Origin of the sequence: Micromonospora sp. WMMA2032, from assembly GCF_002688545.1 — a bacterium.
Lineage (GTDB): Bacteria > Actinomycetota > Actinomycetes > Mycobacteriales > Micromonosporaceae > Micromonospora > Micromonospora sediminicola.
Genome location: NZ_CP024052.1, coordinates 4,051,397 through 4,106,739 on the forward strand (window position 1 = coordinate 4,051,397; position 55,343 = coordinate 4,106,739).

Here is a 55,343-nt window from a genome sequence, read left to right on the forward strand (position 1 = left end):
GCGATCGCGAAGGTCGGCACGGCCAGCACGGTGCCGGTGACCGCGTACCCCACCTCACGCCAGGTCCGGGCGGCCACCGGCGCGCGCAGGATCGCGACGGCGACCGATCTCACGGGTCCACGACCAGCGACTCCACGGGCGGGCGGCGCATCACCACCAGCGCCGGGGCCACCGTGCCCAGCAGGACCAGCCCGACCACCACAGCCAGGCCGAGGGTCAGCTGCCCGGGCGGCAGGTGCGGCGTCCACGTACCCAGCATGCCGTGCAGCATCGGCACCACGCTGACCATCGCGACCACCGTACCCACGATCACGGCGGTCAGCGTGACGACCAGCGCTTCGCAGACGATCACGGCCAGCGCCTGCACCCGGCTCGCCCCGACCAGTCGGGTCACCGCGAGTTCACGGCGTCGGGACAGCAGCACGGTCACCAACGTGTTGACCGCAGCCACCGCGGCGAACGCGACGCAGACGGCGGTCCCGGAGTAGTCGGTCCACACCTCCGCTGCGCGGTCGGGCCTACCGTGCACGTGCCCGGAGGTGGTGTGCACCACGACCTTCACCATGGCGAACGCGATCGCGAGGACCAGCGGCACCAGGGCGCCGGACAGAGCCTTGGCGCGCACCGCGAGGTTCTCCGCGGCCAGTACGCCGGTGCCGCCGAGCAGGCGTGCCAGCGGCGCGGTCAGCCGCAGCAGGACCGGGCCGAGGAAGCCGGCCCCTACACACATCGCCAGCATGGTGAAAAAGCTCGCCCCGTCCGCCTTCGCCGGGTCGCCGTTTGAGATCCGGACCGACAGAGCCACCCCGCCGGCCACCAGCAACACCCCGATCGCGGTACGCACCAGACCGGCCCGGCTCCGCGCGACGGACGTCTCGGTCAACGCCGTCGCGGGGCGTACCAGGGCCGGCCGTAGCGCGGCGAGCAGCGCACCCACCAGCGACGTGCCGACGGTGATAGTCAGCGCGACGGGCAGCGCTGCGGCCGAGGGATGAAACGTGACGCCGGGCGGGATCACCGCGTGGTCGGTCAGACCCGCGAGCCAGGCGCGGGCGAGCAGCGCCCCGAGCGGCACCCCGAGCAGCGTCGCAGGCACCGCCACCACGGCGGCCTGAGCCGCGACCGCCCGGCGCACACGCCCCGGGGTGGCGCCAACGGCGCGCACCAGCGCGATGTCCCGGGTCTGCCGGGCGATCGAGGACGTCATGGTCAGTCCGACGATCAGCGCGGTCAGGTACACCGCCAGCACCACGAACAGCGCGGCCATCTCAGGGATGCCGCTGTCAGTCAACGCCTGCCGGGCGACCGGGTCCAAGCGGGCTCCCGACATTGACGAGTTGGCACCCAGCGCGCCGGACACCAGCGCGGCGGCCAGGCACTGCGTGACGAACGGACCGGCGAACGCCCACGGCTGCTTACGCAGCGCCTGCCTGGCCAGCCCCGCGTTCACCGGGCCACCACCGGCTCGCTCGCCTCGGCGCGCAGCCGCTGCGCGATGGTGGCCGCGTCGGGTGTCGGGCCGTCCGACACCACCTCACCGTCCCGCAACAGGATCAGGCGGTCGCTCCAGGCCGCCGCGGTCGGGTCGTGGGTCACCATCACCACCGTTACGCCGGCCCGGTCCACCCCGGTACGCAACAGCCGTAGCACCTGCCCACCGGTGGCCGGATCCAGTGCCCCGGTCGGCTCGTCCGCGAACACCACCGCCGGACGGCCGGCCAGCGCACGGGCGATGGCGACCCGCTGGCGCTGTCCACCGGAGAGTTCCCCGACCGGCCGATTCGCCAGCCCGGCCAGCCCGACCTCGGCCAGCACCTCGTCCAACGGGCGCGGGCGCGGCCCACCCAGCCGCCGGGGCAGCAGGACGTTCTGCCGCACCGTCAGCTCCGACAGCAGGTTGTACGACTGGAAGACGAAGCCCACTCGGTCGCGGCGCAGCCGGGTCAGCCCGCTCTCGCGCATCCGGGTGACGTCCCGGCCCACCAGCCGGACCCGGCCCGATGTGGGCCGGTCCAGCCCGGCCGCACAGTGCAGCAGGGTGCTCTTACCCGACCCGGTCGCACCCATGACCGCCACGAACACGCCGGCCGGCACCACAAGCGAGACACCGCGAAGTGCGTTGATCGCCCGGCGGCGCGAGCCATAGCTGCGGGTCACTCCATCGAGCTCCATCACGTTTTCCATGCGCACCAGCCTCGGCGCTGGCGGCGACACGGACATCCGGGCGGCCCGAACGGTGCAGGTGCGGCTATCCGTACCGTCCACGTCCTGCCGACCCGGTGGCCGGGCCATGCACCGAGGGAGAGAACGGATATCCTCCGCGCGCTCATGGCAGATCCGGATGCCGTCCGCGGTCGCGCTCAAACGCGGGTGGCTGAGGATCGGGAAGGCCGGCGGTTCGGTCCCGCCCCTGGCCACATGGCCTTTCATCGGGCGACCGGAGCGCCGACGAGCGGAGACGCAGGTCGGCGCTCTACGTGACGTTCGGTGAGCCTGACCGTCCGCCCGGGCCTGGGCGGCTCCTCGGGACGTTAGGGTGCGTCATGACCGAGGTTCCGCTGACCGGTGGGCACATCGCCCGTGAGGTCGTCCGGATCGGCGGAACCGTGCACCGCCGAGGCGGTGAAGAGAACGCGCTGAGCATGCGGCTGCTCTCCCACCTGGAAGCCGTCGGCTACCCGTACGCGCCACGGCACCTGGGAGTCGACCCGCACGGTCGGGAGATGCTCACCTTCATCCCCGGGGAAACCACGGACCACCCCAGCCAGCGGGCGGCCGGAGCGTACGCCCTGGGCGGGAGGATGCTCCGTGCCCTGCACGACGCCACCTCCGGTCATGCCCTGGCCGCTGGCGCCGAGTGCGTCGTCCACGGTGATCCGGGTCCCTTCAACACGATCTTCCGGGACGGCCTTCCGGTTGCCTTCATCGACTGGGACTCGTGTCGCCCGGGCGACCGGCTCGACGACCTCGGTTACATGGCGTGGACCTGGTGCATCCAGTCGCAGGGCCACGTACCGGTGGCGGACCAGGCCCGTCACCTTCGTGAGCTACGCGACGGCTACGGCGATGTCGAGCCCCAGTCGCTGATCCGGGCCGTTCTGCGCAGGCAGACCGAGCTCGCCGAGGTGGAGGAGGCCAACCTGCGCGATCCGCGACACTCTCCCGCGCGGCGTCGCCACGCCGAGTGGGCGGTCGCGTGGGCGCGGGCGGACCGAGCCCTGGTCGTACGGCACGAAGAGGAGCTGTTCGCCGCCCTGGCCGCGCCGCGGCGACCGTCGGACCCGAGCGCGTAACCGTCGCCGGGCCGCGCGGAGATCCCCGGCCGGCGCGAACGCCGCCGGGGATCGTCGTGCCACATCGCCGGCGACCCGCCACTCAGGCGCAGCAGGTGCTCTCGGCGGCCTTGGCCAGCTGCGGGGAGTCGGCCTTGACGGTGTACACCTCCCACGGCTCGTCGCCCGGGCCGCGCACCCAGACCTTGTCCTGGAGCGCGTAGCAGCACTCGGTGTCGTTCTCCTCCAGCGTGACCGGGCCGGCGTCGGTGAGGCGGCCATGGCGGCGGCGACCTCGTCAGTGCTGGCCACCTCGACGCCGAGGTGGTCCAAAACGGTGGGCCGGCCGACCTCCCCTTCGAGCAGGACGAGCTTCAGCGGGGGGGGGTTCCCGGGGAAACGGTACGAGGACTGGAGCCCACCGACCCCGCCGGGCAGCCCTTCGAGGTGGTGCGGCAGGTGCGCGACGAGATCAGGGCGAGGGTCGCGGCGCCGGTCGCCGGCCTCCGACGCGACCGACGCGACTCACTGCGGCGTCTGGCCGCGACGCCACACCTCGCTCTGCACGCCGTGCCGCTCGGCGGTGTGCCGCTCCTGCTCCAATCGCGCGGCCCGCGCGGCGGCGGTGTCCTCCGGCCCGGACAGCCGCGCCCGGTCCCGGCGGGCCACCAGGACGAACGCCCCGATCATCAGCACCGCGATGACCACCAGCAAGCCGACCAGCGCTCTCATGACGTCGAGCGTAGGAAGAAGTGTCAATCCTCTTGCGCTTCAAGGTTTGTAATGCAAACCTATTTGGGTCACAGTAGCTCGATGCCCCGGGAGGAACCATGTCGTCCGCACCGTCGCCCCGCGAGGAGAGCCCGGAGGAACTGCTCGAATCGGTGACCACCCTGCGCCGCAGAGCGCGGGCGGCCCGACAGGCGTACTGGTTCCCGCTCCTGCTGTTCGGCGTGCTGACCGCCGCGGCCGCGCCGCTGTACGTCGAGTCGACGGAACCGGCCGCCCTGCGCGCCACCCCGGACAACCCGCCGCTCACCGGCCTCGGCGGCGACTTCCTGGAACGGTCGGCCGCGCTCGGCTGGTACTGGCTGGCCGCGCTCGTCGGCGGCTACCTGCTCAGCCTCGCCTGGTACCGGCGGCACGGCCGGCGCGCCGGCGTGCAGACCCCGACCCGGGCGTACGTCGTCGCCGGCATCGCCGGCACGCTCGTCGGCCTCGTCCTCCCCGTCGTGCTGGAATTCCTGCTGTTCAACACCGCGGCACCGGTGTCGGACGGCACCCGGTGGCTGACCGGCCCGCTGCTCGGCGCCGCCAACCGCGGCATGCTGCCGCACCTCGTGATCGCCCTCGGCCTGGCGGTCCTCGCCCACCTGGAACGCAGCCGACGCCTGTGGCTCGTGGTCGGTCTCCACACCGCCGTGCTCGTCGCGGTGAACGCCTGGTTCCAGGTCGCCGACCTGCAACCGGGCGACCTCCACCGGTTCAGCTTCATGCTGGCGGCCCTGCTTCCCGTACCGGTCCTGCTGATCGGCGGGGGTGTCGCGCTCGCCGCCACCAGGCAGCAGCACAATGGGTACGCGTGAGCACCGAGGACGGCCCCCGCAGCGCGCCGGCGTACCCGACGAACGGCCTCGACGACACCGTCCACCAGCGGCACCGGCTCGGCATCCTGACCATCGCCGCGGAGAGTGAGCGGGTGGAGGTCGTCTATCTCCGGGAGGCCCTCGAACTCACCGCGGGCAACCTGTCGAGGCACCTCACCGTGCTGGAGGACGCGGGCCTGATCCAGGTGGAGAAGGGTTACCACGGTCGTCGTCCGAGAACCTGGATCCGGATCACCCGGGAGGGCCGGCGGGCCCTGCTCGCCGAGATCACCGCCCTGCGGGCGCTGCTCACCCGCCACACGGCCCTCGGCCCCGGAGCGGACCCCGCCTGAGATCGCGGATCCGTCAGCGGCCCCGGCGTGGGGGGCGGTTCTGGGCCATGCCGCCCTGGATCGCCTCCCACACGCTCCGGCCCGCCTGCCGCAACGTCTGCCCGGCCTGACCCGCCAGTTGCGCCGCGCCGGCGGCCGAACCCGAGCCGGCGTCGTCGCTCGTACCGCCCGCACCACCCGACCCGGCGTCGCCGCTTCGACCACCCTCGCCGCCCGGCCCCGCGTCGCGGCCGGAGTCCCCGTCTCCCGAGTCGGCGTCAGGAGCGGAGCCCGAACCGGCTTCGGGCCCGGCCTTCGGGCCTTCGCTCTCGCGGGCAGGGCCGCTGCCGACCCCCGAACCGGCGGCGAACTCGGCCGCGGTCTCCTCGGCCGGCCGGACCGCCGATGCGGTGACCTCGGCCGCCGCCCGGTCCACGACCGGTTCGCCGAGCCGACCGGCCGCGCGGTGCACGTCCTCGACCGTCGCCCCGACCGACCGGGCCAGCGCGTCGATCACCTGCGGGTTCCGGTCGATGGTGGTCAGCGCCCGGTCCAGGATCTGCACCAGCTTCTCCAACCGGACCTTGAGCAGCGCCTCGGCCCGGACGCCGGTGATGTCCAGCTCGACGCCCTCGAGGTGCACCCGGACGCCCGCGTCGAGCTGGAGCAGGTTGGCCAGCCGGGCCCGCAACGACAGGTCCGCGTCCAGCCCGTCGACCGTCAGCCGGATCTCGTCGACCGACAACTCCGGCACATCGAGCAGGACGTCCGGCTCCGGCCCGGCGCCGCCCCCCTGCTCCGGCCGCTCGTCGGCAGGCTCCGGCCCGCGTTCGCTGGCTCGACTCTCGCTCATGCTCCCCGCTCCCCCGTCGGCCGGTCCGTCCGGTCCGGGCCAGCGGCGGTTACCCGCTTTGCGGTACGGCATCCGTCGGCCGCGACCGGGGCCCGTCGATCGACGATTCCGCCCGTCCCCGGCTGTCGGAAACACGGGCTTCCCGCTGTCCGGAAGCGGGCGCGACGAAAGCTGCACAGCGAGACATGAGCCGGTATGGTCCGGGCCTATGGGACAGGAGATGGCCGATCCGGACGAGGTCCGGCAGGAATCCGACCGCTTCTCCCTCCGCAGCAGCCTCCTGGTCCCCGTGCCCGTGGAGCGGGCGTACGCCGTCTTCACCGGCGCGCTGTCCGACTGGTGGGTCCGCGAATACACCTGGTCCGGGCCGCAGGCGCTGGCCGGGCTCGGCATCGAGCCGCGGGCCGGCGGCATGCTCTACGAGATCGGCCCCTACGGCTTCCGGAACGACTGGGGTCGCGTGCTGACCTGGGACCCGCCCCGGCGGCTGGTCTTCACCTGGCAGATCGGGCCGGACCGGGTGCCGGTGCCGGACCCGGCGCGGGCCAGCGAGGTGGAGGTCCTCTTCCATCCCGAGGACGCCGGGTCGACCCGGGTGGACGTGGAGCACCGCTACTTCGACCGGCACGGCGCGGCGGCCGAGGGCTACCGCCAGGCGCTCACGGCGGGCTGGCACGAGCTGCTCTGCCGCTACCTGGCGACGGCGGCCCGCGCGGAGGACTGACCGGAGCCGAGAGGCGGTCAGCCGGTGATGCCCCGGCCCACGCCCGGGCCGCCCAACCCCGTCCCGCCCAGGTCGGCCCGCCGGCCGGCGTCCGCGCCCGAGCGGTAGCCACCTCCGGCGAGGCGGCGGCGCGGGGCGGTACGCAGCCGCGGGTACACCTCGGCGAGCCGCCGCTGCACACGGTCGGAGCGGTCGGCGAGCACCAGCGCCATCGACGGCGCCCCGGCCTCGGCGACCGCGCCGGCCTCCGCCGCGCGCAGCCGCTCGGCGACGACCTGGGCGAAACCGGCCAGCCAGGTGCGCCGGTACGCGGCCGGATGCTCGCCGTCCGGCACGACCGCCCCGGCCAACCCGTGGGCGGCCTGCACCAGCAACGAGGTGAAGAGCAGCTCGGCCCGTTCCAGGTCGCTGGCGAAGCCGAACAGGTGCATGGCGAACCCGGAGCCCTGCCGGCGGCGTACGCAGCGGCAGCGCAGCGGGTCGGCGACCGCCGCGAGCAGGCCGGCCTTGTCCCGGGCGTACGGGGCGACGACCTCGACCACCCGGTCGCCCACCGGGTCACGGGTCGGGTCGGCGGCGGCCAGCAGCGCGCGGTCGACGCCGTAGCGGGCGATCAGCTCGGTCGCCTTGGCCGTGAAGGCGGCCGACTCGGCGGGGGTGCAGGCCGGGTCCTCGGCCTGGGCGAGCAGCTTGCGCACCTTGCTGAGCATCGCCTCGGACATGCCCCAGAGCTATCACAGCGCCGTCGGGTGCGGGCGTTCAGTCCTCGCGACTGCGCAACGTGGCGATGGTCGAGCCGGCCAGGGTGAGCAGGCAGTCGGGCAGCAGCCCGTCGGCCGCCGCCGCGCCGAACAGCGCCTCGCCGGTGTCGGCGTCGTCGTTGGCGCACGCGCTGACGAAGCGCGCCACCCAGCGGGTGTCGTAGTCGGCCTGGTCGATGCCGGGGAAGTCGAGCGCGGCGGCGCCGGCCGGCGCGTCGTCGCCGAGCATGGTGGCGGCCAGGCACCAGGCCACCCCGTACGCCCCGGACAGCCCCGAGCGGTCGACGACCGCGTCGAAGGCGCCGACCACGCCGGCGCCGTCCCCGACCAGCGCCGAACGGAGCACGGCGGTCGCGTCGTCCAGCGTCTGCTGTGCTTCGTCGGTCACCTGCGGAACAGTAGCGCCGGGGGTCAAGCGGTGACCCCGGATCGGCCCGACGATCACGCACAGTGATTCCCGCAGTCGGGGTGCCGACGGAGCCCACTCCACAGTCCCGCCCGCCGCGTCGGCACGCTAATGTGCGCAGCGGACCTTCGCCCGAGGAAGGACGACCATGCTGAGAACACGCACGTCGCGCGCGGCCCTGTCCACGGCCTGCGCGGCGCTCCTGCTCGCCACCAGCGCCTGCGGGAGCGACGAGCCGAAGGACGCGACCACCACCCAGGTACGCCTCTACGGCACCGACGGCAACATGCTCAACTCCTACGCCGCGTCCCTCAAGGACCGGGCGGATCTCCTGAACGGCATGAAGGGCACCACCCCTCTCACGCCGCTGCCGGAGAGCTTCAAGGAGCGGCTACGCAACGTAGACCCGAAGCTGACCGACTATCTGTACTCGGCGGAGTCGTACGACGCCGTGGTGATCAGCGCGCTGGCCGCCCAGCTCGCCGGCACCACCGCGCCGGCCGAGATCGCCAAGCAGATCGTCGGGGTGACCACCGGCGGTCAGCGCTGCGACGAGGTGGCGGCCTGCCTCCAGCTCGCGCGCGCCGGGCAGGACATCGAGTACCGGGGCGTGTCGCTGACCCGGGCCGGGTTCACCGACACCGGCGAGCCGGCCACCGCGAGCTACGGCACGTTGCACTTCGACAACGAGAAGATCGACGACGCGAAGACCGAGTTCGTCGGCGCGGGTGAGGACTCGGGCGCGAGCAGCAAGGCTCCGCCGCGTGGTCGCAAGGTGCGCGACGGCAAGGCAAAGGACGCCCCGCTGGTGCTCGGCGGCCTGCTGCCGAAGACCGGTGACCTGGCGCTGGCGTACCCGCCGATGGCGGCCGCCGCGGCGCTCGCCCTCGCCGAGGTCAACGCGGCCGGCGGCGTGCTCGGCGAGCCGGTGAAGTGGGTCGACGGCGACGACGGCACCAACCCGGCGGTGGCGAAGGCGACGGTGGCCTCGCACGTCGCGCAGGGCGTCCAGGTCATCATCGGGGCCGGCGCCTCCGGCATCTCCCGCGCGGTGCTGCCGGACGTGGTGGCCGCCGGCCGGATCCTGTTCTCGCCGTCGAACACCGACGCGGGCCTGAGCACCGTGGACGACAAGGGGCTCTACTTCCGCACCGCGCCGCCGGACAGCCTCCAGGGCCGCGCCCTGGCCGACGTGATGCTGCGGGACGGGCCTCGCAAGATCGTGATCCTGGCCCGCAAGGACTCCTACGGCGAGGGTCTCCAGGAGAACGTCCGGGCCGAACTGGAGAAGGCCGGGGTCGGCGCGGACCGGCTCAAGCTGCTCACCTACCTGCCGCCGGAGGACCCGAACACGCCCGTCGACTTCGGTGGCCTCGCCCAGGAGATCAAGGGCTTCGGTCCGGAGGCGGTGCTGCTGATCGGCTTCGGTGAGTCCATGCCGGCGATCATCGCGCTGGCCGACGCCGGGATCCAGATCACCAGCTGAGACGCGCGTACGGCGAGGGCCGCACCGGGACGACCGGTGCGGCCCTCGCCGTCTCAGCGGGCCTTCCGGCGTTCCAGGAACTCGGTCATCCGCCGCCGCTTCTCCTCGTCCTCGAAGAGCACGGCCTGGCTGAGCAGGTCGAGCTGCGGGTGCGCGGCCGGCGGCGCGTCCACGGCCAGCTTGGTCAACCGCAACGCCAGCGCCGAGCCCTTGGCCATCTCGTCGAGCAGCCCGTGCGCGGTGGGCAGCAGCTCCGCCGGGTCGGCCACCACCCGGTTGACCAGACCGATCCGCAGCGCCTCGTCGGCGTCCACCCGCCGGCCGGTGAAGAGCAGCTCCTTCGCCCGGGCCTCGCCGATCAGGGCGGGCAGCCGGTAGGTCGCGCCCGCGCCGGCGAGGATGCCCAACCGCACCTCCGGCTGACCGAACATCGCACGGCCCGTGCACACCCGCAGATCGCACGCGTACGCCAGCTCGGCCCCACCGCCCAGCGCCGGGCCGTCGACCGCCGCCACGGTGGGCATCGGGAGCGCCCGGATCCGGGCGAAGACGCCCTGGTTGATCGCGGCCAGCGCGTCCAGCCGGCCGCGTTCGCGGAGCTGGGCGATGTCCGCGCCACCGGCGAAGATGCCCGCGGCGCCGCCGGTGAGCAGCATCAGCCGGGGCCGCGCCTCCAACTCGGCGCAGACCGCGTGCAGTTCGCCCACCAGGTCGGCGTCGATCGCGTTGCGCTTCTCCGGCCGGTCCAGCGTGACCACGAGGCGGTCCGGCAGTTCCTCGATCCGCAGCCCGCTCATCGTTTCACCCCGTCTTCCCAGGTGTAGAAGCCCTGGCCGGACTTCTTGCCCAGCTTCCCGGCGGCCACCATCTCGACGAGCAGCGGCGGCGGCGCGAACCGGTCCCCGTACGCGGCCTGGAGGGTGCGCGCGATGTCGAGCCGGACGTCCAGTCCGACCAGGTCGGTCAGCTCCAACGGGCCGACCGGGTGCCGGTAGCCGAGCACCATGGCTTTGTCGATGTCGGCCGGGCTGGCCACCCCGTCGGCCACCATCCGGATCGCCTCCAGACCGAGCGTGACGCCGAGCCGGGAGGTGGCGAAGCCGGGCATGTCGCGTACCACGACGGGGTCCTTGCCCAGCCGGCCGGCGAGCGCGACGGCCGCCTCGGTGGTCTCCGGCGCGGTGGCCGGGCCGATCACCACCTCCAGCAGTGCCATCGCCCAGACCGGGTTGAAGAAGTGCAGCCCGAGGAAGTCCGCCGGGCGGTCCAGCCCGTCGGCCAGCTCGGCGATCGGGATGCTGGAGGTGTTGCTGCCCAGCAGCACCGGTCGACGGCCCTCGGCCTCGCGGAGCACGGCCCGCTTGAGGTCGAGCCGCTCGGGCACCGCCTCCACGATCACGTCCGGCCCCTCGGCCACCTCGGCCAGGCCGGCGCGCAGGGTGACCCGCGCCCGGTTGGCGGTCGCCGCCTCCTCGGTCAGCTTGCCCCGCCGCACCCCGCGCTCCCACAGCTCACCGAGCCGCCGGACGGCGTCGGCGCCCCGGGCCGGGTCGACCTCGACCAGTTCGACCGCGTACCCGGCGCCGGCCGCCACGTACGCGATGCCGAGGCCCATGGTGCCGGCCCCGACGACCACAAAACGACCACTCATCGACGTCCCCTCGCCGCGGCGGGGGCGGGCGGGGTCTCCGCCGCGCCGGGCCCGGCCGCTCGCTCCTGGATGCGACCCTATGCAGGGCCGGGCCGCCGGGCATGCGTGGGGGCGGAGCGGACGGGGTACAGACGGCCGTCAACGCCGAAGGAAGGATCGAGATGAGCCAGGCACCGGAGAGCGCGCAGAACACCGAGACGGTCGAGACGCGCGGCGACGAGCGGGTGGACCTGCTCCGCGCGGACACCAACAACGACGGCAAGACCGACGTCTGGGTGGTGGACACCGACGGCGACGGCAAGGCCGACCTGTTCCAGTTCGACACCGACGGCGACGGCAAGGTGGACATCACCATGGTCGACATCGACGAGGACGGCACCCCGGACGAGGTGGTCGACGGCGACGGTGGCCTGCCGCCGGAGCAGACGACCCCCACCGTCCAGGTCTGAGATGCAAGGAAGGGCCCCTTGTTAACGCGTAGGCGCTTGAAAGGGGCCCTTCCTAAGGCCGCAGCGCGAGCGTGGCGAGGTAGTAGGGGTGGTCGGTGTCGTCCACGTCGGTCAGTCGCCACGGTGAGCCGTGGACCAGCTCCGCGAACTCCTCGGGCGAGCAGACCAGGTAGTCGAACCACTCGGTGCCGAGCATCCGGTAGCGCAGCCGCAGCCGCAGCTGCCCGCCCAGCCGGCCCCGCCGCCGGTTCCGCTCGTGGTAGCCGGTGTGCACCGGGTCGGTGGTCCCGTACGGGTCGGTGCCGTGCGCGATCACCGTCGCCCCCGGCCGGGCCAGCGCGGCGAGCGCGGCCAGCAGCGCGGGGGCCCGCTCCCGCCCCTCGAAGAGGCCGAGGTTGTTGCCGAGCAGCAGGAACGTGTCGTAGCGCCGTCCGTCGGCGACGTGCTCGTCGACGGTGCCGTGCACCAGCTCGCGTACGCCCCGGTGCCGACTGACCCGCAGCGCGCCGAGCGAGGTGTCCAGGCCGGTGACCTGCACGCCGCGCTCCTGCAGGTGCAGCGCGATCCGGCCGGCGCCGACGCCGACGTCGAGCACGTGCCCGTGGACCCGGTCGACCGCCCGGTGGTCGTGCGGCTGCCAGCGGTCCGGCGGGTCGAGGTAGTGCCCGGCGGGCGCGCCGTTGACCAGCCCGTCGTCGCGCTCGATGATCTCGATGACCGGGCGGGGCAGGCGCCCGCCGGCCATCGGTCGGGGACCGACGCCGGTCGCCACCGCGTACGCGTCGCGGATCATCTCGCCGAACACGTCGCCGATCTCGGGTTCCCCGGTCATGAGAGAGCACGCTATCCGGGCTCGGCGCCGCTGTCGCAGCCGTATCCTGGGCGGCGTGACCGACCTGGACCGCCTGGCGGCGGAGAAGTACGTCCTGCTCACCACGTTCCGCAAGGACGGTCGGGCGGTGGCGACCCCGGTGTGGGCGGTGCGCGACGGCGACGCGCTGGCGGTGTGGACCGTGTCCGACTCCGGCAAGGTCAAGCGGATCCGGCGCGACGGCCGGGTCACTGTCGCACCGTGCGACGTGCGCGGACGCCCCCACGGGGAGGCGGTGCCGGCGCACGCGACGATCAGCGACCAGGAGAGCACGCGGCGGATCCGGGGCCTGCTCAAGCACAAGTACCGGCTGATCGGCCGGCTGAGCCTGCTGGGCAGCCGGCTGCGCCGGGGGGAGGGCGGCACGGTGGGGCTGCGGATCGTCCTGGACGGACCGGCCCCCGGACACGATTAAGGGCGGTGGCCCGTCGGCCGACCGCCCCTGATCGGGATTTCCTGAGGAACTTCGGGTCGTCAGTCTCCCTGACGCTGCTGGGGAATCTGCCCCTGCAGCAGGGCCCGAACCTCCGACTCGCGGTAACGGCGGTGGCCGCCCAGGGTCCGGATGGCGCTGAGCTTGCCAGCCTTGGCCCACCGGGTCACCGTCTTCGGGTCGACACGGAACATCGACGCCACCTCGGCCGGTGTGAGTAGCGGCTCTGGTTCGTGCGTTCGCGATGCCATCGGGGTCACTCCTCCACATGTATAGACATCGGCCGGGGTCCCGCCGGCCGACGCGTCTCCCATGGTCCGGCTAGTCCCCGATGTCCGACATGGGCCGAACGGCTGAAGGTCCCTAGACGGACGGATGAAGCATGCCCGATTTTTACGACTTTTATGCCGCAGAAACTACCTTATTCGGACTCATGATCACGGTTCGTGATGCGTCAACTACGAGACACTCTCGTATCCCGTCCCACGAAAGAGGGCAAACCGGGCGTCAGTTGCAGCGCTCCAGCAGCTGCACCGCACGCCAGCGCGCGACCAGCTTGTCGTAGGCCGCCGAGGCCTCCTCGGCCTCGCCCCGGGCCAGCCCGGCCAGCCCCTCCGCGACCAGCTCGGTCGAGTCGTCGGCCGCCAACGTCTCGTCCGGCAGCAGCTGCACCAGGCCGCCGTAGTCCAGCTCGACCACCGACCGCGGGTGGAACTCCTCCAACCAGCGGGCGGCCTCCTCGACCGCCTCGGTGATCGGCGCCTCCCCGACCGACTTGCGCAGCACGGACAGCGCCCGCGAGGAGCGGCGCCGCGCCTTGGAGATCTCCGTGCGGAAGCGCAGCGCACGCCGCTCCGGCTCGGTGACCAGATGCCGCTCCCCGGCCTCGAACAGCACGAACCAACGCAGCGGCACACCCCAGGTGGCGATCTGCTCGTGCACCCGGGGCACCCCGTGCTCCAGCACCCGGGCCCCGCTGCGCCAGTCCTCCACCACGGCCTTGGCCTGCCCGGCCAGCACCGGCGGCACGAACGCGTCGGCGAGCACCGACGGCACCCCGTCCCGCGCGCTGAGAGCCGCCTCGGCGACCCGGATGCGCAGGTTCCACGGGCAGACCAGCAGCGCCTCGTCGGTCTCCAGGACGTACGCCTCGTCCGGCAGGTCGGGCAGCCGGGTCCAGCCCGCGCCGAGCGCCTCGATCACCGCCGTCCGCTGCCGCACCGGCCCCTCCAGCGGGGCGATCGCCCGGCCCTCGCTCACGTACCGGCGCCAGTACGACTGCCGGTCCCGGTCGAAGGCGGTCAACGGCTCGTACACGCGCAGGTATGAAGCGAAGAGCGACGGCACGGCGCGATCCTCCCACGAGACGGGACCCCCCGTCGCCGCCGTCACGCCGGCGGCGTGACGTGCGCGACAGTACGGTTCCGGCCGATATTAGGCTCAACGACACCGGCAGCATCCCGCCGGCGTGCCACCGAAGGTTCCGCGCCCCACAAGGGCGCACACCGACACAGGAGTCAGCCATGGGCGTATTCGCCAGCACCGACGACCCGGTATCAACGGGTCACGAGCAGGTCGTGTTCTGCCAGGACAAGCAGTCCGGCCTGAAGGCGATCATCGGGATCTACTCCACCGCGCTGGGCCCCGCGCTCGGCGGCACCCGGTTCTACCCGTACGCCAGCGAGGCCGAGGCCCTCGCCGACGTGCTCGACCTCTCGCGGGGCATGGCGTACAAGAACGCCCTGGCCAACCTCGACCTCGGTGGCGGCAAGGCGGTCATCTGGGGTGACCCGGAGCAGATCAAGAGCGAGGCGCTGCTGCGCGCCTACGGCCGCTTCGTGGAGTCGCTGAACGGCCGCTACTACACCGCCTGCGACGTCGGCACCTACGTCGCCGACATGGACGTCATCGCCCGGGAGACCCGCTACGTCACCGGTCGCAGCGTGGAGCACGGCGGCGCGGGCGACTCGTCGATCCTCACCGCCTGGGGCGTCTTCCAGGGCATGCGGGCCGCCGCCGAGCACGTCTGGGGCAGCCCGACGCTCGCCGGCCGGCGGGTCGGTGTGGCCGGCCTGGGCAAGGTCGGCAAGTACCTGACCGCGCACCTGCTGGAGGACGGCGCCGAGGTCGTGGCGACCGACGTCAACCCGCGCGCCCGGGAGTGGGTGCGCACCACCCACCCGCAGGTCACCCTGGTCGACGACACCGCCGCCCTGGTCGCGTCCGACATCGACGTGTACGCCCCGTGCGCGCTGGGCGGCGCGCTCGACGACGAGACCGTGCCGGTGCTGCGGGCCAAGGTGGTCACCGGCGCGGCGAACAACCAGCTCGCCCACCCGGGCATCGAGAAGGTACTCGCCGACCGGGGCATCCTCTACACCCCCGACTACGTGGTGAACGCCGGTGGCGTGATCCAGGTCGCGGACGAGATCGAGGGCTTCAACTTCGATCGGGCCAAGCTGCGCGCCACCCGGATCTTCGACACCACGCGGGAGATCCTGCGGCTCGCCGACGACGAGGGGGTCCCGCCGGCGGTCGCCGCGGACCGGCTCGCCGAGCGGCGGATGGCCGAGGTCGGCCGGCTGCGCACCATCCACCTGCGCTGAACGTCACCCGGGGGCGGGCCGCCGGCTCCGCCCCCGGGCACACGCCGGACCGGGTACGGCGTTAAGCTGATCCTCGGGATATTTCGTCCGGTTTGCGCGCTGTCACGGCCGGCACCGGCCGTCGCCCCTTACCCGGTACACTTTGTGACGGCTGGAACACTGCGACGCGCAGGGCCGGTCGACGGTGACCCGAGGTGCCGAACGGTGGCATCCCCATGTACCGTAAGAGCCACGAGAGATGCCTGACGTCATCGGGGCCCGCCTTCGGGCTGCCCCGCATTCTGTGCGAGGGGGTCGAGCCATGGGGCGCGGCCGTGCTAAGGCCAAGCAGACGAAGGTGGCCCGGGAGTTGAAGTACCACTCCCCGAACACCGACCTAACCGCCTTGCAGCGCGAACTGGCGGGTAGTGGTAAGTCTGAGCACAACTTCGACGACGACTACAAAGAGTATGTCGACGACGATGACGAGGACCACGCGGACGACGACCCGGACACCTGGGCCCGCCCGACCCGCTGACCTCCCATCACATCTGAGCACGCGGCAACCCCCGCGTGCTCACGCATGTGCTCTGCCGAGCCGGCGTACGACCGACGATCAGGGACCTGCCGCACCGGGGCGACCCCCGGCCGCACCGGCAGGTCCTTGATCGCGGAACCGTTCCCTCAGCGCGGTCGGTTGTTCCAGTTGTAGAACGTCGGGATGTTCTCGAAGTGGTTCCACGCGCACACCGCGCTGGCGCCGTCGCCCCCCGACACCTCCGACCGCAGCAGCCGAGCCGCCTCGGCCTCGTGGAGCAGCGCGGTCAGCCCCGCGGCCGCGTCCCGCACCCGGTCGGCGACCACGTCCCGGTCGTTGTCACTGGTGATCTCGGGCATGCTCCAACACTCCCTCCAATAGGCGGATCTTGCTGTTGCGGCAGTGCTCGGTCTCCGTGCCGTCGAACCGCCCCAGCTCGAAGTAGCGGTTGGCGGCGTGACCACCACCGCAGAACCCGAAGTAGGCGCAGGACGACCGGCACGCCTCCACCCCGGTGAGGAACTCACCGACCCAGGGCGTCCGCCCGGCGCCGGCGAGGATCTCGCTCAGCGGGGTGGTCAGCACGTTCCCGCTGCCGAAGTCGCCGTACCGGGGGTCGCTGAAGCCGGCCAGCTCGGGGGAGAGCACCACCACCGAGCCGTCGTGGCCGACGGTCGGGATCGGGTCGAGGTGACGGGGCAGCAGCTCGTCCGCCGTGCCGGCCAGGACCGCCCCCGCGTACCGCAGTGACCACTCCACCTCGCGCAGGTGGATCCGGGGATCACGACGCCAGGCCGCGACCAGCTCGGCCCAGAAGCCGGTGACGTCGGCCGCGTCCCGGGCGTTCGTCCGGGTGTTGACGCCCTCGGTCTCCTCGATGTTGACGCCCAGCACCTCGCAGCCCAGGTCGAGGAAGTAGTCGTACAGCTCGGTCGCCAGCCCCGGCTCCGGCCGGGAGACCACCGCCAGCGCCGAGAAGGGCAGCCCGTGCCGGCGCAGCGCCGCCACCCCGGCCACGATCCGGTCGTACGCCGGACGCCCGCCCCGGGTGACCCGCTCGGCGTTGCGCGCCCGCGGGCCGTCCACGCTCACGCTCACCCGCACCCGGTGCTCGGCGAAGAACGCGCACCAGGCGTCGTCGACGAGGGTGGCGTTGGTCTGCACGTGGTGCTCGACGTCCGGCCCGAACGGGGCCAGCAGCGCGGCCAGGTGCTCCCGACCGGCCGCGAGCGGCTCACCGCCGTGCCAGACCACGGAGAAGCGCCCCCCGGCCGACCAGGGGTTCACCGACGCCGCCACCGCCTCGGCCACCGCCACCGGCATCCGCCGGTCCGCCGCGCGCAGCGGCAGGTAGCAGTAGGCGCAGTCGAGGTTGCAGAGCGTGGTCGGCTGCATGACCACGTACGAGGGGACGGCGGCGATGCCCCGCATCCCCTCGGGCGTGCGCGCAGCCATCGACCCCTCCCCCGCGTGCCTGGAAACCGAACCTTCAGGCTAGGCGGCGGTGGCCGCTCGGGTGAACCCCCGATCAGGTGCCCGGCTGATCAGCGGAGCGTGATCATCCCCGGGTGTGCTGGCCGACCATCTGCACGTTGCCGGAGCCCTCGATGATCTCGCCGGCCTGCCAGGCCTCGACGCCACGGCCGGTCAGCGTGGCCAGCGCGCGGTCGGCGTCCTCGGCGGAGACGATCGCGAACATGCCGACGCCCATGTTGAACGTCGCCTCCATCTCCGGGTCCTCGATCCGGCCCTTGGACTGGATCAGGTCGAAGATCGGCTGCGGCTTCCAGGTGGAGCGGTTGACCACCGCGTCGACGTGCTCCGGCAGGACCCGGACCAGGTTGCCCGGGATGCCGCCGCCGGTGACGTGGGCCAGGGCCCGCACCTCCGCCTCGGCGATCAGCTTCAGGCAGTCCTGCGCGTAGATCTTGGTCGGGGTGAGCAGCTCCTCGCCCAGCGTGCGCTGGCGGCCGAAGTCGTCGATCACCACGTCCAGCCGCATCCGGCCGGCGCCCAGCAGCACGTGCCGGACCAGGGAGTAGCCGTTGGAGTGCAGTCCGGAGGAGCGCATGGCGATCACCACGTCGCCCACCTCGACCCGCTCCGGGCTGAGGATGTCGCTCTCCTCCACCACGCCCACGCCGGTGGCCGAGATGTCGTACTCGTCCGGACGCAGCACGCCGGGGTGCTCGGCGGTCTCGCCGCCCAGCAGCGCGCAGCCGGCGTACCGGCAGCCGTCGGCGATGCCCGCGCCGATCTCGGCGACCTTGTCCGGCACGACCTCGCCGGTGGCGATGTAGTCGAGCAGGAACAGCGGCTCCGCGCCGCAGGCGACCAGGTCGTCGACGACCATCGCGACCAGGTCGATGCCGACCGTGTCGTGGATGTCGAGCTGCTGGGCGATCACCAGCTTGGTGCCCACGCCGTCGGTCGAGGAGGCGAGGATCGGGTTCTTGTATTTCTTGGTGTCCAGCCGGAACAGGCCGGCGAAGCCACCGAGGTCACCCATGACCTCCGGGCGCCGGGTCTCCCTGACCTTGGACTTGAGCAGCTCGACCGCGCGGTCGCCCGCCTCGATCGACACCCCGGCGTCAGCGTACGAGACCGAGCGTTTGCGCTGCGTCCGGCCGGATCCCGCCGTCCAGGGCTGGCGGTCGCCGCCGGCGCCCGTCGGGCTGGATCCTGCGCCGCTGCGCTCGGACACGTGCGTCACGGTTCTCCCCTTTGTGGTTCCCGCGGGACCGGAGCGGCCGGACCCGCGTCGGTGGTGCTACGGGTGGTGGGTCGGTGTGGCGACGAGCGGGACGGTGGGCTCGACCGCCTCGGCGGCGACCCGGCGACCCACTCCCTCGAGCACGTGCTTGCCGATCAGGTTCCCGGCCGGCAGTTCGATCGGGTACTCCCCATCGAAGCACGCCCGGCAGAGCCGCGTCTTCGGCTGCTCGGTCGCGGCGATGAGACCGGGCAGGGACACGTAGCCCAGCGTGTCGGCACCGATCGAGCGCCGGATGCCCTCGTTGTCCAGCCCGTTGGCCAGCAGTTCGGCCCGGGTGGCGAAGTCGATGCCGTAGAAACAGGGCCAGCTCACCGGCGGCGACGAGATCCGGACGTGGACCTCCAGCGCCCCCGCCTCGCGCAGCAGCCGGACGATGGCCCGCTGCGTGGTGCCCCGGACGATCGAGTCGTCCACCACCACCAGCCGCTTGCCGCGCACGTTCTGCCGCAGCGGGTTCAGCTTGAGCCGGACACCGAGCGCGCGCAGCGTCTGCGAGGGCTGGATGAAGGTGCGCCCCACGTACGGGTTCTTCATCAGACCCTGGCCGTAGGTGATGCCGGACTCCTCGGCGTAGCCGATGGCCGCCGGGGTGCCCGACTCCGGCACGGGGATCACCAGGTCGGCCTCGACCGGGTGCTCCTTGGCGAGCTGCCGGCCGATCTGCACCCGGGCGGCGTGCACGTTGCGGCCGGCGATGGTGGCGTCCGGCCGGGCGATGTACACGTACTCGAAGAGGCAGCCCTTGGGCTCCGGCGCGGCGAACCGGCTGGAGCGCAGCCCGTTCTCGTCGATCGCGATCAGCTCGCCCGGCTCCACCTCGCGCACCACGCTCGCGCCGACGATGTCCAGCGCGGCGGTCTCGCTCGCCACCACCCAGCCGCGCTCCAGCCGGCCGAGGACCAGCGGGCGCACGCCGTGCGCGTCGCGCGCCGCGTAGAGCGTCGACTCGTCCATGAAGACGAAGCTGAACGCGCCCCGCAGCTGCGGCAGCACCTCCATCGCGGCCGCCTCGACCGAGAGGTCGGGCCGGCTGGCCAGCAGCATGGTGACCAGCGAGGTGTCGTTGGTCGAGCCGTCGGAGTCGACGCCCCGGGCGGACACCTCGCGGCGCAGCTCGGCGGTGTTGACCAGGTTGCCGTTGTGGGCCAGCGCGATCGTCGTGCCGGCGGTGGTGGCCCGGATCGTCGGCTGGGCGTTCTCCCAGGTCGAGCCGCCGGTGGTCGAGTAGCGCGCGTGCCCGATGGCGACGTGCCCGCGCAGGCTCGCCAGGGTCGGCTCGTCGAACACCTGGGCGACCAGCCCGAGGTCCTTGTAGACCACCACACCGGAGCCGTCGCTGACCGCGATGCCCGCGGCCTCCTGACCCCGGTGCTGGAGGGCGTAGAGCCCGAAGTAGGTGAGGTTGGCGACCTCTTCCCCGGGCGCCCAGACGCCGAAGACGCCGCACGCGTCCTGGGGGCCGGGTCGCTGGGGGTCAAGGTCGTGGCTCAGCCGGCCATCGCCTCGGGGCACCTGCCGCTCCCTCATGGTGGGGGTCTGGACTGGCCTGGCGGAGTCGGGGGGCAGCTCCGCACCGTGGGCCGGGACCGTCGTCGGGCACCAGTGTACGCGAACAGGAGTCGACACCGACAGTCACGAACCGTCCGCCGAGGGTGACGACACCCCGCCGCGTCGGTCCGGCTAAATCGGGAGGTACGCGGAGAGGTCGGCCCGGATGCCGGAGACCCGTACGCGACCCTCGGTGACCGCTTCCGCCCAGCCGAGGCGTCCGGTGGCCACCGCCAGCCAGGTCGCCGGATCCATCTCCACCACGTTCGGCGGGGTGCCGCGGGTGTGTCGCGGACCGGTCACGCACTGCACCGCGCCGTAGGGTGGGACACGCACCTCCACCGATCGGCCGGGGGCGCGCTCCGCAAGGGCGGCCAAGAGCGTCCGGACCGCCTCCCGCAGCACCGGCCGTTCGGGCGTACGCCCCTCGTCCAGCGCCGTCAGGGCGGCTGACACCACGTCGGAATAAGCGTGCGGAGAGGACACGACGGGACGATACGACCCGGCAGAAGGCCGCACGACGCCGGCCCTGGGTAGAGATGATCCGGTCAGACAAGGCATAGTTGCCGACGGCGTATTTCGTACCGTGAGTGATCAACCCGGCCGGAGCGGCCAGCGGGGAGATCAGACCCGGAAGGCGGTGGACGTGTCAACACACCGACGTGCCTGGAAGCATCGGGCCGGTGTGGTCGTAGCGCTGGTCTTCGGCGCCCTGCTCACCGTCCCCGCCACACCCGCCCTCGCGGCCAGCGTCAGCGTGTCGCCCGGATCTACCACGATCAACGCCGGCAGTGACGCCACGATCACCGTGACGGTGAATCCCGAGGGCACTGACACCAACGGCGACATCAGCCTGAGTGGTCTGCCCGCCGGGGTCAGCTGCACCAGCGGCTGCGGCGGCGTCGAGTTCAACCCTCCCGGTACCCCGAAGGTCCAACTCCTAACCCTCCGTGCGAACGACAACGCGGGCGATGCCAACGCCTCCGTCACGGTCCGGGTGCAAGGGGTGGGCCGGCCGGCCACCGCGAACTTCAACCTCACGGTCAAGGGCAAGGCCGCTCCGCCCTCGCCGCAGCAGCCGCAGACCGTGAAGACGGTCTCCGGCAAGGTGGTCAACTCCGACGGGGAGCCGATCTCCGGCGCGCTCGTCATGCTGCGCGACAGCTCCGGCAACCCGCGCCAGACGACCACGAACGGCAGCGGCAACTTCAGCTTCAGCGGCTCCGCCTCGAACCCGATCCTGCCCGGCCGGATCGACCTCGGCGCCTCGACCGACGGCGCCAGCCCTAGCGCCAAGTCGATCAATGCGGCCGCCGGCCAGTCCGTGACCGGCCTCCGGCTCAGCATCGCGGTCAAGGCCTCGGCGAGCCCGAGCGCCACCCCGTCGGCCAGTGAGTCGGCCCTCCCGTCCGAGGAGCCGACCGAGGACGAGGTGACCGACACCCCCGCCACCGAGGCGCCCGCCGCCCAGCAGCCGACCGCGAACGAGGACTCCGGCGGCTTCAGCTCCTGGCTGCTGATCCTGCTCGGCGGCCTGTTCGTGGCCGTCGGCGTGGGCACCATCGTGCTGCTCTACATGCGGCGCAAGAACGACGACGGTGATGGCGACGGCGACGGTCCGGGTGGGCCGACCGGTCCCGGCGGTCCGGGTGGGGCCGCCATGGCCGGCGCGGTTCCCGCGGCCCGGGGCGCCTACCGGGGCGCCGACGACCAGACCCGCGTGGTCAACGGCATGGGCGCCGGGCCCGCTCCGACGACGGTCGGCGGCGCGGCGATCAGCGACGCGCCGACCATGCTGCAGCGGCCGGTCGTGGACGACGTCCCGCCGGACCCGTACGGCGCACCGCCCGGACCCGCGTACGGCGTCGGGGCGGGGCAGGGTGGCTACGGCTACGGCGACGAGGCGCCCGGGCAGGGCGGCTACGGCGGAGCGAACGGCTACGGCAACGCGCCCTCCTCGGGCGGCGGCTACGGCAACGGCCCGTCCTCCGGTGCCGGCTACGCCGCCGGCGCCGGGGCCTACCCGCCGGCTCAGGGCGGCGGCTACGGCAACGAGCGTTTCGACGAGCCCACCGGCCGCTACACCGGTGACAGCACCCAGTACGCGCCGCCGGCCGACCCGTACCCGACCAGCACCTACCAGCCGGAGCAGGGTCGGGGTTACGACCAGGCCAGCCCGGGCCAGTACGGCCGCGGCCCGGAGCAGGGCGACGGCTACGGCGCCGGTGGCGGTTACGGCGCCGCGCCGGGCGGCTACGACAACGGTCCGGCCGGGGGCTACGACAACGGCCGTCAACAGGGCGGATACGGAGACGTGCCCACCGGCGGCTACACCGGCGCTCCGGGCGGCTACGGCGATGCCCCGGCGGGCGGTTACGGCGACGACCCGGGTTACGCCGGCCGACCGGCTGGCGGCTACGGGGCCGCCCCGGTGAGCGGTCACGGCGCCGCCCCGACCGGCGGTCACGGCACCGCCTCGGTGGGCGGCTACGGCGACAACCCGGCCGGCGGCTACGGCGACGCCCCGACCGGCGGTTACGACAACGCCCCCGCCGGCGGCTACGAGGGTGGCCGAACCCCGGGCGGCTACGGTGACGCGCCGGCCGGTGGCTACGGCGACAACCCCGCCGGTGGCTACGGCGACAATCCGGGCGGCGGCTACGACGGCCGGCAGCAGGGCGGCTACGAGAGCGGCCCGGCCGGCGGCGGTTACGGCTCCGGCTACGACGGCGGCCACCAGCAGGGCGGCTACGACCAGCAGGGCGGCTACGACCAGCAGGGCGGCTACGACCAGCGCGGCGGTTACGGCGACGGCTACGGACAGCAGGGCGGCTACGGCCAGGAGCCGCCGCAGCAGCGCGGTGGCGGCTACGACAACCAGGGCGGCTACCACAACGACCCGGCCCAGGCCGGTCGCGCCCGCCCGGACGGCGCGTCGGAGCGGGGCGGTCGTCGCCTCGACTGGCTGGACGACTGACCCGCACCCCGCACGACCGACAGTGGCCGCCCGCGGAGCGGGCGGCCACTGTCGTCAATCCCGCTGCCGGCGCCCGACCAGTCGCCGATCTTGGAGTTGTGGCACCTACCAAACCGGGCCAGATCCGCCATCCTGGGCACCACAACCCCAAGATCGACGGGAGCGCGGGGCGGGGCGAGCCGGCGCGGAGGTCAGGCGGGGGCGAAGAAGTTCTGGCGGAGCACCGGTACGACGTCGGAGACGCCGACCTCGGTGGCCACCGCGACGTCCCCGGCGAAGCCGCCCTCGGCCAGTTCCCGGCCGGAGACGCAACCCCGGACCGCCGCCGGCACGTCCGGGGTGCTGGCCAGCGCGGCCAGCGCCATCGCCGCCTCCACCGAGAGTCCCCCGGGCACCCCGGCCAAGGCGTCCAGCACGCAGGCGGCCCCGAGCTGGTCCTCCACACAGGGACGCAGTGACCCGTCGGGCCAGCGTTCCCCGGCGGCCACCACGCCGATCGGGGCGTCGTTCGTGCCGTACCCCTGATCGCGGAGCCACCGCCCGACGGCGCGCGCGTTGCGCAGGCATGCCGCGACCACCGGAATGCCGGTGGCGCTCGCCGCGGCGCTGATCGCCGAGCCGTTGGGCGACGGCAGCACCAGGTCGGCGACGACCGGCGCGGTCTGCAGCGCCGCCGGGGAGAGCGACCACGGATGTTCCGCTGTCGTCCTCCGCCGGCCCACAGCGGCGACCGCGCCGACCCGGCGGGCGTACTCGGCGGCCTGCTCGCCCCAGGGGAACGGGTGCACCCGCATGCCGCGGCTCACCGCCACCTCCACGGTGGTGGTGAACGAGAGCACGTCCACCACCACCAGGGCGGCGCAGACCCGGCCGAGTTCCGCGGCCCCGGTCAGTCCCCAGTCGAACCGGGCACCGGCGCCGGGCTGGGCGAAGACCGCCAGGGCCAGGGCCTCAGCGCTGGTCCGGCGCGGATCGCTGGTCCGGCTCATCGGAGGCCGTGTCGGTGTCGTCCGGCGCGGTCGCCGGGGCGACGCCCTCCGGGTCGTCCGTCGACGTGCGGTCGCCCTCGACGGTCGACACGCCGCCGGTCGGGGACCCGGCAGTCGCCGTCACCTGCCGGGACGGGTCGTCCGCCGCGGCGGACCCGGTCCCGTCCTCGGCCGGAGTCGACCCGCTCGGCGCGGTGTCGGCTCCCGTCGGGGCTTCCGCGCCAGGCGACTTGGCGGCCGTCTCCGGGCCGTGCTCGGCGATCGGCTCGGCGGCGACCTGCGCCGGGTCCACCCCGACCGGCTGCTCGGCGGTCGCCGGCAGCACGGTGGTGGTACCGGTACGGGTCGCGGCCACCTCCACCCGGGGCGCCTCCGCGTCACCGAAGAGGCGCGGCAGCGTCGCCGCGTGCGCCTCGCGCAGCTCGTCCAGACCGATCCGGAACTGGCCGTGCACCTCCAGGACGCCGCCGGTCGGGTCGGTCACGCCGATGAACTCCCACGGCACCCCGCGCTCGCCGCAGAGGGCGGTGAACGCCTTCTCGTGACCGCGCGGCACCGACACCAGCACCCGGCCGGCGGACTCGCTGAACAGGAACACGAACGGCATCGAGCCGTCGGCGAAGTGCTCCGGCAGCGCGATCCGGGCTCCGACGCCCCGACGCAGGCTCGACTCGACCAGGCTCTGGGCCAGGCCGCCGTCGGAGAGGTCGTGCGCCGAGCTGAGGTGCCCGACCCGGGCCGCCTCGGCCAGCAGCTCGGCGAGCTGCCGCTCGCGGGCCAGGTCGACCTGCGGCGGGATGCCGCCGAGGTGCTCGTGGGTCACCCAGGCCCACTCCGAGCCGGACAGCTCGACGTGCGTCTCGCCGAGCAGGAAGAGCTGGTCGTGGTCCCCGGCCGGCCGCGGCACGAAGCCCATCGGCACCCGCTCGGCGACGTCGTCCAGCACGCCCAGCACGCCGACCACCGGGGTCGGGTGGATGGCCGCCGCGCCGGTCTGGTTGTAGAAGCTGACGTTGCCGCCGGTGACCGGGATGCCCAGCTCCAGGCAGCCGTCCGCCAGGCCGCGCACGGCCTCGGCGAACTGCCACATCACGCCCGGGTCCTCCGGCGAGCCGAAGTTGAGGCAGTTGGTCACCGCGATCGGCTTCGCGCCGGTCACCGCCACGTTCCGGTACGCCTCGGCGAGCGCCAGCTTCGTCCCCTGGTACGGGTCGAGGCGCGCGTACCGGCCGTTGCCGTCGACCGAGAGGGCGACGCCGAGGCCGCTGCGCTCGTCGATCCGGATCACGCCGGAGTCCTCCGGCTGGGCGAGCACGGTGTTGCCCAGCACGTAGCGGTCGTACTGCTCGGTGACCCAGGTCTTGTCGGCCAGGTTGGGCGACGCGATCATGCGCAGCACGGTCTCCCGCAGCGCGTCCGGGGTGCTCGGTCGGGGCAGCGTCTCGGCCCGGTCCGCCTGGAGCAGGATCAGGTCGGCCGGCTCCCGCATCGGCCGGGCGTAGACCGGACCGTCGTCGACCAGCGAGCCCGGGGGCACGTCGACCACGAGCTGGTCACGCCAGGTGATGACCAGGCGGCCCGGCTGGCCGTCCGGCGACGGCGCGGTGACCTCGCCGATGGCGGTGGCCCAGACGCCCCACTTCTCGGCGGTCTTGAGCACCGCCTCCAGCTTCTCCGGCGTGACGACCAGCAGCATCCGCTCCTGGGACTCGCTGGCCAGGATCTCGTGCGGCTCCATCGAGGGCTCCCGCAGCGGGACCCGCTCCAGCCAGACCCGCATGCCGGTGCCGGCGGAGGCGGCGGTCTCGGTGAGGGCGCAGGTCAGGCCGGCGCCGCCGAGGTCCTGGATGCCGACGACCAGCTCGGCGTCGTACAGCTCCAGGCACGCCTCGATGAGCAGCTTCTCCATGAACGGGTCGCCCACCTGCACGGACGGGCGGCGCTGCTCGCTGCCCTCGTCGAAGGTGGCGCTGGCCAGCACGGACACGCCGCCGATGCCGTCGCGGCCGGTCTTGGCACCCATCAGCACCACGACGTTGCCGGGGCCGGTGGCGTCCTTCTTCTGCAGCCGGTCGACCGGCAGCACGCCCAGGCAGAGCGCGTTGACCAGCGGGTTGCCCTGGTAGCAGGGGTCGAAGACCACCTCGCCGCCGATGTTGGGCAGGCCGAGGCAGTTGCCGTAGCCGCCGACGCCGGCGACCACGCCGGGCAGCACCCGGGCGGTGTCCGGGTGGTCGGCCGCGCCGAAGCGCAGCGGGTCCATCACGGCCACCGGGCGGGCGCCCATGGCGAGGATGTCGCGGACGATGCCGCCGACGCCGGTCGCCGCGCCCTGGTAGGGCTCGACGAAGCTCGGGTGGTTGTGCGACTCGACCTTGAAGGTCACGGCCAGCTCGTCGGAGACCCGGACCACGCCGGCGTTCTCGCCGATGCCGGCCAGCAGCCGGTCGCTCGGCGGCGCCTTCTCGCCGAACTGGCGCAGGTGCACCTTGCTCGACTTGTAGGAGCAGTGCTCGCTCCACATGATCGAGTACATGGCCAGCTCGGCCTGGGTGGGGCGCCGGCCGAGGATGTGCCGGATCCGGTCGTACTCGTCGTCGCGGAGGCCCAGCTCGGCGTACGGCTGGAGTTCCTCCGGCGTGCCGGTGGCCCGGGGGACGGTGTCCACGCCGGGCGCCCAGTCGTCGGTCGGGCCGGCCTGGGGCACGACGCCCTGCGGCCCGCGCAGGGTCGGGTCCGGATGGGTGGTCATGACGTCTCCTTGCTGCGCTCGCCGGCGCTCGCGCTCCTCGCGCTCACGCGGGCGCTCCCACCAGGTGCTTGAGCACCGAGGTGAAGAAGCCGAGGCCGTCCAGCGAGGGGCCGGTGAGCGCCTCCACCGCGTGCTCGGGGTGCGGCATGATGCCGACCACGTTGCCGGCCTCGTTGGTGATCGCGGCGATGTCGCGCTGCGATCCGTTGGGGTTGCCGCCGACGTACCGGGCGACGACGCGGCCCTCGGCCTCCAGCCGGTCCAGCGTCGCCGGGTCGGCGACGTAGCAGCCCTCGCCGTTCTTGACCGGGATCAGCACCTCCTGCCCCGGCTGGAACGCGTTGGTCCAGGCGGTGCCGGTGGCCTCGATCCGGAGGACCTGGTCCCGGTTGCGGAAGTGCAGGTGCTGGTTGCGGGTGAGCGCGCCGGGCAGCAGGTGGGCCTCGCAGAGGATCTGGAAGCCGTTGCAGATGCCGAGCACCGGCAGGCCACCACGGGCGGCCTCGACGACCGTCTCCATCACCGGGGCGAACCGGGCGATGGCGCCGCAGCGCAGGTAGTCGCCGTAGGAGAAGCCGCCGGGCAGGACGACGGCGTCCACCCCGTGCAGGTCCGGGTCGCCGTGCCAGAGCCGGACCGGCTCGGCGCCGGCGATCCGGACGGCCCGGGCCGCGTCCCCGTCGTCGAGCGAGCCGGGGAACGTCACCACACCGACCCGGGCGGTCACGAGTGCGCGCCCGCGGTCTCGTCGGCGTCGACCACGCGGACCGTGAAGTCCTCGATGACCGGGTTGGCGAGCAGTTTGTCGGCGATCTCGCGGGCCCGGTCCAGGTCCGGTTCGCCGGTGAACTCGATCTCGATCCGCCTGCCGATCCGGACGGAGGCGACGTCACTGACGCCGAGCCGGGGCAGCGCGTTTGCGACGGCCTGGCCCTGCGGATCGAGGATCTCGGGCTTGAGCATGACGTCGACGACGACGCGAGGCACTGGGCACTCCTGACTGTGTACGCAGTTGGGTGCCGGCCCACAAACGGGCGAGCGCAGCCAGCCTACCTGGCAGATATCGCCCCGCCCGCACCGGCCGGGGACAGTTCGGGCGGTGATCGGCGGGACCGACCGCCCGGGCCGGAGACCGTTGCGCGTTCGTTGCGGCGTCGATACGGATTTGTTGCCCAACCTCAAGGTCAACGGTCGTCCAGAACGCCTCTCACCAGGCATTTTGCTCTCAATGACGGGGCCGCGGGACCGGTTTCCGACAGCCGGTCCGACACGCCGCCGAGACGGACACAGTCATCGGCGTATCTCGATTCACGTCTTGTGACAGAGCGTGGCACGCCCGTAGCATCCATCGTCAGACGTCGATGCTATTGATCGACGCACCTCGCCGGGTCACCCGCCCGGCGCGCCCCGACCGGCCCGGCAACCCCGGGCGCCCCGCGCCGAAGGAGCCCCCACATGCGCCTCCGTCCCCTGCTCGCCGTGCTGACCACCGCGCTGGCCGGCGTCCTGGCCACCGCGTCCGGCGCCACCGCCGCACCGGCCGGGCCGCAGCCGATCATCGGCGGCGGCACCGTCTCGTCCGCCCCCTGGGCCGCGGCCGTCTTCAGCAACGGCTCGTTCACCTGCTCCGGCAGCGTGATCGCGTCCCAGTGGGTGCTCACCGCCCGGCACTGCGTCAGCGGCACCATGTCGGTCCGGGTCGGCAGCGTCTACTACGCCTCCGGCGGCGTCACCCGCACCGTGAGCGCCTCCTACACCCGCTACGACCTGGCCCTGCTGCGCCTGTCCAGCGCGGTCAGCACCTCCACCGTGACGCTGGCCAGCAGCAACCCGCCGGTCGGCTCGACCAACTCGATCTATGGCTGGGGCATGACCTGCTACAGCGGCTGCGGCGCGTCGCCCCAGCTCAAGACCGCGAACGTCAGGGTGACCAGCACCAGCGTCACCGACGCGTACGGCGGGCAGGCGATCCGGAGCACCCGGGTCAACGGCAACGCCTGGCGGGGCGACTCCGGCGGCCCGCAGTTCTACAACGGCCGGCAGGTCGGCGTGGCCTCCACCGCCGACGGCTCCAGCATCCAGAACTACGGCAGTGTCGCGTACAACCGGTCCTGGATCACCTCGGTGGCCGGTGTCTGACCGATGACGTCGTTGCGGCGCGGATGGGTCGGGAGCCGCCCGACCGTCCGCGCCGCGCCGTTTTGCAGCATCCGGTCAGGTGAACACCTGTCGCGAACCACCCGGCCGGTGCCTGACAGCATCGGAACCGTGCTGGTCGTGACGACGGATCAACTGCCCGGCTACGAGATCCGCCAGATCCTCGGCGAAGTGGTCTCCTCCATGGCGAGGACCCGCAACCCGTACCGCGAGGGGGTCAAGAACCTGCGCGGTGGCGCCTACGACCCGATGGCGCCGGACAACCTCACCCGCTGGCGCACCGACTCGGTGGCCCGGCTGGGCGAGGAGGCGCAGCGGCTCGGCGCGAACGCGGTGATCGGGATGCGCTTCGACAGCCGCGACTGCGGCGAGATGTGGATGGAGATCTGCGCCTACGGCACGGCGGTGATCGTCGCGCCCAAGATGCCCGACGTCATGCCGCCGGACCAGCCGATGATCGCGGCCGAGACCGCCCACGACCCGGAGATCGCCTCCGCCCCCGGCGGCATCGCCGAACCCGCGAGCGCCCCCAACCTGAGTTCCGCCGCCGAAACCCCCACCGGCACCTGAACCACCCGTCTGCCGCGTCGATCATGAAGTTGACGGCAGGAATGATCTCCCTGAGTGCCGCCAACTTCATGATCGACGGGAAAGTGCGGGACGGTCAGAGGATGGGGGGCGGGGAGTAGGTGGCGGCCTGGGGGTGGGTTTCGACGATCTTGGTGATTCTTGCGGTCACCCTGGTGACCTGGTCGGGGGCGGCGCCGACGAAGGCGTTGCGGTCGGCGACCAGGGAGTCGATCTCGGACCGGGTCAGGCCCAGGCGGCCGTCGGCGGCGAGGCGGTCGAACAGGTCGTTCTCGGCCGCGCCCTTCTCCCGCATGGCCAGCGCCACGGCGACGGCGTGCTCCTTGATCACCTCGTGCGCCACCTCCCGGCCCACCCCCCGGCGTACGGCCGCCACCAGGATCTTCGTGGTGGCGAGGAACGGCAGGAACCGCTCCAGCTCCCGGTTGATCACCGCCGGGTACGGGCCGAACTCGTCCAGCACGGTGAGGAACGTCTGGAACAGGCCGTCGGCGGCGAAGAACGCATCCGGCAGCGCCACCCGGCGCACCACCGAGCAGGATACGTCCCCCTCGTTCCACTGGTCACCGGCCAGCTCGCCGACCATCGACAGGTAACCCCGGATGATCACCGCGAAGCCGTTGACCCGCTCCGACGAGCGGGTGTTCATCTTGTGTGGCATCGCGCTGGACCCGACCTGGCCCGGCTTGAAGCCCTCGGTGACCAGCTCCTGGCCCACCATCAGCCGGATCGTGGTGGCCAGCGACGACGGCGCGGCGGCCACCTGGGCCAGCGCGGAGAGCACGTCGAAATCCAGCGAGCGCGGGTAGACCTGGCCGACGCTGTCCAGCACCCGGGCGAACCCGAGGTGCCCGGCCACCCGCTGCTCCAGCTCGGCGACCTTGCCGGCGTCGCCGTCGAAGAGGTCGAGCTGGTCGGCGGCGGTGCCCACCGGACCCTTGATCCCCCGCAGCGGGTAGCGGCCGATCAGGTCCTCCAGCCGCTCGTACGCGATCAGCAGCTCCTCCGCCGCCGACGCGAAGCGCTTGCCGAGCGTGGTGGCCTGCGCGGCGACGTTGTGCGACCGGCCGGTCATCACCAGCGCGGAATACTCGCCCGCGTGCCAGCCCAGCCGGGCCAACGTGGCGACCACCCGGTCCCGGATCAGCTCCAGCGAGGCGCGGATCTGGAGCTGCTCGACGTTCTCGGTGAGGTCGCGGGAGGTCATCCCCTTGTGCACGTGCTCGTGCCCGGCGAGCGCGCTGAACTCCTCGATCCGCGCCTTCACGTCGTGCCGGGTGACCCGCTCGCGCGCCGCGATCGAGGCCAGGTCGACGTCGTCGACCACCCGCTCGTACGCCTCGACGACCCCGTCGGGCACCGGCACGCCGAGGTCACGCTGGGCCTTGAGCACCGCCAGCCAGAGCCGGCGCTCCATCCGGACCTTCTCCTCCGGCGACCAGAGGGCGACCAGCTCGGGTGAGGCGTACCGGTTGGCGAGCACGTTCGGGATCGTCGTCACGGCCCTCATTCTCGCGTACGGGCTCGCGCCGCCACCGGTCGGCCCGCTGCTGGCGGACGCCCCGGGCCGGGCCGGCCCGGGGCGTCCGCTCTTCTCCGGTCAGGGCAACAGGTTGATCAGATCCGGATGGGCGGCGAGTGCCGTGACCTGCTCCAGGGTGAGCGGCGGGATGGCACCGCCCCGGACGCCCTTCGGCCAGCGGCGCTCGAAGTCTCCGTCGGTCGGCATGTCCGAGGCGGCTCCGGTGTTCGGCCGGTTGTCGATCACCACTTCGACCGTGCCCCGATCGGGTCGCTGGACGAACACGCCGTAGACGACCGACCCGGCCGGACGGGAGACGATCGTGACGACCCGGTTACCGTCCGGCCGGGTCGACTCGGTGCACTCGCCGCCATGCGCGTGCCCCTGGTGCATCGCCGGTGGGAGCGCGCCGAGCGTGGCGCAGCTCAGCACCAGCGCGGCGCGGCGCTCCACGATGATCTCCCCGTCGCCGGCCAGTCCGCCTCGCTGCACCATGAAGTTGTACGACAGGAGCGTCGCGCCGTTCGGGCCGCCGCTGCCTTCCTGGAAGGGCAGCAGATAGATCATTCCGTCCGGTGACACGGCGTCGAGCGCAGCGACGGCCGCTCCTTGCGCGACGCTGTCGTAATCCCAGCTAGGCAGACCGTAGAACCCGGCGGTGGCGGTTCCCGCCGGTGGCCGTGGGGCCAGGACGAGCGTTGCCTCCCGAGCCACCTCGATCGTCTGATCCATCGAGAGCGCCGGCTTGTCCTGCGTGACGTAGAGGCGGACCAGCGTGCCGTCCGGGCGGAGCGACTCGATCAGGTAGTTGTTGCTCGCCGCCGGTCGCGTCGAGTCGGGGCGTAAGCCGAAACGGGTGAGCAGGCGCCGCGCCCGCACCCGCTCGCCACCAGGATTTTCGGTCACCGTGCAGTGGCGGGCGGCGAGAGCGGCGGTCGGGCAGGGCGGGGCGGCCGACCAGGCGCGCTCCCCCTCGCGCACCAGCCGTAGCGTGACCTGCCCGGCCCGGTTGCCGACCCGGAACGCGGCGGCATCCAGCACCGGGCCGTCGACGTTCAGCCGGCCCTTCGGCTCGAACCCGACCGGGGTCGGGCTGTCTTCGCCGCCCCACCTGGTCGTCCAGGTGAAGTCCGGCGCCTGCCGGCGCAGGGCGCTGGTCAGCGCCGCGTCGAGACGTGCCGCATCCGCAGCGGTGCCCGCGACGGTGGTGACAGTGGACGAGGCTGCGGGTGTGGGGGACGGCTTCGGCGCGAGAGCGACGGCGCGATCCAGCACGACCGGGATCAACTGCCCGACGGCGATCGGGAGGTTGTCCTCGGCGGTGACGGTCCTGAGGCTCAGGTTCAGAAACGTGCCGTCCCGACGCAGTGCTGTCACGCCAGCGCTCTCTGTCCGGCTCGGCATCCGATCCCGGAGCTGCGGTGGCACCTCCTGCTCCCAGACCGACCGGTGGTACCTGATCTTCTCGCCGTCCGGACCCGTCTGCTCGCCGCACTCGGCGGCGGCCTTCGAGCACGCCCGAGACTCCTCGGCCTGCCAGCTCTTCGCGCCGTCGGGAGTGATCTGCAGGCTCGCGACCAGGTCGACCCCGTCCACCCGGAAGCTGCCGTTTCCCCGGTAACCGAGGGAGCCGGCCTGCCCCATCACGTCGGAGGCCCAGGCGGGGGTGTCGATCACCGGCCCGTCCTTGACCGCCCAGGCCAGCCGCGGCATTGCGCGGGTCAACGCCGCGATCACCGCGGCCTCGATCCGGTCCAGGTCCTGATCGCTGCCGGGGATCGTCGTGACGGCCGGTACCGGTTTGGCCGGCTGGGCGTGCGGCTTGCCGATGAGCGAGGTGGTGCCGACCAGCACGGCGGCCACCACCGCGGCGACCGCCGTCGTGCCGGCACCGATCCGCAGCCGCCGGGCCCGGCGCTGTCCGCCGATCACCCGGTCCACGTCCACGGTGGAGACCGGCGTCTCACCGATCAGGTCGTCGAACAACTCCCGGTACGTCATGACAGCTCCCCCCGGGTCGACGGGATGCCGGTCAGCAGCAGGCGCAACGCGTCCAGGCCCCGAGCCGCCTGGCTCTTCACCGTGCCGGCGCTGATGCCGAGGATGTGGGCGGTCTCGTCCACGGACAGGTCGCAGTAGTAGCGGAGCACCAGCACGGCACGGCGGCGGGGCGGCAGCTGACCGAGCAGGGCGAGCAGCATGTCGCGTTCGGCGAGCGTGGGCTCCGGCAGGATCACGTCGGCGGTCTCCGGCACCTCGTCGGTGCTGTGCTCGCGCCGCCAGGGTCGCCGCCGCTCGTCCAGCCACGCGTTGGTGAGCATCCCGCGCACGTACGCATCGACGTTCTCCACCGCCCGGACCCGGCGCCAGTGCCGGTAGAGCTTGCCGATGGTGATGGAGACCAGGTCGTCGGCGGTGTGCCACTCGCGGCAGAGGAGGTACGCGGTGCGGCGCAACGATTCCATCCGGGCGGTGACGAACTGCCGGTACTCGTCTTCCTCGGCCCGGTTCACGTCCCGAAGCCCCTCGTTCGCCTCATGCCCAGGTGACGGAGCACGCCCCCGTCCGGGTTGCTCAGGAGGTGGAATGCTCGGCGAGGATGTGGAACAGGGCGGCGCTCGCCTCCGCCTCGGTGGCGTACCGCCGCCACAGCTTGTACCGGCCGCGTTCGTAGGGGCCGATCTCCCAGCCGCCGTCGCCGGGCCGGAGGAACCAGAAGTCGGGCGGGACCGGCTGGTGCTCGTGCGCGTCCGCCAGCTGGAAGGCGTCGGGGGACACCCCCGCGGCCAGCAGCGCGGCGCGCAACTCGTACCGGTCCACGCCCGACCTCCGATCGGTTCAGCAGATCTGCGACGACTGCGCCCACCCGGTCGGGTCGGTGCAGAGGCCGTCCAGATACTCCTCCACGAGGAACCCGTGGTCGATCAGCCACTGCACGTTCACCGGGTCCGACGCCTGCGGGAAGTAGGCCTGGTTGAGCTCGAACTGGGTGCCCATGCCGGGCTGGGCGAACCACGGCGCGATCGGCCCGGAGTCCACCGGGAACGGCTTGACCACGCAGTACGTGTGGTAGTTGGCCAGCGGGGCGGCCGGCGTGGTGGCCGGCGGCGTCGGCGGGGTGTTCAGGCTCTGCGGCGCCAGCGAGCGCGAGCTGAACGGGGTGCCGAGCGGTGCCAGGAAGGCGCCGGTCGGGTTGCCGAAGCGGTCCACCCGGTAGCCGGGGAGCAGGACCTGCCGGTTCTTGACCGGCGCACCGTGCGGGTCCAGGACGAAGCCGTCCTCCGGCGGGAAGAGCAGGGTGGTGGGTCCGCTGGTCCAGTTCTTCAGCCATTCCGTCTCGGTCTGGGCGCCGAGCCGCTGGTAGCCGGCGAGCAGTGGACCGACCGGCGAGGCGGTGGGCAGGGTGGCCGGCCCGAGGAGCCGGTTGTTGTCGTAGAACTGGGTGGTCTGTGGCGCCGTCGGCGGCAGCCCGGGCGAGCAGAGGCTCGGGCCGACCGGGCCGGCCTGCGGACCGGCGGTCCGCTCGTCGACCACCGTGGCCTGGGCCAGCGCTGCCGAGGGCCCGAGGGCGGACAGTGCCGGCCCGGGTGCCAGCGTCAGGGCCGCGCCGGACAGCGCGGCCAGCAACCAGCGGCGAGTTTTCACGATGAACCTCCCGATGAGGACTAGTTGCTCCCATCGTGAGGTTCATTCGCGCTCTATGTGAGTTTTAGTCCGCTTTGCCACCCGTCGGGCTGACAGCCACCCGGTCAGCGCTCCAGGATGGCGGTCACGCCCTGCCCGCCGGCCGCGCAGATGGAGATCAGGCCGCGCCCGCTCCCCTTGGCGTCGAGCAGCTTGGCCAGCGTGGCGACGATCCGGCCGCCGGTGGCGGCGAACGGGTGCCCGGCCGCCAGCGACGAGCCGTTGACGTTGAGCCTGTCCCGGTCGATCGAGCCGAGCGGCGCGTCCAGGCCGAGGCGCTCCTTGCAGAACTCCGGCGACTCCCAGGCCGCCAGCGTGGCCAGCACCTGCGAGGCGAACGCCTCGTGGATCTCGTAGAAGTCGAAGTCCTGAAGCGTCAGCCCGGCCCGGGACAGCATCCGGGGCACCGCGTACGCGGGGGCCATCAGCAGCCCCTCGTCGCCGTGCACGAAGTCGACGGCAGCCGTCTCGGACCAGGAGAACCAGGCCAGCACCGGCAGGTTGTGCGCCCGCGCCCACTCCTCCGAGGCGAGCAGCACGGTCGACGCGCCGTCGGTGAGCGGGGACGAGTTGCCGGCGGTCATGGTGGCACGCTCGGCGTCCGGGCCCTTGGCGCCGAAGACCGGCTTGAGCGAGCCGAGCTTCTCCGCGCTGGTGTCCGCGCGGAGGTTCTGGTCGCGGGTCAACCCCAGGTAGGGGGTCATCAGGTCGTCGAAGAACCCCTTGTCGTACGCGGCCGCGAGCCGCTGGTGCGAACGGAGCGCCAACTCGTCCTGGGCGGCCCGGTCGATGTTCCAGCGCAGCGCGGTGCGCGCGGCGTGCTCGCCCATGGACAGCCCGGTACGCGGCTCGGCGTTGCGCGGGATCTCCGGCTGGAACGGCTGGAGCGGGCGCAGCTTCGCCGCGATCCTGAGCCGTTCGCCGAGGGTCCGGGCCGAGTTGAGCTGGATCAGCGTGCGGCGCATGTCCTCGTTGACCGCGAGCGGCGCGTCGGAGGTGGTGTCGACGCCACCGGCGATGCCGGCGTCGATCTGCCCGAGGGCGATCTTGTTGGCGACCAGGATGGCGGCCTCCAGACCGGTGCCGCAGGCCTGCTGGACGTCGTACGCCGGGGTGTGCGGGTCGAGGCGGGAGCCGAGCACCACCTCCCGGGTGAGGTTGAAGTCCCGGGAGTGCTTGAGCACCGCGCCGGCCACCACCTCGCCGAGCCGTTCGCCGGCCAGCCCGAACCGGGCGACCAGCCCGTCGAGCGCCGCGCCCAGCATGTCCGCGTTCGACGCGTGCGCGTAGCGCGAGTTGGACCGGGCGAAGGGGATGCGGTTGCCGCCGATCACCGCGACCCGCCGGACACTCTGCACGATCGGCCTCCTCGAAGCTGTTGCCCGAACCCTACTCGCCAGTAGGCTACGCCTATGACCGACAGGTACGCGAGCTTCGTCCAGACGGGGGCCGGTCGCGCGCTGGTCAAGCGCCTCGGGCTGCCCGACCCGCCCCGACTGCGCCGGCACACGCCGGGCGACCCGCTCGTTCCCGGGCCGGTCCTGCTCGGCTCCTCGACCGGCGGCCGGCTCGCCGAGCCGGCCGGCAAGATCCTGGCCGCCGCCGGGGTCGAGCTGACCGACCCGGCCGCCACCACCGCCGACAGCCGTTTCGCCGCCCTGGTGTACGACGCCAGCGGCATCACCGACTCCGCCGAGCTGCGCCAGCTCTACGACTTCTTCCACCCGCAGGCCCGGTCGGTGCTGCCCAGCGGCCGGGTGATCGTGCTGGGCACGCCGCCGGCCGAGTGCGGCTCACCCCGGGAGGCGACCGCCCAGCGCGCCCTGGAGGGGCTGACCCGCAGCATCGGCAAGGAGTTCGGCCGGGGTGTCACCGCCCAGCTCGTGTACGTCACCCGCGACGGCGACGCCGGCACCCCGGTGAGCCTGGAGTCCACCCTGCGCTTCCTGCTCTCCGGCCGCTCCGCGTACGTCTCGGGCCAGGTGATCCGGGTCGGCGCCGGCGCCGGCGTCGCGCCGGCCGACTGGAACCGGCCGCTGGACGGGCAGGTCGTGCTGGTCACCGGCGCGGCCCGGGGCATCGGCGCGGCGCTGGCGACGGTGCTCGCCCGGGACGGCGCGCAGGTGGTGGCGCTGGACATCCCGGCGGCCGGCGACGAACTGGCGGCGGTGGCCAACGGGATCGGCGGCAGCGCGGTGCAGCTCGACCTGACCGCGCCGGACGCGCCGGCCCGGCTGGCCGAGCACCTGGCGTCCCGGCACGGCCGGGTCGACGTGGTGGTGCACAACGCCGGCATCACCCGGGACAAGACGCTCGGCCGGATGGACGCCGACCGGTGGGACTCGGTGATCGACGTGAACCTGTCCAGCCAGGAGCGGATCAACGACGTGCTGCTGGAGCGCGACCTGATCCCGGCCGGCGGCCGGATCGTCTCGGTCTCCTCGATCGCCGGGATCGCCGGCAACCGGGGGCAGACCAACTACGCGACCAGCAAGGCCGGCGTGATCGGCCTGGTCGACTCGCTCTCCCCGGTGCTGCGCGAGCGCGGGATCAGCCTGAACGCGGTCGCGCCCGGGTTCATCGAGACCCGGCTGACCGCGCGCATCCCGCTGATGATCCGCGAGGCGGGGCGGCGGATGAACAGCCTGGCCCAGGGCGGCCTGCCGGTGGACGTGGCCGAGACGATCGGCTGGCTCTCCTGGCCGGCGACCGGCGCGGTCAGCGGCAACGTGGTCCGGGTCTGCGGCCAGAGCCTGCTGGGGGCGTGATGGCGTCCCGCGACCACGAGCCCGACGACCTCACCCTGCACGACCTGATCGAGGGCCCCACCCAGGACCTCACCTCGGCCCGGGCGGCCCTGGCCGCACGCACGCCCCGGGCCGAGGCGACCCAGGACCTCTCGGCGCTCGTCCCACCCCGCCCCGTCGATCATGAGGTTGACGGCACTTCCGGAGATCCACGGAGCCGTGGGGGCAGGGCGAGCGGGTGCGTGTCGAGCTGGGGCGGCTGCCGGGGGCGGGGGCGCTCTATCGGCGGGCGCTGCTGGGGGCGCTGCCCGGCACGGGTCGTCGGCGGGGGCGGGAGCTGCCCGCTCTGGAGCTGAGTGTGGCCGGGGTGACGGTGGACCGGGCGCATCTGGCCGACTACGACCGGGTCTGCGGGTTCCGGCTGGCCGACCGGCTGCCGGCGACGTACCTGCACGTGCTCGGGTTTCCGCTGTCACTGCGGCTGATGACCGCCGCCGACTTCCCGATCCCGCTCACCGGCGTGGTGCACGTGGCCAACCGGATCACCGTGGCCCGCCCGGTCCAGGTGGGCGAGAGCGTCGACTTCCGCACGTACGCGGAGAACCTGCGCCCGCACGAACGCGGCCGGCAGCTCGACGTGGTGCTGGTCGGCTCGGTCGACGGCGAGGAGGTGTGGCGGGGGGTGTCGACGTACCTCGGGAAGGAGCGCGCGGCCGGCGGCGGCCCGCGGCGCGACCGGGGCGACCGGCCCGCGCCGCCGGCCTTCTCCGCGCAGTGGCGGGTGACGCCCCGGGTCGGCACGGACTACGCGCGCGTCTCGGGCGACCGCAACCCGATCCACACCTCGAAGCTGGGCGCGCGGCTGTTCGGTTTCCCGCGTCCGATCGCGCACGGCATGTGGAGCAAGGCCCGCTGCCTGGCCGCGTTGGAGAGTCGGCTGCCCGACGCGTACACCGTGGACGTGGCGTTCAAGCTGCCGGTGCCGCTGCCGTCCACTGTGGCGTTCGGTGCCACCACCGGAGGCGCGGGCTGGGACTTCGGGCTGCACGGCGCGCGGGACGGACGGCCACACCTGGTCGGCACCGTCCGCTGAGGAAAGAGGGGGCTTGTCGGCCCCCTCTTTCCTGCGCTAAGTTGTTCTCAGATTGAGTTGTTCTCAACATGAGAGAGTGAGCGCCGTGAACGAGCAGGACTTCCTCGCCGGATACGACCCCCGGGACTACCCGGCGGTCGCGGTCACCGTCGACGTGGTCGCGCTGACCATCCGCGAGGGCGCGCTGCACCTGCTGCTGATCCGGCGCGGCGCACCGCCGTACGCGGGGCACTGGGCGCTGCCCGGCGGCTTCGTCCACCCCGACGAGGACCTCACCGCCGGCGCCCGGCGCGAGCTGGCCGAGGAGACCGGGCTCGGCGGCGATCGGCTGCGCCGGGTGCACCTGGAGCAGCTCGGCAGCTACGGCGCCCCCGACCGCGACCCCCGCATGCGGGTGGTGTCGATCGCCCACCTGGCGTTCGCCCCCGACCTGCCCGACCCGGTGGCCGACACCGACGCCGACGAGGCGATCTGGCTGCCGGTCACCGCGCTGACCAGCCGGCAGCTCGCCTTCGACCACGGCCGGATCATCGACGACGGGCTGGAGCGGGCCCGGTCCAAGCTGGAATACACGCCGCTGGCCACCCGATTCCTCGCCCCCGAGTTCACGATCACCGAGCTGCGCGAGGTCTACGAAACGGTCTGGGGCCACCCGCTGCACGCCGGCAACTTCCACCGCAAGGTGCTCTCCGTGCCCGGCTTCGTGGAGAGCACCGGCGCCAGCACCGAACGCGGCGGCGCGCGCGGCGGCCCCCGCGCCAAGCTCTACCGCGCCGGCGACGCCCGGCTGCTCCACCCGGCGCTGCTGCGCCCCGCCCGGGAGGAGACGGTGCGATGACCACCGAGGAGGCGATCCGGCTGGTCACCGCCGCCCGCAGTCACGCCGACCTGTTCGGCGCCGAGGCGCCGGCCCGCCGCTACCGGGAGCTGGTCGGCGCGCTGCACCCCGACCGGTTGGCCGCGGCCGACCCCCGGGTCCGCGCCGCCGCCACCGCCGCCCTGACCACGGTCACCACCCGTTGGCGCAACCCCGAGGCGTACACCGGCGACATCGCCACCCTGCACCGCAAGGAAGGGCCCCTTCTTAACGCCTCCGGTAGAGGAGGGGCCCCTTCTTATCACCTGATCAAGGTGCCCCGGCACCCCGGCGACAACGACCTGATGGCGCGCGAGGCGCGGGCGTTGCGGCGGATCGCCGAGCGCGGCGACGCGCGCCACCTGGCCTACGTGCCCCGGCTGGTCGACTCCCACCCGGTGCGTGACCCGTCGACCGGAGCCGAACGCCTGGTCAACGTGCTGGCCACCCCGCCCGGGCTGCACAGCCTGGAGGACGTGCGCCGGGCGTACCCGGACGGGGTCGACCCGCGCGACGCGGCCTGGATGTGGCGGCGGCTGCTCGTGGCGCTCGGCCTGGCCCACCGGGCCGGCGTGGTGCACGGCGCGGTGCTGCCCCGGCACGTGCTGATCGAGCCGGACGCGCACGGCCTGGTGCTCGTGGACTGGTGTTTCTCGGCCGAGCCGGGCGGCCTCGTGCCGGCGCTGGTGCCCGGCCAGGAGGACTGGTATCCGCCGGAGGTCGCCGCGAAGCGGCAGAGCGGCCCGGGCACCGACATCGCGCTCGCCGCCCGCTGCATGACCTGGCTGATGGGCGACCGCGCCCCGCACGAGCTGCGCGCCTTCGCCGACGGCTGCCGGCAGCCCACGCTGTCCGCCCGACCCGACGACGCCTGGCGGCTGCTGCGCGAACTGGACGAGGTGCTGCACCGGCTCTACGGGCCGCGCACCTTCCGACCCTTCACCCTCAACCCCTAGGGAGGCTGCCATGGGCAGTGGAATCTGGTCCACCGACGTGTACGACGCCGCCGACCGCTACCGGCGTCGCACCGGCAGGAGCGCGTTCTCCTACAGCGACAGCGGCGCCCGCACGGTGCACCCGGCGCTCGACCCGCGCGACGCGGCGCGGGAGAGCCGGGACTCCGCCGAGCACCCGCGGTCGACGCCGATCGCCGTGCTGTTCGACGTCACCGGCTCGATGGGGCACGTGCCCCGGGTGTTGCAGAGCAAGCTGCCGCAGCTGCTCGGCCTGCTGCTGCGCCAGGGGTACGCGAAGGACCCGCAGGTCATGTTCGGCGCGATCGGCGACGCCACGTGCGACCGGGTGCCGTTGCAGGTCGGGCAGTTCGAGTCCGACAACCGGATGGACGACGACCTCGGCCGGATCGTGCTGGAGGGCGGCGGGGGCGGCCAGATGATGGAGTCGTACGAGCTGGCGCTCTATTTCATGGCCCGGCACACGGCCACCGACAGCTGGGAGAAGCGTGGCCGGCGCGGCTACCTGTTCATCATCGGCGACGAGCTGGCGTACCCCCGGGTGAAGGCCGGCGAGGTGGCCCGGCTGATCGGCGACGACCTGCGCGAGGACGTGCCGGTCCGGCAGATCGTGGACGAGGTGACCGCCCGCTGGGACACCTACTACCTGCTTCCCGCCGGCAGCCACTACGCCGGCAACCGCAAGGTGCTCGACTTCTGGCGCGGCCTGCTCGGGCAGAACGCGGTCGAGCTGGACGACCTGGACGCGGTCTGCGAGACGATCGCGCTCACCGTCGGCCTCGGCGAGCAGGCCATCGACCTGGACGACGGGCTGCGCGACCTGGACCGGGCCGGCTCGACCGCCACCCGGACCGTCTCCCGGGCGCTGGCCCGGCTCGGCTCCGGCCGACGCGCGGTGGCCACGCTGCCGTTCACCCCGACCGACGGCGGAAGCGGGGTCACCCGGCTGTGAACCACGTGACGGTGGTCGACCTCGGCTACGGCGACGCCGGCAAGGGCACGGTCGTCGACCTGCTCTGCGCCACCCGGCCGGTGCACACGGTGGTCCGGTTCAACGGGGGCGCGCAGGCGGCGCACAACGTCGTCCTGCGCGACGGGCGGGCGCACACGTTCGCCCAGTTCGGGGCCGGCACGTTCCGCCCCGGCGTACGGACCCACCTGGCCCGGCACGTCGTGGTGGACCCGCTGGCGCTGGCCGCCGAGGCCGACCACCTCGCGGCGGTCGGGGTGCCCGACGCGCTCGACCGGCTGACCGTGGACGGGGAGGCGCTGCTGGCCACCCCGTACCACCGGGCCGCCAACCGGGCCCGGGAGATCGCCCGGGGAGCCGACCGGCACGGCTCCTGCGGGCTCGGGGTGGGCGAGGCGGTCGCGTACGGCCTCGCCCACCCCGACGAGGCGCCCCGGGTGGCGGACTGCCGCCACCCGGCGGTGCTGCGCCGTCGGCTGGCCGCGCTGCGCGACCGGCTCACCGCCGAGCTGGGGCCGCTGGACGCGCCGCCGGTGGACGACTGCCTGCCCGCATACGCCGCGTTCGCCGACCGGGTGGCGATCGTCGACCGGAGCTGGCTCGCCGGGGCGCTGCGCGAGGGCACCTGCGTGTTCGAGGGCGCGCAGGGGGTGCTGCTGGACGAGTGGCACGGATTCCACCCGTACACCACATGGAGCACCACGACGTTCGCCAACGCCGAGACGCTGCTCGCCGAGGCGGGGATGGCCGGCACCGCGCAGCGGCTCGGGGTGCTGCGGGTGACCACCACCCGGCACGGCCCGGGGCCGCTGGTCACGGAGGACCCGGCGCTGCCGTTCACCGACCCGCGCAATCCGACCAACCCGTGGCAGGGCCGGTTCCGGTTCGGGCACTTCGACGCGGTCGCCCACCGGTACGCCCTCGACGTGACCGGCGGCGTGGACGGGCTGGCGCTGACCCACCTCGACCTGGCCGGCCCCGAGCTGCGGATCTGCCGCCGCTACGACGGGATCGACCGGCTCGTCCCCGGGCCGGCCGGTGACCTGGGACGGCAGGCGGCGTTGACGGCCCGGCTGATGCGGGCCCGGCCGGTGTTGGACGAGGCGCCGGACGACTGGCCGGCGGCCGTCTCGGCGGCGCTCGGCGCGCCCGTGGTGCTCACCTCGCACGGCCCCACCGCCGAGGAGAAGGAAGGGCCCCTTGTTAACGCCATTTGTATAGGAAGGGCCCCCGCTTAACACCCCAGAGCCGAGCATGAGAGGCATGGGGGACGTGCTCGACCTGCTGCACCACACGGTGACCTCGCCGTGGGTGTACCTGGTGATCATCGCGGTCACCGCCGTCGACGCGTTCTTCCCGGCGGTGCCGGGCGAGACCGTGGTGATCACCGCTGGGGTGTTCGCCGCCGGCGGCGAGCCGAACCTGACCCTGGTGATCGTGACCGCCGCGCTCGGCGCGCTGATCGGCGACCACGTCTCGTACACCATCGGGCGCGGTGGGGGCGCGCACCGGCTGGCCCGGCTGCCGGCGGACAGCCGGCGGCGGGCGAGTTCCGAGTGGGCCCGCCGGGCGGTGGACCGGCGCGGCGGGATGATCCTGACCACCGCCCGGTACGTCCCCGGCGGCCGGACCGCGGTCACGCTCACCATGGGCGCGGTCCGCTACCCGGCGCGCTCGTTCCTGCTCTACGACGCGCTGGCCTGCGGCACCTGGGGGATCTACTGCGGGCTGCTCGGCTATTTCGGCGGGCTGGCGTTCGAGCACAACCCGGTCACCGCCCTGCTCGCCGGCGTCGGCCTCTCGCTGGCGGTCACCGGGCTGTTCGAGGCGGCCCGCTGGGCCCGCCGTCGGGCCCGCGCCCGGGCCGCCCACCGCTGACCGGTGCCGGTCACTCCAGCAGGTCGGCGTCGTGCACGAGGATGGCGAGCTGCACCCGGTTGGCCACGCCGAGCTTGGCCAACGCGCGGCTGACATGCGTCTTCACGGTCGCCTCGCTGGCGCCGACCCGGCGGGCCACCTCGGCGTTGCCGTCACCCCGGGCCACCTCGCGGACGATCGCCGCCTCCCGGTCGGTCAGCCGGGCCAGGCGCTGCCGGGCAGCCTCCCGCCGCGCCGGACCGCGCTCGGCGAACGAACTGATCAGCCGCCGGGTCACCGTCGGGGCGAGCATGGCGTTCCCGGCGGCGACGGTCCGTACCGCGGCGGCGAGTTCCCGGGGCGGCGTGTCCTTGAGCAGGAAGCCGACCGCGCCGGCACGGAGCGCCTCGTGCACGTACTCGTCCAGGTCGAAGGTGGTCAGCATGACCACCTTCGGGCCCGCGGCCACGATCGCGGGGGCCGCGGCCAGCCCGTCGAGGCCGGGCATGCGGACGTCCAGCAGCACCACGTCGGGCCGCAGCCGCTCGGCGGCGGCCCGCGCCTCGGTCCCGTCGGCGGCCTCGCCGACCACGGCGATGTCCGGCGCGGCCTCCAGGATCAGCCGCAGCCCGGCGCGGATGAGCTGCTCGTCGTCGGCGATCACGACCCGGATCACGTCGCCTCCCCGGCCGGCATCACCGCGTGCAGCAGGAATCCCCCGTCGGGGGTGGGTCCGGCCGTCAGCCGTCCACCGGTCAGCTCCACCCGTTCCCGCAGGCCGACCAGTCCGAGCCCGGCACCGGGCAGCACGGGGCCGGTACGGGCGGACGGGTCGTTGCGGACGGTGACCTCGAGCCCCTCGGGCAGGTGCCGCAGGCGGACGGCGACCGCCGCGTCCGGGGCGTGTTTCCGCACGTTGGTCAGCCCTTCCTGGACCACCCGGTGCACGGTCCGGGCCACCGCGCCCGGCACCGGGCCGGGCGCCACCTCGTCGGTCAGGCTCACCCGGAGGCCGGCCGCGCGCGACTCGCGGACCAGTTCGCCGACCGCGTCCCGGCCGGGCAGCGGCAGCGGCGGTTCCTGGCGCAGCACGCCGAGCACCTCCCGCAGGTCGGTCAGCGCGGCCCGGCCGGTGGACCGGATCAACGCGGCCGTCTCGACGGTGGCCGGGTCGGCGGTGGTCACCTCCAGCGCGCCCGCGTGCACCACCATGAGCGAGACCCGGTGCGCCACCACGTCGTGCATCTCCCGGGCGATCCTGGCCCGCTCCTCGGCGCGGACCCGGTCGGCTCGCGCCTCCTGCTCCCGCTCCAGCCGCTCGGCCCGGTCCCGCAGGGCGGCCAGGGCGTCCCGCCGGGCCCGGATCCAGAGCCCGACGATCGCCGGAGCGATCACCAGCCAGGCGTAGAACACCACCGCGTTCCCGGGAGTGGCCATGACCAGGCGGCGTTCGCCACCCACCGCGCTGCCGACCGCCACGCCGACGAGCATGACCGGGAACGTCCCGAGCAGGTACGCGGCGAGCTGCCGGCCGCGCAGGCCGGTGCCGGCCCGCCAGGACGCGACCACGACGGCCGCCCAGGCGGCCAGGACCAGCCAGCACACGGCGGCCGCGGCGGGGAGCGCCCAGCGGCGTGACGAGAGCACCGAGGCGCCCGCCGCCAGCGCGAGCAGGAGGATCACCGCCGTCGGCAGCGGCGAGCGGACGCCGAGCCCACCGGTCGCCGAGGCCCAGGTGGCGGCGGCCACCGCCCCGGCCAGCAGCACCGGCAGGTACGGTTCGACGCGCCGGACGGCGCCCGGCCAGGTGGTCACCCCGCGAGCCTAGGCCCGGTCGGCCCGCGGCGGGACCGGGCTCGGGGAGGGTTGGGTGCCGACCCCGAGACCACCTCGGGGTACGGCACGACGAAAGTGGACCCCCGGGGCAGACCGTCGACAGATTCCACCCGCCGCCGCCCCGACCAGCATCGACGTCATGGATGCCGCTCTCGAACTGCTCCACGACACGATCTCGTCGCCCTGGGTCTACCTGGCCCTGTTCGCCATCGCCGTGGTGGACGGGTTCTTCCCCGTCGTACCGAGCGAGACCGCCGTGATCACCGCCGGCGTGTTCGCCGCGACCGGCCAGCCCGACCTGCCGCTGGTGATCGGCGTGGCCGCGCTCGGCGCGCTGGTCGGCGACCACGTCTCCTACGCGATCGGCCGGCACGGCGGCGCGCGGCTGCTGGACCGTGTGCCCCGCGACGGTCGGCGGCGGGCCGCGGTGGACCGGGCCCGGCGGGGCATCGCGGTGCGGGGTGGGCTCATCCTCACCGTGGCCCGGTACGTGCCGGGTGGCCGGACCGCGGTCACCCTCACCATGGGGGCGACCCGGTTCCCGCGCCGGCGGTTCCTCGCCTTCGACGCGCTGGCCGCCGCCACCTGGGGCGCCTACTCGGCGTCGGTGGGCTACCTGGGCGGGCTCGCCTTCGAGCGGGACCCGATCCGCGGCCTGCTGTTCGGGCTGGGGCTGGCCCTCACCGTGACGCTGGTGGTGGAGGTGGTGCGCTGGGTCCGGGGCCGCCGGGCGGCGCGGATTCGCGCGGCGCGGGTGTTAACAGGGGACCCCTCCTCTACCGCAGGCGTTAACAGGGGGCCCTTCCTTACACCTCCCCCGGGTGCCAGGTGACGCCGCGCAGCAACTGGTCGGCGCCGAGCCAGGCCACGTTCATCATCCGGGTGGCGGTCTTCTCGGCGTCGGCCTCGGGGTGGTCGGCCAACCAGTCGGCGAGCGACTCGGTGGCGCCGACCAGGGCGTACGCGACCACCTCCAGGTCGGTGGCGCCGACCTCGCGGCCGGAGGCGCGCAGCGCGTGGTCGAGCATCCCGGCGACCACCTCGACCAGCCGGCCGCGCATGGCGGCCAGCTCGGCGGCGAACGGCTGGGAGCCGCGGGCCTGGCGGTAGAGCACGGCCCAGCCGTCGCGGTGCGCGCCGACGAACCCGAAGAACGCGCGCAGCCCGCGCCAGAGCCGCTCGTCGGCGGGCAGTTCCGGGGCGGCGGCCCCGGCGATGGCCTCCATCATCCGGGTGCCCTCGCGGTGCAGGCAGGCGACGAAGAGCTCCTCCTTGGTGCCGAGGTAGGCGTAGACCATCGGCTTGGAGATGCCGGCGTCGTCGGCGATCTCGTCCATGCTGGCGGCGTGGAAGCCCCGGCGGGAGAAGACCTTGACCGCCGCGTCGAGCATCTGCTGCTCGCGTACGGCCCGGGGGAGGCGCTTGAAGGTCGGCGTGCTGGACACTCTTGCGAGCATACCTACTCGTGCGTAAGGTTACGCGAGAGTAACCAAAGTCGGCCCCGCCCGAGAGGTGCATTCCCCCATGACTGACTTCGACCCGGCCAACTTCGCGAACGTCGGCCCGAAGGAGTTCGCGCAGCTGGTCAAGTCCACCCCGGACGACAAGATCGCCGAGATCATGTCCGGCGAGGCGCGCGGCAAGATCCTCAGCGAGGTCTTCAACCGGATGCCCACGCTGTTCCGCGCCGACCGCGCCGGCTCCACCAACGCGGTCATCCACTGGAACATCACCGGTCGTCCGGACGGCGGCACCGACACCTACGAGATCGTCATCGAGAACGGCACCTGCACCGTCTCGGAGACCCCGACCCGGGACCCGAAGCTCAGCCTCACCATGGGCCCGGTCGAGTTCCTGAAGATCGTCTCCGGCGGCGCCAACCCGGTGATGATGTTCATGACCGGCAAGCTGAAGGCCAAGGGCGACCTGGGCCTGGCCGCCAACATCGCCAACCTGTTCGACATCCCCAAGGCCTGACCATGGCCGAGTTCTCGCTCGACCTGAACGAGGAACAGCGGGACCTTCGCGACTGGGTGCACGGCTTCGCCGCCGAGGTCGTGCGCCCGGCCGCGGCCGAGTGGGACGCCCGGGAGGAGACTCCCTGGCCGGTCATCCAGGAGGCGGCGAAGGTCGGCCTGTACGGGTTCGAGTTCCTCGCCACCTGCTGGGCCGACCCCACCGGCCTCTCCCTGCCGATCGCCAGCGAGGAACTCTTCTGGGGCGACGCCGGCATCGGCCTGAGCATCTTCGGCACCGCCCTCGCGGTCGCCGGAATCTACGGCGCCGGCACCCCCGACCAGCTCGTCGAGTGGGTCCCGCAGTGCTTCGGGGACGTCGACTCCCCGGCCGTCGCCGCGTTCTGCACCACCGAGCCGGAGGCCGGCTCCGACGTCGGGTCGATGCGGACCCGCGCCGTCTACGACGAGGCCACCGACGAGTGGGTGCTCAACGGGCAGAAGGCGTACGCCACCAACGGCGGCATCGCCGGCGTGCACGTGGTCACCGCCTCGGTCGAGCCGGAGCTGGGCTCGCGCGGGCAGGCCGCGTTCGTCGTACCCCCGGGCACGCCCGGCCTCAACGCCACCCGCAAGCTGCGCAAGCTCGGGCTGCGCGCCTCGCACACCGCCGACGTCTTCCTCGACGACGTCCGGGTGCCGGGCCGCTGTCTGCTCGGCGGCAAGGACGCCCTGGACGAACGGCTGGCCCGGGCCCGGTCCGGGCAGCGCGCCTCCGGCCAGGCCGCGATGCGGACGTTCGAACTGTCCCGCCCCACCGTCGGCGCGCAGGCGCTCGGCGTGGCCCGCGCCGCGTACGAGTACGCCCTCGACTACGCCAAGGACCGGGTCCAGTTCGGTCGGCCGATCATCGAGAACCAGGCGGTCGCGTTCGCGCTCGCCGACATGAAGATGGAGATCGACGCCGCCCGGCTGCTGGTCTGGCGGGCGTCCTGGATGGGCCGCAACAACCGGCCGTTCACCGCGGGTGAGGGCTCGATGTCCAAGCTCAAGGCCGGCGAGGTGGCGGTCTCGGTGACCGACCGGGCGGTCCAGCTCCTCGGCGGGGCCGGCTTCCTGCGCGACCACCCGGTCGAGCGCTGGTACCGGGACGCCAAGATCTACACCATCTTCGAGGGAACCTCCGAGATCCAGCGACTGGTCATCTCCCGGGCCATCTCCGGGATGCAGATCCGCTGATCGCCGGCGGACCCCGACCCGACCCGCGACGGCACGCCGTGCCGGGCGTACCCCGTCGCGGGTCGGGCCGCCGGTCCGTGACCGGAGTGGCCACGACCGCGGGTGTCCGCAGGTTGGGCTGATGATCACGCCGGCTGGGCGGACGGACCGCCCGGATGCATGATCGGGAGACCACGAACGCGAAGGAGGTTGCGCCTTGGACCTGCCGTTCATCGTCGCCACGCTCACCCGACGCGGACTGCTCACCCCGGGCCGCCCGATCCGGGTGGCCTCGCAACTGAACGCGCTGCGCCGCTGGGGCTGGAGTCTCGCCGGCGAGCTGCGCCAGGCCGCCGCCCGCGACCCCGGGCGCGTGGCCGTGGTCGACGAGCACGGCGCCGCGCTGACGTACGAGGAACTGCTCGACCGGTCGGAGCGGCTGGCCCGGTCCCTGCGGGCCGGCCTCGGCGTGCGGACCGGCGACCGGGTCGGCCTGCTCTGCCGCAACCACCACGGGCTGATCGAGGCGATCGTCGCGGCGATGCTGCTCGGCGCGGACGCCGTCCTGGTCAACACCGGCCTCTCCGCGGCGCAGTTGGCCACCGTCACGGAGGAGCAGGGCCTGCGGGTCCTGGTGCACGACGCCGAGTTCGCCGAACGTGTCCTCGGTCTCCCGGCCGAGCTGCAGCGGGTCGACGAGCGGCGGCAGGAGGAGCTGATCGCCGGCGCGGTGCCCGGGGACCGGCTCCAGCCGCCGGAGCGGGACGGTCGGACCATCGTGTTGACCTCGGGCACCACCGGCACGCCCAAGGGCGCCCGCCGGCCCACCCCGCACGGCTTCGGCCCGCTGGTGTCCATCATCGACCGGATCCCGCTGCACGCCCGGGACACCGTGATGATCGCCGCGCCCCTCTTCCACACCTGGGGGTACGCCGCCCTCCAGGTCTCCTTCGCGCTGCGGGCCACGGTCGTGCTGCACCGCCGCTTCGATCCGGCCGCCACGGTGGCCGCGCTGGCCGCGCAGCCCTGCGACGCGGTCTTCGCCGTACCGGTGATGCTGCAACGGCTCATGGAGGTGGCGCCGCCGCAGCCCCGGCCGCCGCTCAAGGTGGTCGCGGTCAGCGGCTCGGCCCTGCCCGGCAACCTGGCCACGGCCTTCATGGACCGCTACGGCGACGTGCTCTACAACCTCTACGGCTCGACCGAGGTCTCCTGGGCGTCCATCGCCGGCCCGGCCGAGCTGCGCGCCGCGCCCACCACGGCCGGCCGACCGCCGCACGGCACCCGGCTGGAGATCCTGGACGAGGCCGGCCAGCCGGTCCGCGACGGCCAGGTCGGGCGGATCTTCGTGGGCAACGAGATGCTCTTCGAGGGCTACACCTCGGGCGCCGGCCGGGAGAGCCGCGACGGCCTGCTGGACACCGGTGACCTCGGGCGGCTGAACCCGGACGGCCTGCTCTTCGTGGACGGGCGCGCCGACGACATGATCGTCTCGGGCGGGGAGAACGTCTTCCCCTCCGAGGTCGAGGATCTGATCGCCCGGTTGCCGCAGGTCCGCGAGGTCGCGGTGATCGGCGTGCCCGACCCGGAGTACGGCCAGCGACTGGCCGCGTTCCTGGCGCTGCGGCCCGGCGAGACGCTCGACCCGGAGGCGGTCCGCGAGTACGTCCGGCACTACCTGGCCCGCTTCTCCGTGCCCCGCGACGTGGTCTTCGTCAAGTACCTGCCGCGCAACGCGACGGGCAAGGTGCTCGGGCGCGAACTGCGCCGATACTTCGGCTGATCGGCCGACCACCTGGGACGGTTTCAGCGGGGTGAGCGGGGAACAGCGCGATGGTCCGACTCCGGCGGCGCACGGCGCTCGGCCTCCTCGTCGGTGGCGCGGCCGCCGGCACGCTCGGCTGGACGATGGCGCTCGACCGGCGCGGGCACCGCGACCCACGGATCGAGCGGGCCACCGCCAACGTGCTCGACCGGATCGTCGGCCGGAGCCGCACCACCTAGGGGTCCGGTCGCGGGGTTCCACCGAGGGCCGACCGGGGTGGGGTGCGGGTGTCACCCGGATGCCCCCGCCGACCGCGGACGACAGGATCGACGACATGAAGATCATGGATGTCACCCGTCGCCGTGCGGTCGCCGCCGCGCTGGCAGGAGCCCTGGTCGCCACCGTCGTACCGGGCGCCGCCCTCGCCGCGCCGTCCGGTGCCCACGGGCCCGACTGCGCCATCGGCACCCTCGACCCGACCCCGATGCGGCAGGCGATCGCCGGATTACCCACCGGCGACGCCACGAGCGCCCAGGTCCGGATCACCACTCCCGACGGATGCTGGTCCGGCACCAGTGGCGTACGCGCCCTGCGCGGGTCCGCCCCGGTGCCGCCGCACGCCCGCTTCCGCGCCGGCAGCGTCACCAAGGTGTTCACCGCCGCGGTGACGCTGCAACTGGTCGCCGAGGGACGGCTCGACCTGGACGGCACGGTGCAGCGGTACCTGCCCGGCCTGCTGCCCGCCGACTACCCGCCGGTGACCGTCCGCCAACTCCTGAACCACACCAACGGGATACCGAGCCCGACGCTGCCGGGCGGGATCGAGTGGCAGCTCGCCCACCGCTACGACCGGTGGACCCCGGAGCAGATCGTCCGCCTCGGCCTGCGCAACCCGCGCGAGTTCGAGCCCGGCACGGACCAGCACTACACCAACATGGGCTACATCGTGGCCGGCATGCTGATCGAGAAGGTCACCGGACACCCGTACGCCGAGGAGGTGCGGCGGCGCATCGCCCGGCCGCTCGGCCTGCGGGACACGTACGCGCCGGGCGACGACCCGCGTATCCGTGGGCCGCACGCCCACGGCTACCAGGCCGTGGTCCGCGACGGCCGGACCGAGCTGGTCGACGCGACGGTGTGGAGCCAGACCTTCACTCCGGCCGCCGGCAACCTGATCTCCAGCCTGTCCGACCTGGACACCTTCATGACCGCGCTGTTCGCCGGCCGGGTGGTGCCCGAGCCGTGGCTGACCGAGATGTTCACCCGGCCGGTGCTGGCCGACCACACCACCGGCGAGTACAGCGCCGGGCTGACCGCCATGCCGGTCGGCGGGCAGACCCTGTGGCTCAAGACCGGCAGCCGCTACGGCTACCTCGCCGGCGTCGCCGCCACCCGGGACGGCCGGTTCCGGGTGGAATACTCGATCACCGCGACGGACGCGAAGAGCGAGGAGCTGAGCCGGACCGCCCAGGCCGTCATCGGCGCGGCGCTCGGCATGCTGCCGCCCGCCGCGCCGAGGCCCACGGTCAGCCCGGGATCGTGATCCGGCCGTCCACCGCCGCGGACGCGATGTCGCCCCGGTGGTGGGCGCCGGCCAGGTCGACGCCGCGTACCAGCGCGTACGCGGCGTCGCGCGCGGCGGCCAGGTCCGCGCCGGTGGCCGTACCGCAGAGGACCCGGCCGCCCGCGGAGCGCAGCGTGCCGTCGGCGTCCCGGCGGGTGCCGGCGTGGATGATCCCGGCGCGGTCCGCGCCGGTGATCACGTCACCGGTACGCGGGCCCGCCGGGTAGCCCTCGGCCGCGACCACGACGGTGACCGCCGCACCGTCGCGCCAGCGCAGCGGCGGATGCCCGGCCAGCGTGCCGGTGGCGGCGGCGTGCAGCAGCCCGGCCAGCGGGGTCTCCAGCATGGCGAGCACGACCTGGGTCTCCGGGTCGCCGAAGCGCGCGTTGAACTCGATCACGCGGGGGCCGGCCGCGGTGATCGCCAGGCCCACGTAGAGCAGGCCGGCGAACGGGGCGCCCCGGCGGCGCAACTCGGCCAGCGTCGGGTGCACCACGTCGCGCATCACGTCGTCGACCAGGCCCGGCGGGGCCCACGGCAACGGCGTGTACGCCCCCATGCCGCCCGTGTTCGGCCCGGTGTCGCCGTCGCCGACGCGCTTGAAGTCCTGCGCCGGGAGCAGCGGCAGGGCGGCCTCGCCGTCGGTGACCACGAAGAGCGAGACCTCGGGACCGTCGAGGTACTCCTCGATCACCACCCGGCCGCACTCGGCGGCGTGCCGCTCGGCGGCCGCCCGGTCGTCGGTGACGACCACGCCCTTGCCGGCGGCGAGCCCGTCGTCCTTCACCACGTAGGGCGCGCCGAACTCGTCCAGCGCCCGGGCGACGGCCGCCGCGTCGACGCAGGTGTACGCGCGCGCGGTCGGTACGCCGGCGGCGGTCATCACGTCCTTCGCGAACGTCTTCGAGCCCTCCAATTGGGCCGCCTCCGCGCTCGGGCCGAACACCGCGATGCCCTTGGCGCGTACCGCGTCGGCCACCCCGGCCACCAGCGGCGCCTCCGGCCCGACGACCACCAGGTCGGCCGCCACGTCGACGGCGAGCGCCGCCACGGCCGCCGGGTCGGTGGCTGTCACCTCCCGCAGCGACGCGACCTCGGCGATCCCCGGATTACCCGGAGCCGCCACCAGCGCCTCGACGGCCGGATCCGCAGCCAACCCGAGCGCGAGCGCATGCTCCCGCCCACCACCACCCACAAGAAGAACCCGCACGACCGGCATCCTACTGACCCCCACCTCCCACCCCGTCGATCAAGGAGTTTGCGTCCCAGAATCACGCTCCTGCCGACGCGAACTCCTTGGTCAACAGGCTCGGCGCAGGGCCTGTCGGACCGTGGCCGGGATGTAGTCGGGGCGGAGAGTGTCGGCCCAGGTGAAGCGCAGGATGCGCCAGCCGGCGTTGACGAGACGGTTCTGTCGGAACCGATCGGCGAATACCGCGTCCGGAGTCAGATGCGGCACCCGGCCATCGGCCTCCGCGATCAACCGCGCACCACGCCAGGCGATGTCCCCGATGCCCAGCAGGTGACCGTCGTCGTCCCGGACCTGCAGTTGCAGGGCGTCGGGCGGCACACCACCGTCGACGCATCGGAGCCGGGTGCGGGTCTCCAACGGTGACTGGGCCCGCCCGTCCGCCTCAGCCAGATACCCGCGCGCGGCAACGGCGCCCCGGCGGCGTGCGACGCCCGCTAGCACCATGGGCAGGTCTGCCTCGCTCAGCAGTCCCCGGTTGAGAGCGGAGTCGAGCACAGACACGGCCGCATACCGATTCACGCGCAGGATGAGATCGGAGACCGTGCGGGCCGGACACGTCGTCGGCACCCCGTCGACACGGCAGACCTCTGCCGCATCGAGCCTCAGCTGGTGCAGCTCCAGCCCTGGCTCCGCCCGACGTTGCACGTGCGGACGGGCGGTCGGCACGGAGACGTGGATGGTCGCGGCCGATTGGAGGCCGCCGATGCCGTGCAGCTCGGCGGCGGTGTCCAGCACGGCCACCGCGCCCGGACCCAGGCTCGCGACCGTGGCGCGGATCCGGGTGCGCCGCAGGGCGGCCCCCGGCGGATCTGCCATCGGCAGGTAGCAGCCACGCGACAGGCGGATCCAGCGCCCGGACCGGACCAGGTGACGGACCTGGTCCCGGCTGAAGCCGAGCCGCACAGCCTGCGCCGCCGTCACGAACCCGCCCTGCCGGACGACCGCGCGCCTCAGTTCGTCGAACTCACCCACCCGCGCACATTCCCGCGGGCCGCCCACCCCCCGAAACCCCTGTGGACAACCCTGTGGAAAGCCCTGCCCACCCGGCCCCACCCCGATCCGTTGATCAAGGAGTTTAGGTCTGACACCGCGCGGAATCCGACGTGAACTCCTTGATCAACATGGCGGGGTGAGGGCCCCCGGGGGGGGGTGGGTTAGGGGAGGAGGGGGTGGCGGAGGACGTTTTCTTCTCGGCCTGGGCCTACTCCGACCACGCTCACGCGGGTGCCCGTGAGTTCCTCGATGCGGGCGATGTAGCGCCTTGCGTTCTCCGGGAGTTCCTGCTCGGTCCTCGCCTTGGTGATGTCCTCCCACCAGCCGTCGAGCTCTTCGTAGATCGGCGTGGCGTGGTGGAAGTCGGTCTGCGTCATCGGCATGTCGTCGAAACGCTCGCCGTTGATCTCGTACCCGACGCAGATCGGCACCTTGGCCAGACCGGTCAGCACGTCCAGCTTGGTGACCACCAGGTCGGTGACGCCGTTCAGGCGGCACGCGTAGCGGGCCACCACGGCGTCGAACCAGCCACAGCGGCGCTCCCGGCCGGTGGTGGTGCCGTACTCGTGGCCGATCTTGCGCAGGTGCTGCCCGTTCTCGTCGAACAGCTCGGTCGGGAACGGACCGGAGCCCACCCGGGTGGTGTACGCCTTGCTCACCGCGATGACCTTGGTGATCGCGGTCGGCGGGATGCCCGCGCCCACGCACGCCCCGCCGGCGGTGGGGTTCGACGAGGTGACGAACGGATAGGTGCCGTGGTCCATGTCGAGCATGGTGGCCTGGGCGCCCTCCAGCAGCACGGTCTCGCCGCGGTCCAGCGCGTCCCAGAGCATCACCCGGGTCTCCGCGATGTACGGCCGCAGCCGCTCGGCGTAGCGCAGGTATTCCTCGACGGTCTCCTCGACGTCGATCGCCTTGCGGTTGTAGACCTTGAAGAGGAGCTGGTTCTTCTCCCGGAGCGCCAGCTCCAGCTTCTTGCGCAGGATGCCCGGGTCGAGCAGGTCCTGGAGCCGGATGCCCATCCGGGCGACCTTGTCGCCGTACGCCGGGCCGATGCCCCGGCCGGTGGTGCCGATGCGGGAGCTGCCCAGGTAGCGCTCGACCACCCGGTCCAGTGCCCGGTGGTGCGGCATGATCAGGTGCGCGTCGCCGGAGATGCGCAGCCGGGAGACGTCCACGCCGCGCTCGGCGAGCCCGTCGATCTCCTCCAGCAGCACCTTCGGGTCGACGACCACGCCGTTGCCGATGACGATCATCGCGCTCGGCGAGAGCGCGCCGGACGGCATCAGGTGCAGCGCGTACTTCTGGCCGTCCGGCGTGATC

Annotated in this window: 58 protein-coding genes and 1 pseudogene (2 of these 59 running past the window's edge); 25 read left to right on the plus strand and 34 right to left on the minus strand. The window is 73.3% G+C overall.

All coding sequences use genetic code 11. The features are described from left to right. The 3 genes in view from CO540_RS18655 to CO540_RS18665 are tightly spaced (each overlapping or abutting the next) and all read right to left on the minus strand, a layout consistent with a single transcriptional unit that may run on beyond the window. On the minus strand, positions 1–113 hold the 5' portion of the coding sequence (locus tag CO540_RS18655) for a sensor histidine kinase (protein ID WP_099163046.1). It extends 1,105 nt beyond the left edge of the window; only the first 113 of its 1,218 coding nucleotides appear in the window; the start codon lies at positions 111–113; the stop codon falls past the left edge of the window. Further along, positions 110–1,450, minus strand: coding sequence for an FtsX-like permease family protein (locus CO540_RS18660; RefSeq protein ID WP_099163047.1), 1,341 nt, complete (start codon positions 1,448–1,450; stop codon positions 110–112). Before CO540_RS18660 ends, CO540_RS18655 begins: the two co-directional genes overlap by 4 nt. Beyond that, positions 1,447–2,172, minus strand: coding sequence for an ABC transporter ATP-binding protein (locus CO540_RS18665; RefSeq protein WP_253866042.1), 726 nt, complete (start codon positions 2,170–2,172; stop codon positions 1,447–1,449). Before CO540_RS18665 ends, CO540_RS18660 begins: the two co-directional genes overlap by 4 nt. 371 nt (positions 2,173–2,543) lie before the next feature. On the opposite strand from CO540_RS18665, the gene CO540_RS18670 reads away from it, so the two are divergent. Beyond that, complete coding sequence (locus tag CO540_RS18670; RefSeq protein ID WP_099163049.1) at positions 2,544–3,293, plus strand: phosphotransferase; 750 nt, start codon at positions 2,544–2,546, stop codon at positions 3,291–3,293. A gap of 82 nt (positions 3,294–3,375) precedes the next feature. Here CO540_RS18670 and CO540_RS18675 read toward each other — a convergent pair. Both CO540_RS18675 and CO540_RS18685 read right to left on the minus strand, forming a co-directional pair. Then, positions 3,376–3,656, minus strand: a pseudogene (locus tag CO540_RS18675) (glyoxalase/bleomycin resistance/dioxygenase family protein); the annotation flags it as partial. Between the two features lie 141 nt (positions 3,657–3,797). After that, on the minus strand, positions 3,798–4,004 hold the full coding sequence (locus CO540_RS18685) for a hypothetical protein (RefSeq protein ID WP_099163050.1): 207 nt from the start codon (positions 4,002–4,004) through the stop codon (positions 3,798–3,800). A 98-nt stretch (positions 4,005–4,102) separates the two neighbouring features. Here CO540_RS18685 and CO540_RS18690 point away from each other — a divergent pair, with 98 nt between their 5' ends. Together CO540_RS18690 and CO540_RS18695 are read left to right on the plus strand one after the other, a co-directional pair. Further along, positions 4,103–4,858: a hypothetical protein gene (locus CO540_RS18690; RefSeq protein WP_099163051.1), complete on the plus strand. Its 756-nt coding sequence runs from the start codon at positions 4,103–4,105 to the stop codon at positions 4,856–4,858. Continuing rightward, a complete protein-coding gene (locus CO540_RS18695) occupies positions 4,855–5,211 on the plus strand; it encodes a transcriptional regulator (RefSeq protein WP_099163052.1) in 357 nt (118 codons plus the stop codon). The genes CO540_RS18690 and CO540_RS18695 overlap by 4 nt, the downstream gene beginning before the upstream one ends. A gap of 13 nt (positions 5,212–5,224) precedes the next feature. On the opposite strand, the gene CO540_RS18700 is transcribed toward CO540_RS18695, so the two are convergent. Then, on the minus strand, positions 5,225–6,043 hold the full coding sequence (locus tag CO540_RS18700; RefSeq protein ID WP_099163053.1) for a hypothetical protein: 819 nt from the start codon (positions 6,041–6,043) through the stop codon (positions 5,225–5,227). 208 nt (positions 6,044–6,251) lie between these two features. Between CO540_RS18700 and CO540_RS18705 the strand changes: the two genes are divergently transcribed. Then, positions 6,252–6,767 carry an SRPBCC family protein gene (locus CO540_RS18705; protein ID WP_172967872.1) on the plus strand — a complete coding sequence of 172 codons (516 nt, stop codon included), beginning with the start codon at positions 6,252–6,254 and terminating at the stop codon, positions 6,765–6,767. 17 nt (positions 6,768–6,784) lie between these two features. Here the strand turns inward: CO540_RS18705 and CO540_RS18710 are convergent, their stop codons facing one another. Further along, entirely contained in the window at positions 6,785–7,489 is a 705-nt protein-coding gene (locus tag CO540_RS18710; protein WP_099163054.1) for a DUF2786 domain-containing protein, read from the minus strand. A 37-nt stretch (positions 7,490–7,526) separates the two neighbouring features. Continuing rightward, positions 7,527–7,916 carry a hypothetical protein gene (locus CO540_RS18715; protein WP_091565673.1) on the minus strand — a complete coding sequence of 130 codons (390 nt, stop codon included), beginning with the start codon at positions 7,914–7,916 and terminating at the stop codon, positions 7,527–7,529. Between the two features lie 166 nt (positions 7,917–8,082). Between CO540_RS18715 and CO540_RS18720 the strand changes: the two genes are divergently transcribed. Further along, complete coding sequence (locus CO540_RS18720; RefSeq protein ID WP_099163055.1) at positions 8,083–9,420, plus strand: ABC transporter substrate-binding protein; 1,338 nt, start codon at positions 8,083–8,085, stop codon at positions 9,418–9,420. Between the two features lie 53 nt (positions 9,421–9,473). On the opposite strand, the gene CO540_RS18725 is transcribed toward CO540_RS18720, so the two are convergent. Continuing rightward, a complete protein-coding gene (locus tag CO540_RS18725) occupies positions 9,474–10,217 on the minus strand; it encodes an enoyl-CoA hydratase/isomerase family protein (protein WP_099163056.1) in 744 nt (247 codons plus the stop codon). Next, entirely contained in the window at positions 10,214–11,071 is an 858-nt protein-coding gene (locus tag CO540_RS18730; RefSeq protein ID WP_099163057.1) for a 3-hydroxyacyl-CoA dehydrogenase family protein, read from the minus strand. Before CO540_RS18730 ends, CO540_RS18725 begins: the two co-directional genes overlap by 4 nt. A gap of 161 nt (positions 11,072–11,232) precedes the next feature. Here CO540_RS18730 and CO540_RS18735 point away from each other — a divergent pair, with 161 nt between their 5' ends. After that, entirely contained in the window at positions 11,233–11,520 is a 288-nt protein-coding gene (locus CO540_RS18735; protein ID WP_091565690.1) for a hypothetical protein, read from the plus strand. 52 nt (positions 11,521–11,572) lie between these two features. On the opposite strand, the gene CO540_RS18740 is transcribed toward CO540_RS18735, so the two are convergent. Then, positions 11,573–12,352 carry a bifunctional 2-polyprenyl-6-hydroxyphenol methylase/3-demethylubiquinol 3-O-methyltransferase UbiG gene (locus CO540_RS18740; protein WP_099163058.1) on the minus strand — a complete coding sequence of 260 codons (780 nt, stop codon included), beginning with the start codon at positions 12,350–12,352 and terminating at the stop codon, positions 11,573–11,575. 55 nt (positions 12,353–12,407) lie between these two features. Between CO540_RS18740 and CO540_RS18745 the strand changes: the two genes are divergently transcribed. Further along, a complete protein-coding gene (locus CO540_RS18745; protein ID WP_099163059.1) occupies positions 12,408–12,806 on the plus strand; it encodes a PPOX class F420-dependent oxidoreductase in 399 nt (132 codons plus the stop codon). A gap of 59 nt (positions 12,807–12,865) precedes the next feature. Here the strand turns inward: CO540_RS18745 and CO540_RS18750 are convergent, their stop codons facing one another. After that, a complete protein-coding gene (locus CO540_RS18750; protein ID WP_007073996.1) occupies positions 12,866–13,075 on the minus strand; it encodes a BldC family transcriptional regulator in 210 nt (69 codons plus the stop codon). A 256-nt stretch (positions 13,076–13,331) separates the two neighbouring features. Further along, entirely contained in the window at positions 13,332–14,171 is an 840-nt protein-coding gene (locus CO540_RS18755; RefSeq protein ID WP_099163060.1) for a hypothetical protein, read from the minus strand. Between the two features lie 176 nt (positions 14,172–14,347). Between CO540_RS18755 and CO540_RS18760 the strand changes: the two genes are divergently transcribed. Then, positions 14,348–15,430 (plus strand): Glu/Leu/Phe/Val dehydrogenase, encoded by a 1,083-nt coding sequence (locus CO540_RS18760; RefSeq protein ID WP_091565706.1) that lies wholly within the window; start codon positions 14,348–14,350, stop codon positions 15,428–15,430. Between the two features lie 301 nt (positions 15,431–15,731). Then, the gene (locus tag CO540_RS18765) at positions 15,732–15,947 is read left to right on the plus strand and encodes a DUF3073 domain-containing protein (RefSeq protein WP_013283429.1); all 216 of its coding nucleotides are present in this window, start codon (positions 15,732–15,734) and stop codon (positions 15,945–15,947) included. 146 nt (positions 15,948–16,093) lie between these two features. Here CO540_RS18765 and amcA read toward each other — a convergent pair whose 3' ends face one another. The 5 genes from amcA to CO540_RS18790 form a co-directional block, all read right to left on the minus strand. Next, positions 16,094–16,306 (minus strand): multiple cyclophane-containing RiPP AmcA, encoded by a 213-nt coding sequence (gene amcA, locus CO540_RS18770; protein ID WP_091565709.1) that lies wholly within the window; start codon positions 16,304–16,306, stop codon positions 16,094–16,096. Then, positions 16,287–17,378 (minus strand): cyclophane-forming radical SAM peptide maturase AmcB, encoded by a 1,092-nt coding sequence (gene amcB / locus CO540_RS18775; RefSeq protein ID WP_172968041.1) that lies wholly within the window; start codon positions 17,376–17,378, stop codon positions 16,287–16,289. Before amcB ends, amcA begins: the two co-directional genes overlap by 20 nt. 127 nt (positions 17,379–17,505) lie before the next feature. Then, entirely contained in the window at positions 17,506–18,660 is a 1,155-nt protein-coding gene (gene purM, locus CO540_RS18780) for a phosphoribosylformylglycinamidine cyclo-ligase (protein ID WP_091565718.1), read from the minus strand. 57 nt (positions 18,661–18,717) lie between these two features. After that, positions 18,718–20,235 (minus strand): amidophosphoribosyltransferase, encoded by a 1,518-nt coding sequence (gene purF, locus CO540_RS18785; RefSeq protein ID WP_091576715.1) that lies wholly within the window; start codon positions 20,233–20,235, stop codon positions 18,718–18,720. 168 nt (positions 20,236–20,403) lie between these two features. Then, on the minus strand, positions 20,404–20,727 hold the full coding sequence (locus tag CO540_RS18790) for a sterol carrier family protein (protein ID WP_091576717.1): 324 nt from the start codon (positions 20,725–20,727) through the stop codon (positions 20,404–20,406). 229 nt (positions 20,728–20,956) lie between these two features. Here CO540_RS18790 and CO540_RS18795 point away from each other — a divergent pair, with 229 nt between their 5' ends. Further along, on the plus strand, positions 20,957–23,248 hold the full coding sequence (locus tag CO540_RS18795; RefSeq protein ID WP_253866050.1) for a carboxypeptidase regulatory-like domain-containing protein: 2,292 nt from the start codon (positions 20,957–20,959) through the stop codon (positions 23,246–23,248). A gap of 191 nt (positions 23,249–23,439) precedes the next feature. On the opposite strand, the gene CO540_RS18800 is transcribed toward CO540_RS18795, so the two are convergent. Genes CO540_RS18800 through purS form a run of 4 tightly spaced genes read right to left on the minus strand, consistent with a single transcriptional unit; the run spans position 23,440 to position 27,976 of the window. Then, entirely contained in the window at positions 23,440–24,237 is a 798-nt protein-coding gene (locus CO540_RS18800; protein ID WP_172967873.1) for a 2-phosphosulfolactate phosphatase, read from the minus strand. Next, entirely contained in the window at positions 24,200–26,989 is a 2,790-nt protein-coding gene (gene purL, locus CO540_RS18805; protein WP_099163062.1) for a phosphoribosylformylglycinamidine synthase subunit PurL, read from the minus strand. Before purL ends, CO540_RS18800 begins: the two co-directional genes overlap by 38 nt. Before the next feature lie 43 nt (positions 26,990–27,032). Then, positions 27,033–27,716 (minus strand): phosphoribosylformylglycinamidine synthase subunit PurQ, encoded by a 684-nt coding sequence (gene purQ, locus CO540_RS18810; RefSeq protein WP_091565722.1) that lies wholly within the window; start codon positions 27,714–27,716, stop codon positions 27,033–27,035. Continuing rightward, positions 27,713–27,976 carry a phosphoribosylformylglycinamidine synthase subunit PurS gene (purS, locus tag CO540_RS18815; RefSeq protein WP_091565725.1) on the minus strand — a complete coding sequence of 88 codons (264 nt, stop codon included), beginning with the start codon at positions 27,974–27,976 and terminating at the stop codon, positions 27,713–27,715. Before purS ends, purQ begins: the two co-directional genes overlap by 4 nt. Before the next feature lie 468 nt (positions 27,977–28,444). Here purS and CO540_RS18820 point away from each other — a divergent pair, with 468 nt between their 5' ends. Both CO540_RS18820 and CO540_RS18825 read left to right on the plus strand, forming a co-directional pair. Next, complete coding sequence (locus tag CO540_RS18820) at positions 28,445–29,128, plus strand: DUF1986 domain-containing protein (protein ID WP_099163063.1); 684 nt, start codon at positions 28,445–28,447, stop codon at positions 29,126–29,128. 3 nt (positions 29,129–29,131) lie between these two features. Then, positions 29,132–29,716 (plus strand): YbjQ family protein, encoded by a 585-nt coding sequence (locus tag CO540_RS18825; RefSeq protein WP_172967874.1) that lies wholly within the window; start codon positions 29,132–29,134, stop codon positions 29,714–29,716. 94 nt (positions 29,717–29,810) lie between these two features. Here the strand turns inward: CO540_RS18825 and purB are convergent, their stop codons facing one another. The 6 genes from purB to CO540_RS18855 form a co-directional block, all read right to left on the minus strand. Then, positions 29,811–31,244: an adenylosuccinate lyase gene (gene purB, locus CO540_RS18830; protein ID WP_371682234.1), complete on the minus strand. Its 1,434-nt coding sequence runs from the start codon at positions 31,242–31,244 to the stop codon at positions 29,811–29,813. 90 nt (positions 31,245–31,334) lie between these two features. After that, the gene (locus tag CO540_RS18835) at positions 31,335–33,257 is read right to left on the minus strand and encodes a hypothetical protein (protein ID WP_099163064.1); all 1,923 of its coding nucleotides are present in this window, start codon (positions 33,255–33,257) and stop codon (positions 31,335–31,337) included. Further along, positions 33,254–33,769, minus strand: a complete 516-nt coding sequence (locus CO540_RS18840; RefSeq protein WP_099163065.1) for a SigE family RNA polymerase sigma factor — start codon at positions 33,767–33,769, stop codon at positions 33,254–33,256. The genes CO540_RS18835 and CO540_RS18840 overlap by 4 nt, the downstream gene beginning before the upstream one ends. A 61-nt stretch (positions 33,770–33,830) precedes the next feature. Beyond that, positions 33,831–34,076, minus strand: a complete 246-nt coding sequence (locus CO540_RS18845; protein WP_099163066.1) for a hypothetical protein — start codon at positions 34,074–34,076, stop codon at positions 33,831–33,833. 18 nt (positions 34,077–34,094) lie between these two features. After that, complete coding sequence (locus CO540_RS18850) at positions 34,095–34,901, minus strand: TNT domain-containing protein (RefSeq protein ID WP_157779158.1); 807 nt, start codon at positions 34,899–34,901, stop codon at positions 34,095–34,097. 104 nt (positions 34,902–35,005) lie between these two features. Further along, positions 35,006–36,298 carry an acetyl-CoA C-acetyltransferase gene (locus CO540_RS18855; protein WP_099163068.1) on the minus strand — a complete coding sequence of 431 codons (1,293 nt, stop codon included), beginning with the start codon at positions 36,296–36,298 and terminating at the stop codon, positions 35,006–35,008. A gap of 54 nt (positions 36,299–36,352) precedes the next feature. Here CO540_RS18855 and CO540_RS18860 point away from each other — a divergent pair, with 54 nt between their 5' ends. The 7 genes from CO540_RS18860 to CO540_RS18890 all read left to right on the plus strand — a co-directional run bounded on the left by CO540_RS18860 (position 36,353) and on the right by CO540_RS18890 (position 43,458). Beyond that, positions 36,353–37,708, plus strand: coding sequence for a 3-oxoacyl-ACP reductase (locus CO540_RS18860; RefSeq protein ID WP_099163069.1), 1,356 nt, complete (start codon positions 36,353–36,355; stop codon positions 37,706–37,708). Between the two features lie 217 nt (positions 37,709–37,925). After that, positions 37,926–38,780 (plus strand): MaoC/PaaZ C-terminal domain-containing protein, encoded by an 855-nt coding sequence (locus tag CO540_RS18865; protein ID WP_099163070.1) that lies wholly within the window; start codon positions 37,926–37,928, stop codon positions 38,778–38,780. Positions 38,781–38,865: 85 nt separating this feature from the next. Next, positions 38,866–39,618: an NUDIX domain-containing protein gene (locus CO540_RS18870; RefSeq protein ID WP_099164838.1), complete on the plus strand. Its 753-nt coding sequence runs from the start codon at positions 38,866–38,868 to the stop codon at positions 39,616–39,618. Beyond that, positions 39,615–40,592, plus strand: a complete 978-nt coding sequence (locus tag CO540_RS18875; protein ID WP_099163071.1) for a serine/threonine protein kinase — start codon at positions 39,615–39,617, stop codon at positions 40,590–40,592. The genes CO540_RS18870 and CO540_RS18875 overlap by 4 nt, the downstream gene beginning before the upstream one ends. A 10-nt stretch (positions 40,593–40,602) precedes the next feature. Further along, a complete protein-coding gene (locus tag CO540_RS18880; RefSeq protein WP_098744145.1) occupies positions 40,603–41,562 on the plus strand; it encodes a hypothetical protein in 960 nt (319 codons plus the stop codon). Beyond that, the gene (locus tag CO540_RS18885) at positions 41,559–42,818 is read left to right on the plus strand and encodes an adenylosuccinate synthetase (protein WP_099163072.1); all 1,260 of its coding nucleotides are present in this window, start codon (positions 41,559–41,561) and stop codon (positions 42,816–42,818) included. The genes CO540_RS18880 and CO540_RS18885 overlap by 4 nt, the downstream gene beginning before the upstream one ends. Positions 42,819–42,843: 25 nt before the next feature. Further along, positions 42,844–43,458, plus strand: coding sequence for a DedA family protein (locus CO540_RS18890; RefSeq protein WP_099163073.1), 615 nt, complete (start codon positions 42,844–42,846; stop codon positions 43,456–43,458). Between the two features lie 10 nt (positions 43,459–43,468). Here CO540_RS18890 and CO540_RS18895 read toward each other — a convergent pair whose 3' ends face one another. After that, a complete protein-coding gene (locus CO540_RS18895; RefSeq protein ID WP_099163074.1) occupies positions 43,469–44,113 on the minus strand; it encodes a response regulator transcription factor in 645 nt (214 codons plus the stop codon). Beyond that, positions 44,110–45,252: a sensor histidine kinase gene (locus CO540_RS18900; protein ID WP_099163075.1), complete on the minus strand. Its 1,143-nt coding sequence runs from the start codon at positions 45,250–45,252 to the stop codon at positions 44,110–44,112. Before CO540_RS18900 ends, CO540_RS18895 begins: the two co-directional genes overlap by 4 nt. 160 nt (positions 45,253–45,412) lie before the next feature. Here CO540_RS18900 and CO540_RS18905 point away from each other — a divergent pair, with 160 nt between their 5' ends. Further along, positions 45,413–46,105: a DedA family protein gene (locus CO540_RS18905; protein WP_099163076.1), complete on the plus strand. Its 693-nt coding sequence runs from the start codon at positions 45,413–45,415 to the stop codon at positions 46,103–46,105. Here the strand turns inward: CO540_RS18905 and CO540_RS18910 are convergent. Further along, positions 46,080–46,718 (minus strand): TetR/AcrR family transcriptional regulator, encoded by a 639-nt coding sequence (locus CO540_RS18910; protein ID WP_172967875.1) that lies wholly within the window; start codon positions 46,716–46,718, stop codon positions 46,080–46,082. The genes CO540_RS18905 and CO540_RS18910 overlap by 26 nt on opposite strands. Positions 46,719–46,797: 79 nt before the next feature. Here CO540_RS18910 and CO540_RS18915 point away from each other — a divergent pair, with 79 nt between their 5' ends. From CO540_RS18915 to CO540_RS18930, 5 genes are all read left to right on the plus strand, one after another. After that, on the plus strand, positions 46,798–47,250 hold the full coding sequence (locus CO540_RS18915; protein ID WP_091565780.1) for an SCP2 sterol-binding domain-containing protein: 453 nt from the start codon (positions 46,798–46,800) through the stop codon (positions 47,248–47,250). A 2-nt stretch (positions 47,251–47,252) separates the two neighbouring features. Beyond that, entirely contained in the window at positions 47,253–48,467 is a 1,215-nt protein-coding gene (locus CO540_RS18920; protein ID WP_091565785.1) for an acyl-CoA dehydrogenase family protein, read from the plus strand. A 196-nt stretch (positions 48,468–48,663) separates the two neighbouring features. Then, a complete protein-coding gene (locus CO540_RS18925) occupies positions 48,664–50,229 on the plus strand; it encodes an AMP-binding protein (RefSeq protein ID WP_099163078.1) in 1,566 nt (521 codons plus the stop codon). Between the two features lie 50 nt (positions 50,230–50,279). Beyond that, on the plus strand, positions 50,280–50,450 hold the full coding sequence (locus CO540_RS30215) for a hypothetical protein (protein WP_157779159.1): 171 nt from the start codon (positions 50,280–50,282) through the stop codon (positions 50,448–50,450). Positions 50,451–50,545: 95 nt separating this feature from the next. Beyond that, positions 50,546–51,754 (plus strand): serine hydrolase, encoded by a 1,209-nt coding sequence (locus CO540_RS18930; protein ID WP_216642289.1) that lies wholly within the window; start codon positions 50,546–50,548, stop codon positions 51,752–51,754. On the opposite strand, the gene purD is transcribed toward CO540_RS18930, so the two are convergent. The 3 genes from purD to CO540_RS18945 form a co-directional block, all read right to left on the minus strand. Beyond that, complete coding sequence (purD, locus tag CO540_RS18935) at positions 51,738–52,985, minus strand: phosphoribosylamine--glycine ligase (protein WP_099164839.1); 1,248 nt, start codon at positions 52,983–52,985, stop codon at positions 51,738–51,740. The genes CO540_RS18930 and purD overlap by 17 nt on opposite strands. A gap of 90 nt (positions 52,986–53,075) precedes the next feature. Next, on the minus strand, positions 53,076–53,999 hold the full coding sequence (locus CO540_RS18940; protein WP_099163079.1) for a type IV toxin-antitoxin system AbiEi family antitoxin domain-containing protein: 924 nt from the start codon (positions 53,997–53,999) through the stop codon (positions 53,076–53,078). Positions 54,000–54,181: 182 nt separating this feature from the next. Beyond that, positions 54,182–55,343, minus strand: the 3' portion of a protein-coding gene (locus tag CO540_RS18945; protein WP_091565793.1) for an adenylosuccinate synthase. Its footprint extends 128 nt past the window's final position; only the last 1,162 of its 1,290 coding nucleotides appear in the window; its start codon lies off the right edge, out of view — the gene reads right to left on this strand; the stop codon is at positions 54,182–54,184.

Coding starts and splice junctions, on each gene's coding strand:
- amcA (WP_091565709.1), bottom strand. CDS start 16,306: ATGCCCGAGATCACCAGTGACAACGACCGGGACGTGGTCGCCGACCGG.
- CO540_RS18740 (WP_099163058.1), bottom strand. CDS start 12,352: ATGACCGGGGAACCCGAGATCGGCGACGTGTTCGGCGAGATGATCCGC.
- CO540_RS18890 (WP_099163073.1), top strand. CDS start 42,844: ATGGGGGACGTGCTCGACCTGCTGCACCACACGGTGACCTCGCCGTGG.
- CO540_RS18685 (WP_099163050.1), bottom strand. CDS start 4,004: ATGAGAGCGCTGGTCGGCTTGCTGGTGGTCATCGCGGTGCTGATGATC.
- CO540_RS18700 (WP_099163053.1), bottom strand. CDS start 6,043: ATGAGCGAGAGTCGAGCCAGCGAACGCGGGCCGGAGCCTGCCGACGAG.
- CO540_RS18915 (WP_091565780.1), top strand. CDS start 46,798: ATGACTGACTTCGACCCGGCCAACTTCGCGAACGTCGGCCCGAAGGAG.
- CO540_RS18705 (WP_172967872.1), top strand. CDS start 6,252: ATGGGACAGGAGATGGCCGATCCGGACGAGGTCCGGCAGGAATCCGAC.
- CO540_RS18880 (WP_098744145.1), top strand. CDS start 40,603: ATGGGCAGTGGAATCTGGTCCACCGACGTGTACGACGCCGCCGACCGC.
- CO540_RS18760 (WP_091565706.1), top strand. CDS start 14,348: ATGGGCGTATTCGCCAGCACCGACGACCCGGTATCAACGGGTCACGAG.
- CO540_RS18800 (WP_172967873.1), bottom strand. CDS start 24,237: ATGAGCCGGACCAGCGATCCGCGCCGGACCAGCGCTGAGGCCCTGGCC.
- CO540_RS18690 (WP_099163051.1), top strand. CDS start 4,103: ATGTCGTCCGCACCGTCGCCCCGCGAGGAGAGCCCGGAGGAACTGCTC.
- amcB (WP_172968041.1), bottom strand. CDS start 17,378: ATGCGGGGCATCGCCGCCGTCCCCTCGTACGTGGTCATGCAGCCGACC.
- CO540_RS18835 (WP_099163064.1), bottom strand. CDS start 33,257: ATGACGTACCGGGAGTTGTTCGACGACCTGATCGGTGAGACGCCGGTC.
- CO540_RS18920 (WP_091565785.1), top strand. CDS start 47,253: ATGGCCGAGTTCTCGCTCGACCTGAACGAGGAACAGCGGGACCTTCGC.
- CO540_RS18665 (WP_253866042.1), bottom strand. CDS start 2,172: ATGGAGCTCGATGGAGTGACCCGCAGCTATGGCTCGCGCCGCCGGGCG.
- CO540_RS18930 (WP_216642289.1), top strand. CDS start 50,546: ATGAAGATCATGGATGTCACCCGTCGCCGTGCGGTCGCCGCCGCGCTG.
- purB (WP_371682234.1), bottom strand. CDS start 31,244: ATGAGGGCCGTGACGACGATCCCGAACGTGCTCGCCAACCGGTACGCC.
- CO540_RS18825 (WP_172967874.1), top strand. CDS start 29,132: ATGACGTCGTTGCGGCGCGGATGGGTCGGGAGCCGCCCGACCGTCCGC.
- CO540_RS18750 (WP_007073996.1), bottom strand. CDS start 13,075: ATGGCATCGCGAACGCACGAACCAGAGCCGCTACTCACACCGGCCGAG.
- CO540_RS18860 (WP_099163069.1), top strand. CDS start 36,353: ATGACCGACAGGTACGCGAGCTTCGTCCAGACGGGGGCCGGTCGCGCG.
- CO540_RS18735 (WP_091565690.1), top strand. CDS start 11,233: ATGAGCCAGGCACCGGAGAGCGCGCAGAACACCGAGACGGTCGAGACG.
- CO540_RS18670 (WP_099163049.1), top strand. CDS start 2,544: ATGACCGAGGTTCCGCTGACCGGTGGGCACATCGCCCGTGAGGTCGTC.
- CO540_RS18765 (WP_013283429.1), top strand. CDS start 15,732: ATGGGGCGCGGCCGTGCTAAGGCCAAGCAGACGAAGGTGGCCCGGGAG.
- CO540_RS18875 (WP_099163071.1), top strand. CDS start 39,615: ATGACCACCGAGGAGGCGATCCGGCTGGTCACCGCCGCCCGCAGTCAC.
- CO540_RS18720 (WP_099163055.1), top strand. CDS start 8,083: ATGCTGAGAACACGCACGTCGCGCGCGGCCCTGTCCACGGCCTGCGCG.
- CO540_RS18710 (WP_099163054.1), bottom strand. CDS start 7,489: ATGTCCGAGGCGATGCTCAGCAAGGTGCGCAAGCTGCTCGCCCAGGCC.
- CO540_RS18730 (WP_099163057.1), bottom strand. CDS start 11,071: ATGAGTGGTCGTTTTGTGGTCGTCGGGGCCGGCACCATGGGCCTCGGC.
- purL (WP_099163062.1), bottom strand. CDS start 26,989: ATGACCACCCATCCGGACCCGACCCTGCGCGGGCCGCAGGGCGTCGTG.
- CO540_RS18725 (WP_099163056.1), bottom strand. CDS start 10,217: ATGAGCGGGCTGCGGATCGAGGAACTGCCGGACCGCCTCGTGGTCACG.
- CO540_RS18905 (WP_099163076.1), top strand. CDS start 45,413: ATGGATGCCGCTCTCGAACTGCTCCACGACACGATCTCGTCGCCCTGG.
- CO540_RS18820 (WP_099163063.1), top strand. CDS start 28,445: ATGCGCCTCCGTCCCCTGCTCGCCGTGCTGACCACCGCGCTGGCCGGC.
- CO540_RS30215 (WP_157779159.1), top strand. CDS start 50,280: ATGGTCCGACTCCGGCGGCGCACGGCGCTCGGCCTCCTCGTCGGTGGC.